The organism is Microbacterium sp. SA39, from assembly GCF_000967865.1.
In the GTDB taxonomy this organism is placed as follows: Bacteria; Actinomycetota; Actinomycetes; order Actinomycetales; family Microbacteriaceae; genus Microbacterium.
The window spans coordinates 1-52,822 of record NZ_JXRU01000021.1 but is presented as its reverse complement, the minus strand read 5'-3'; the positions used below and the strand labels follow the sequence as shown (position 1 = coordinate 52,822).

Here is a 52,822-nt window from a genome sequence, read left to right as displayed (position 1 = left end):
TGAAGGCCTCCTGAGTGCGGAAAGTGGTTCCTAGACAGCTCCACTCTCGCAACAGGAGGCCTTCACCTATCCGCAAATCACACGCGATTCACGCAACAACGTCCCTGGACATCACAACTAGCCCTCCTGATCTGGCCGGTGAAGTCCGCCGTGATCGTCACCGCGATCTTCGCCACGTACCTCATCATCGCCGGTCTGGTCTACATCGGTCTCGGCATCTTCTCCGGCGCCAAGGGCGGATGGTCGCGTGTCGGCCACATCGTGCTCGGTCTCGTCTACATCGTCGCGGGCGTGATCGCCTATGCCAACCTCGGCGCCGCGGCGACGACGCTCGCCCTCATCGTGGTCATCTTCATCGGTATCAGCTGGATCGTCGACGGCGTCGTGTCGCTGTCGCTGCTCGGCCGTGACGGTTCGCGGGTGTGGACGCTCCTGTACGCGCTCCTGAGCATCATCGCCGGCGTCATCGTGATCTTCTCCCCCGTGATCGCCGGGCTGGCGTTCTGGCTCCTGCTGGGCATCTCGCTCGTGGTGCTCGGGATCGTGCAGATCGTGCGCGCGATCACGCTCGGCAAGGACGAGAAGGCCTTCATCGGTACTCAGGACGCTGCCGCGGTCTGACCCTGCATTCACGAGATCGGCCCCGACCTGCTCGAAGCAGGCCGGGGCCGATCATCGTCGTGAGGCCTACTCGGCGGTGAACGCGCTCACGTCTCCGACCAGGCGGGTGTTGTCTGCGGGCACCGGGTCGACGACGGCCGCCGCCACCTCGGCAGCGAACTCCGACACGTTGTAGAGCTTCCCTGCCGACTCGCGACGCTCCGCGATTGCGCCCGGGTTCGCCCGCTCGAGCAGCGTGGCGGTGATCGTGCCCTCGATCATGTCGCCGGAGACGACGGTGAAGCCGATGCCCTTCTCGGCGAGACCGGGGATCAATTCGCGCAGAGCATCCTCGCCCGCCCGCTTGGAGAGTGCGACCGGCTCGTACTCCGGCATCGTCGGCGTCGTGCGGATGAAGTGCGCCTGATGGCTGGTGACGAACACGACGCGCGCGTCGTCTCCGAGTAGAGGCGTGGCAGCGTTCAGCACGTTGAGCTGCGCGTCGCGGTTCAGGGCGAGCGCGTAGTCCTCGGCCATGCCTGACTCCATCCCGCCGGAGGCGTTCAGCACCAGCACGTCGAGGCGGCCGTATTCCGCCTGGATCGCCTCGAACATCTCGGCGACGGATGCCGGATCCGTGAGGTCGGCGCCGACGACCAGGGCTCGCCGGCCGAGTTCGCGGAGCTGGCCGGCGAGCTTCTCGGCTCGCGGAGCCTTGTTGCGGAAGTTGATGACGACGTCGGCGCCGGCCTCGGCCAGGTAGCGCACGGTGTCGGCGCCGATCCCCCGGGACGAGCCGGTGACGAGGGCGACCTTGCCGTCGAGGGAACCTGCGGGAAGAACGTCGGTCACAATGACTCCTCATGGTGCGTGAGATGCCGTGATCGCACGGCTCTCCCACACTATCAATCCGCGTCGGGCACTCCCGGAAGCGTCGAGGGCGCGTGATAGGTTGACCGCAAAGGAGGCCGCATGAACGACTTCTCCGTCTTCATCGAACTGATCGATAACTGGGCATGGATCGGTTGGCTGGTCCTGATCGCCCTCTTCCTCGTGATCGAGATGCTCACCCTCGACTTCACCTTCCTGATGCTCAGCTTCGGCAGCGCCATCGGCCTCGTGACGGACCTCGTCGGACTCCCGGTCTGGGCGCAGGTGATCATCGCCGCCGCAGCGGCGGCCGTGTTCATCCTCTTCCTCCGTCCTCCGTTGCTGAAGCGCCTGCGCCGCGGGGAGGATCCGACGAAATCGAACGTCGACGCCCTGATCGACCTCCGCGGCGTCGCGCTGCACGACATCACGCAGATCTCCGGTCAGGTGAAGCTGAGCAACGGCGACACCTGGACCGCGCGCTCGCTCACCTCCGTGCCGATCCCCCAGGGCTCACCGGTCGCGATCTCCGCGATCAACGGGGCGACGGCCGTCGTCCGACCCATCAACGACCAGCCCTCTACCTACTAGGAGAAATCAGTGAACGACTCCTCGTTCATCCCCACCGCGATCCTCTGGATCCTGGTGGTTGCGATCATCATCTTCGTGGTGGTCACCGTCGCACGCTCGATCCGGATCATTCCGCAGGCGACAGCCGGCGTCGTGGAGCGGCTCGGCCGGTACCACAAGACCCTCATGCCGGGTCTGAACATCCTGGTGCCCTTCATCGACCGGCTCCGTCCGCTGATCGACATGCGCGAGCAGGTCGTCTCGTTCCCGCCGCAGCCCGTGATCACCGAGGACAACCTCGTGGTCTCCATCGACACGGTCGTGTACTTCCAGGTCACCGACGCCCGTGCCGCGACCTACGAGATCGCGAACTACCTCGGCGCCGTCGAGCAGCTCACGACGACCACCCTCCGCAACGTCGTCGGTGGCCTGAATCTCGAAGAGGCGCTCACGAGCCGCGACAACATCAACGGACAGCTCCGGGTCGTCCTCGACGAGGCCACCGGCAAGTGGGGCATCCGCGTCGGACGCGTCGAGCTGAAGGCGATCGATCCGCCCATCTCCATCCAGGATTCGATGGAGAAGCAGATGCGCGCAGAGCGTGACCGTCGTGCCGCGATCCTCACCGCAGAGGGCACCAAGCAGTCCGCGATCCTCGAAGCTGAGGGCGCGCGCCAAGCAGAGATCCTCCGCGCAGAAGGCGACAAACAGGCCGCCGTTCTCCGCGCCCAGGGCGAGGCCGAGGCGATCCAGAACGTCTTCACGGCGATCCATGAGGGAGCACCGGACGACAAGCTGCTCGCCTACCAGTACCTGCAGATGCTGCCGAAGATCAGCGAGGGCCAGTCGAACAAGCTCTGGATCATTCCGAGCGAGCTCACCGAGGCACTCAAGGGCATCGGCAGCGCGTTCACGCCGAAGCCCGGCCAGACCCCGAACAACATGGGCCCCAACAACACACTGCCGGGCGCGTGACCCACCCGTACTTCGAAAAGGCACGGCATCCCCGAGTCCTCGCTCACCGCGGCCTGATCACCGCGGCGGGCGAGGATTCCGGTGTCTGGGAGAACACGGCCGCGTCCTTCGCCGCGGCTCATGCGGCCGGCGTCGAGTACGTCGAGACCGACTGCCAGGTCACTGCCGACGGCGACGTGGTGCTGTTCCACGATGCGACCCTCGACCGCCTCATCGGCGATCCGCGAGCGGTGCGCGATGTGCGTACGAGAGAGCTGAGAAGCGTCTTCGCCGATCACGGCGGGCTCCTCACGGTCGCCGAGGCGCTCGCCTCCTTCCCGCGGCTCCGCTTCAACATCGATGTGAAGACGGATGCGGCCACCGGGCTGCTCGGTCCGATCCTCGTCGACGACACGCACCGAGTTCTCGTGACGAGTTTCTCGGACGCGAACCGGAGGGCGACCATCGCGGCGGTTCTTCGTGCCGGTGCCGCGCTCAGACCCGCGACCTCGGGCGGCCGTGCCACGATCGCATCGCTCCGCGCACTGTCCTCCTTGCGCCTCTCCCCCGCCCGGCTCCTCCGCGGTGTCGACGCGCTCCAGATTCCCGAGCGCCACGGCGCGATCAAAGTCCTGACTCCGGCCCTCGTCCGCGCGGCTCATCGATCGGGCGTCGAGGTTCACGTATGGACGGTGAATGAGCCCGACACGATGCTCCGGCTCGCAGGCATCGGTATCGATGGCTTCGTCTCCGACCGGGCCGATCTCGCCCTCGCCACTCTTCACCCCCCTCAGGGATCTCAACCCGCCCTATAACCTCCTGCGCTGGGATTTCACTGTGAATCGCGCCGAGAATCCGCTCGCGTTGAGCAGGCGCACAGGCTGGAGCGTTATACCTGACAGCGACGAGAGGACCACAAAATGGCAGATCGCAGCCTGCGGGGCATCCGACTCGGCGCCCAGAGCCTACAGAGCGAAGAGGGCGTCGTTTTCATGGAACGCCGCGAGACCCAATACTCCTGTGACACGTGCGGGCACGTCACGAACCTCATGTTCGCGGCGGATGCTGAGCCGCCGCAGACCTGGGAATGCCGCTCCTGCGGAGCGGACGCCCGCCTGAACGTCGACGGCGAAGCCGTCACGCTCGAGGTCACCGACGAGAAGGCCGCTCGCACCCACTGGGACATGCTGATGGAGCGTCGTACGCGCGCCGAGCTCGAAGAGCTGCTCGAAGAGCGTCTTGCATTCATCCGTGCCCGCCGCGGTGCCGGCGAAGACCCGACACGCGAGAAGATCGGGGCCTGACCGCCTTTCACGAAAGCAGCGAGGCTCTGTCGAGCCTCGCTGCTTTTCTGCGTGCGGGGGCGTGATTCGACTAGTTCTCCGACGCGAGATGGATCCCGAGATCCGTCCGTCCGGGCAGCAACTCGGGCGCAAGGGCACGAGTACCCCGATAGTCACCGTCCCGCAGCCGCCGGAATGGGAGGACCGGCTCGTCGTCGAGCGTTCGCAGCCGCTCCGTGAGCCGCCTGACCTCCCGCTGCACGGCATCAGGGTCCAGCGCGTCGCCATCGTGGATCACGTGCAGGTCGAGCACATCGATCCCGACGTACCAGAGCACGCCGTGGGTGAGGGGGAACATGAGGGACTCGATGTCGCCGCTGATTCCGCGGGGGCCGATGGAGCGAGCGTCCTCGCCGGCCGTCACGATTATCAAGGCCTTCCGGCCGGTGAGACCGCCATCGCCGTATCGTCGCGGCACGCCGAGTTCGGGGTCGTTGTCGCCGTAGGCGAATCCGCTGGTGAGGACCCGATCGAACCAGCCCTTGAGGATCGCCGGCATGCCGTACCACCACAGCGGGAACTGGATGACCAGGAGCTCTGCGGCGGCGAGTTTCGCCTGCTCCTCCTCGACGTCCGGAGCCAGCTGCCCGCGTAGATAGGCCTCCCCCGCCTGCTCGGCGATGTTTCCGGCAGTGTCGGCCAGCTCGCCGAGATCCTGAACGCCGAGCACGGGGTCGAACCGCTGCGCGTACAGGTCGGAGGTGGCGACGGAGTATCGCTCGCCGAGCGCCTTCGCCCCCTCGGTGAACAGCAGGTGGTTGAACGATTCGTGGCGCGGGTGCGCATGCAGCCAGAGCGCGTTCCCGGGCGTCGGCGGATGCGAGATCGAGATCTTCATACGGTGTCCTCTTCCGTGTGCGGGGATGTCTGCGCTGTGACGGCGTGAACCACCCTGGTGAGAGCCGCGCGCGCTTCTTGCGCGCTGATAGAACCGTCGAGCGCACGACGTGCCAGCGCATCACCGGCACCGACGAGAGCCAGCAGACCGGCCGCGTCCGGAGCGCCAGCCAACGGCTCGAGCGCGCGGCGGCATGACTCCAGGTAGGCCTGCTCCGCTTCGTGGCGGAGCTGGCGGAGTGTCGCGGAGCCTTCGAGCGCCGCGACGACGTCGGCCAGCTCGCGCCCCTCCGCCAGGCAGCAGTCGATGTACGCGCCGGCGATGATCGTCGCGACTGCGGCGAGGTCGGCCGGGGCATCGTGAAGCGCTGCGGCGAGTGTCTCCCGCTGCCGGAGTTCGAACTCCCGATAGAGCTCTGCGAGCACGCCGGATCGATCGCCGAAATGGTCGTACACGAGCGGCTTGGTCACCCCGGCGTGGTCGGCGAGGCGGCCGAGCGTGAAGTCGTCTGTCCCTGCGGTTCGGATCAGGTCGCGGGCTGCGTCCAGCAGCTGCACATGTCGCTCAGCCTTGGTCAATCGCTGTCGCGGCGGAACTGCGGATGCGTCGTTCATGGCTCACCTTTCCGGGTCGCAGGTGCTACTTACCTTCAGTAAGTTACCATGAGTAATAACCCAGGGTCAACGGCGCATCACATCCTGGGTCGGTGCCTCCGGGACCGCCACCACGCAAGCAGGAGGGCCGCAAGACCGCCCCACACGAGAAGTTGCTGAACCCACGGGCCGAGCAGCACCCCCGAAGTGATTCCCGTCCGCAGCTCGACATCCTCGAGCATGGCGCCGGCCTCTCCGGCATCCAGGCGCGTCACCGTCGTCCCATCGGGCTCGATGATCTGGCTCGTGCCGACGGTGGAGATGTTCACCACGCTCCGGCCGGTCTCGATCGCCCGCATCCGCGCGAACGCGAGCTGCTGAACGTTCTCATCGGTGCCGCGGAAATCCGCATTGTTCGTTTGGAAGACGAGGACCTGGGCTCCTTCGTGGATGCCTTCCGTGATCACGTCGTCGTAGATCACGTCGAAGCAGATCGCCAGACCCACGAGAACGCCGTCGACGTCGACGACGGGCGGGTTCTCGCCCGGGGTGTACTCCCGCTGGATCAGGCCGATCAGATCCGGAGCCAGCGCATTGAAGAACGGTCGATCGGGCACGTATTCGCCGAAGGGCACCGGATGCCGCTTGTCGTGCAGCTGGGTCGCTTCCCCGGCATCCGTCCAGAGCATCGAGGTGTTGTAGTAGAGCTCGTCGCGTCCGGTCGCCGCGTTCGCGAGCAGGGGGGCCTCGATCCGAGTCGTGATGAAGGTCAGTCGTCGCGCCATGGCGTCGCTCTGGAACGGATCCGTGTCGAGTGAGCCCTCCGGCCATACGAGCAGGTCGACGTCCTCGCCGAAGAGCGGCTCGGTCGCCTCAGCCTGAGCGTCGACCACCGCGAACGGCTCGCGCTGGTCGAAGTAGCCCGTAGGACCGTTCCCCTGCACCGCGGCGATGCGCATCGACCCGGCAGCCGCCGTGGGGAACAGAGGCGTGAAGAAGAGGACGAGGACGAGGGCGGCGGGCGCGAGCATTCGCAGCGGAGTCCGCCATGCTCGCAGCCGCACGATCTCGATCAGCATCGCCACCAGCAGCACCATGAGGAACCCGAGACCGCTGACGCCGAGCCACGACGAGAGGGGTGCGAGCGGGCTCTCCGCCTGACTCATGCCGATGCGAGCCCACGGGAAGCCCCCGTAGGGCCAGGACCCGACGAAGACCTCGCGCCCGACCCACAGGGCGGCGACGACGAGCGGGAGGCCGAACAGGCGCCCCGCGGTGCCCGGGAAAGCGCGCGGCATCCACCGGTAGGCCAGCGCGGTCAGGATCAGCGCTACGCCCGTGAGTCCGCCTTCGACGACGCTCAGAGCCGCCCACGGGATCGGTCCCAGGTAGCGCGCGGTGAAGGACACCAGGAATCCGAACAGCACGATGCCGTAGACGAGGCCGACCAGCAGCGCTCCCCCAGCGCGTCGACCGATCAGTGCGAGAAGCAGCAGCGCGGTCGCCGGGAAGGCGAGGATCCAGATGGCGGATGCCGGGTAGGCGAGGTCCATCAGGAATGCCGAGAGCGCGGCGGTGAGCGCAGCCGCCCAGAGCGGTAGCAGGGCGCGCTCGGGCGCAGAGGATTCGGACATCCTTCTCATTCTCACATCGACGAGTAGGCGACGATGCCGCGGCGGACGCCGTCGAGCGCCGTCCGTGCGGTCCGCGCGAGCGCGCCGTCCTCTGCGACGATCGAGAGCTGGTCGAGCAGATCGATCGTCTGCTTCGCCCAGCGCACGAAGTCACCGGCCGCCATATCGGCGTCGATCAGCACGCGGTCGAGCATTCCGCCGCGAGCCCAGGAGTGCATGGCTCCGGCGAGTCCCGCGGCCAGCGGCTCGGAGCCAGGCAGATGGTGGTCCTTCTCGAGATCATCGAGCTCGGCCCACAGCGTGGTGGTCTTCTCGTACGCTGCGCGGAACGGGCCTCTCGGAAGCCCGCGCTCCCCCGAGTTCGCCTCGTCGCGTCGCGGCTCGTACACCAGGCAGCACGCCATCGCGGCGAGTGACGGCGCATCCAGGCCGTTCCACAGCCCCTGTCGCAGCGATTCGGCCACGAGCAGGTCGCGTTCGCCGTAGATGCGGCGCATCGTGCGACCGGCTTCCGTCAGCACCGTCTCGTCCGACTCGCGCGAGAGGTAGTCGAGCGTCTCGAGCACCTCGACCACGCGGTCGAAGACGCGCGCGACGGTGCCGGTTCGGGTCTCGATCTGGCGGCGGATGCGGTCGGTCTGGCGCTTGAGCTTCCAATAGCGCTCCGCCCAGCGGGCGTGCGCCTCCCGGTCGGGGCAGCGATGGCAGGGATGCCGCTGCATGCTGGTGCGCAGCGACTGGATGCGCTTCATCCGCTTGTCGCGGGCCGCACGGGGCGCTTGCGCGTCCTGCCGGTTCTTCTTCTCGAGGTCGCTCAGTTCGCGGCGGACCGCGGCGTATTCGGGGTAGTCGCCGTGCTCGCAGGCCATCGACTTCTCGTAGCCGGCGAGCGACTCCTCCGCCTCTCGTACCTGGCGGGCGAGACCGACGACCGCGCGGTCGGCCTGGAACTGTGCGAACGACGACTCGAGGATCTGCCGCGCGCGAGGCTTTCCGAACAGATCGATCAGGTTCACGGCCATGTTGTACGTGGGACGGAAACTGGAGTTGAGCGGGTAGGTGCGGCGCGACGCCAGGGCCGCCACCGCCTGGGGGTCCATGCCCTCGGTCCACTGCACGACGGCGTGACCCTCGACGTCGATGCCGCGGCGACCGGCGCGGCCGGTGAGTTGCGTGTACTCGCCCGAGGTGATCGCGACACGGGCCTCGCCGTTGAACTTCTCCATCTTCTCGAGCACCACGGTGCGAGCCGGCATGTTGATGCCCAGAGCGAGGGTCTCCGTGGCGAAGACCACCTTGACGAGCTTCAGGCGATAGAGCTCCTCGACCACTTCCTTGAAGGCAGGCAGGAGGCCGGCATGGTGCGCGGCGACGCCGCGCTCCAGATTCTCCAGCCAATCCCAGTAGCCGAGCACGCCGAGGTCCTCGTCTTGCAGAGACCGGGTGCGCTCCTCGACGATGGCGCGGATCTCCGCTTTCTCCTCCGACGACGTCAGCCGGATGCCGGACCGGCGCACCTGCTGCACGGCGGCGTCGCAGCCCACGCGGCTGAAGATGAAGAAGATCGCCGGCAGAAGATTCGCTCTCTCGAGGAGCGTGATGACGTCGGGGCGATCCATCCGCTCGATACGCCGGAGGTTCGACGGCCGCACAGGACGCTGCCCGCCACGCGGCGGCCGCTTGGCCTGTCGGCCGGCATGCCGGTTGCTGATGTACGACTGCGTCTTGCGATTGTTCTCATAGTTCGATCCGGTGAACGACCGGATCCGCATGAGCTCCTGGTTGACCTGCGCCGTGGCGATCCCGGCGCGGTCGTCGAAGAGGGGAAGCAGATCGTCGCGGACCAGCACATGCTGCTCCAGCGGCACCGGGCGGATCTCCGACACGATGACCTCGGTGTCGCCGCGGACCGTGTCGAGCCAGTCGCCGAATTCCTCGGCGTTCGACACCGTCGCGCTCAAGGACACCAGCTTCACGTGCTGCGGCAGGTGGATGATGACCTCTTCCCACACCGCGCCGCGGAAGCGGTCGGCAAGGTAGTGGACCTCGTCCATGACCACGAAGCGCAGGTCGCGCAGCGCCGCCGAATCGGCGTAGATCATGTTGCGCAGCACCTCGGTCGTCATCACGACGATGCGCGCGTTGCCGTTGATGTTCGTGTCACCGGTGAGCAGCCCGACCTCGTCCGCCCCGTAGACCTCGACGAGCTCACGGAACTTCTGATTCGACAGCGCCTTCATAGGCGTCGTGTAGAACGCCTTGTCGCTCGGCGTCTGCATGGCGAGGTGGATCGCGAACTCGCCGACGATCGTCTTCCCGGCCCCGGTCGGCGCGGCCACGAGCACGCTCCGACCGCTTTCCAGCGCGTGACATCCCGCGATCTGGAAGGGATCGAGCTCGAACTTCTGCTGAGCGGCGAACGCGACGGTCGCCGGATGCTCCGCCGCCGCACGCGCTGCGGCATATCGCTCCGCGGGTGAGCTCATACCGCGTCCGGCAGGAGCCCCGCTGCGGCGGCGCGTTTGCGTTTGCGCCGATCGAAGAGCAGCGAGAGCCCGGCCGCGGCGAAGAACAGCACGATCAGGATGCCGGCGAGCATCAGCATGCTGATCACGTCGGCTGCCGGGGTGGCCAGCGCCGCGAAGACCGTGGCGACGATGATCGCGATTCGCCATCCCTTGATGATCGCGCGACCCGACATGACCCCGGCGAAGTTCAGCGCGACCAGGAAGACGGGCAGCACGAAGGAGATGCCGATGACGATCATCAGCTTGAAGACGAAGTCGTAGTACTCCTGGGCCTGATAGAAGTTCGTGCCGCCCTCGGGCGTGAAGCCCCACATGAGTTCGATGACGTGCGGCATGATCACGATGCCGAGGTAGCAGCCGGCGAAGAACAGCGGGACCGCGGCCAGGATGAAGCCGACCGTGTACTGGATCTCCTTGCGGGTGAGCCCCGGCATGATGAACGCCCAGATCTGCCAGAGCCAGATGGGCGCCGAGATGAACAGGCCGATCGAGAACGCGATCCTCATGCGCATGTCGAACGCGGATGTCACCGTTCCGAAGTTCAGCGCGCTGAAGTTGTCACCGCGCTTCTCCATGATGATCCGGATCGGCTCGGTGATCAGATGGATGACCGGGTCGGCGATGATGAACGCCACCACCATGCCGACGACGAGCGCCAGCGCCGCGTACATCAGGCGCTTTCGCAATTCGACGAGATGCGCGCCGAGCGACATCCGCCGATCCCGGTCCGCCTTCGCCTTCACGGTGGGTTCGATGGCTACCACGGCCGGTCAGGCGCGAGGCGGAGTCTCAGGGTCGACGCCGGAGTCCTTCACCGTGGTGGGCTCGGCGGCGACGGCGTCGGAGCGCGTCGCGTCCTCCTCCTTCATGGCCTTCATCTCACCCTTGAAGACACGGGCCGACTGCCCCATGCTCTTCGCGAGCGCCGGCAGCTTCGCCGCGCCGAACAGAAGGAGGATGACGGCGAGCACGATGAGCAGGTGCCAGCCTTGCATTCCAGCGAACATGTCAGGATTCCCGTCGTCGGTAAGCTTTCGCCCCAGTCTACAGATCAATCCTCGTGATCGGGGCGGCGGTACAGAGCGAGTCCGGCGGCGGCCCACTCCCGCGCGGACGAGCGTGCCACGCCCGGCTCGAGCACTTCCATCGCCCCGCCGAACCGTGCGGCGAGCCGCTTGATGCCCCGGGGGTCGGCGAGGTGGAAGTGCGCGGTCACGGAGCCATCGACCGCTTCCAGCGTCGTCGCCGGGAGGAAGCCGGTGAGCAGCGGCGCGAACCGCTCGGACACCCGAACGGTGACCTCGCGCTCATCGTCGAGACCGGTGAACGGCTCCGGCACCTGATCTCCGCCGTGCGTGATCGGGATGTCGGTCAGCTGCGGCTCGCTCACCCGATCCAGGTGGAAGGTGCGCATCGCGTGCCGCATATGGCACCAGCCCTGCAGATACCACTGGGCGTTGGTGATGAGGATCTGCACGGGGTCGACGGTCCTGGTCGTCGGTGCAGCGTCCGGGGCCTGGTAGGTGAACGAGATCGCGACGCCGTCCTGCAGGCCGCGCGCCACGGCCTCGCGCACCTCGTCGACAGCGCTGGGTGCGACCACGACGTCGGCCGGCGCGTCGGCGGCGCCGCGCGACAGCTTGGAGATGAGACCGGCGACCAGGCCGGAGTCCGAGACCGCCGGGACGGCCGCCACCATCTGCAGTCCGGCGAGCAGCGCCGCCGCCTCGCGAGCGGTGAACCGTGGGACCCGGCGGAGGGCGACATCGTTGGTGATCTCGATCACGTCCTCGAGATCGAGCAGATCCCAGTTGATGTCGAACATCTCCTGAGGTTGCTGCCAGTAACCCGATTCGCCCGGAAGGCCGATCACCGTCAGCTTCTCGACCATGCCGCGCATCTCCTGCGGCGTCACCCCGAACTCCGCCGATGCCTCGGCGAGGGAGACCTGTCCGTGCTCGAGCAGGTAGGGCACGAGCGTCAGATAGAGCCGCACGCGTTCCGCGGCGAGCAGGGGCTTCGGTTGAGCGCTCATCGTCGGTCCCCTCGCTCGGCATGCGCAGCGACGGCCGCCTCGAGGCGGACGATGACGGCGTCACGCAACTCCGCCGGGTCGACGACGCGGACCTCAGGGCCGTACGAGGCGAGCTCATCGGCGAAGATGTGCAGGTCGACGAAGGGCACGGTGATGCCCTGCGCTGCGCGCGCGGCTCGGCGACCGAGTCGCAGTGCCGCCTCGGTGCCCGGTGTGACTTCCAGCAGTGCCGAATTCTGCGCGGCGACGCGCTCGAGGCCCGCAAGAGCGCGCTCCCCCGCGCCGTCGCGCAGCGCCGGATCGAAGCTCGTCGTCGTGACCTTCACGTCGCCGACGATGCGGCTGAGCAGGAACATCCGGTCCTCGTCGATGTCGACGTCGATGCCGAACACATGCCAGCGCGCCTCGTAGTCGACGAGCGCGAGCGGGCGGATGCTGCGCCGTCGCGGCACCGCCTCGCCCGGCTTCAGATACTCGAAGTGCACGACCCTGCTCTTCTCGATCGCGTCCTGCAGCGGTGAGAAGGCCGCGTCCCGCGCGGTGATGCGCGGAGCGAACCCGATGATCGGCTCATCGCCGTCGATGCCGAGCGCCCGGATCTTGCGCACTCCGGACTGCGCGTCTCCGGAGGCCGACTCGGCACTCCAGACGCTCCCGGCGAGACGGAGCACCGCCAATTCGGCCGGCGTGAACTCGATGTCAGCCGGAAGGTCGTATTCCGCTTGCGGAATGCGGTAGCGGGCCTCACGGAGATCGTTGGGGTCGGCGGCATCGCCGATCGTCTCGATCGGGACTCCGAGCGATCGCAGCTCTTCCTTGTCGCGTTCGAACATCTTCTCGAGCGCATCGGAGCGCGTTCCGGCGTCCGCACGCTGGCGATAGCCGGAGACGTTGTCGAGGATCTGCTGCTTGGTGAGCCCGATCTCCGTGGCCATCAGCGCCACGACGAGATTCGTCAGGCGCTCCTCCGCGGGAATCCGGGCAGCCATCACGGAGTCGGCGCCGCGACTGCGCCCAGGATGTCGACGACGATCGCGGTGGCAGGAGATCCGTCTGCCTCGGGGAAGACGAGGAGGAGTTGGGAGCCGACGGTGGCGCCGATGAGTTGCTCGGGAGCCGCGCTGATGCTGGCCTCCGCGCCCCACGAGTTCGTCGTGACCTTCTTGTCGTCCCAGCCGACACCCATGATGTTGGAGACCACGGTGTCGCCTTCCTTCACCTTCGGGCCGTCGCCCTTGATGAGGGTCTGCGTGATGATCTCCTCCGGTGCCGGAACATCGGGGATGATGATTCCCGGAGTGCCGTCAGGAGCGCGCACGACCGTGGGCAGACCGCTTGCGTCGTTGAACTGCAGCGCGCCGGAGGCCTTCGACGGCAGGACGTCGAGCACGTCGATGACAGCGACGACGGTCTCGTCCTTCGCGAGTCCGAACGCCTCGGTGTTCTGCTCTCCGAAGTCTTCAGGAGTGAGCACGGCGAGGATGCGGCTGCCTCCGGTCGCGCACTCCAAGACGTCCGACAGGCCCGCGGAACGCTGTGCCCAGTAGTCGATGCTGTGCACTCGGCTCGCGTCGTCGTTGAACTCGGACTGATAGACCTTCTTGCCGCTGTCGCCGCCGTAGAAGGCGATGTCCATCACGACGGGCTGGAAGTCCGACCCCAGGGCGAGGCCATCGCCGACGGTCACATCGGCGAACGAGGTCTTGTCGGTCTTTACCGGTCCGAACACCGCGACCTCCGGGAGCGAACCGAAGTCACCGCTCACGTCGGCGACATTCAGGATCTTGTCGTCGCCGCCCCGGTCGCAGGCGGCGCCGTCGGAGGAGGCCGTCGCGGCACAGCCCGTCAGGGCGAGGACGGCGAGGCTGAGGGAGGCCAGAACGGCGGACGTTTTACGCACGCGCTCCAGTCTATTCCGTCGCGTGCTCCGATTCGCGCGAAGCCGTGGCGAGACGCGCACCTTCGGCGGCCTTGCCCGCTTCTCTGGCGCGCTTGCGCAGCTGCTTGTCGTTGATCTCTCGGTCGCCGACGGCACCGGGAGTCCACTTCTCGACGTCCTCGTCGTTGAAGCTGCTCTTCGAGGCGCGTCGCTTCACGGAGGGAGCCACCGCACCCGGGGCCAGTCGCCGCGCTGTCAGCAGGAAGCCGGTGTGGGCGACCATCCGATGATCCGGGCGCACGGCGAGACCCTCGACGTGCCAGCCACGCACCATCGTCTCGGAGGCATCGGGATCAGTGAACAGACCGGTGCCGCGGATGTACTCCGCGACTCGGGACAGCTGCGTCGCGGTGGCGATGTAGCAGAGGACGACGCCGCCCGGCGTGAGTGCGTCGGCGACCGCGTCGATGCACTCCCACGGGGCGAGCATGTCGAGGACGACGCGGTCCACGGTGCCTGCCGCGGTCTCGCGAGGCAGGGCCTCCACCAGATCGCCCACGACGACGCGCCACGTGGTGGGAGCCTCGCCGAAGAACGTCTCGACGTTGGCGCGGGCGACATCCGCGAAGTCGTCGCGGCGCTCGAAGGAGATCAGCTGCCCGTCGTGCCCCACTGCGCGCAACAGCGACAGGGACAGCGCTCCCGAGCCGACGCCGGCCTCGACCACGGTGGCGCCGGGGAAGATGTCGGCCTGCATGACGATCTGCGCCGCGTCCTTGGGATAGACGATCGCCGCACCGCGCGGCATCGACATCGCGAAGTCCCGGAGCAGGGGGCGCAGTGCGAGGTAGTCGTGCCCCGAGCTGTTGGTGACCACCGAGCCGTCAGGGAGGCCGAGCAGGTCGCGGTGGCGAAGGACGCCCTGATGCGTGTGGAGTTCCCCGTCCTCACGAAGGGTCACGGTGCTCAGACGGCCCTTCGGTCCCGTCAGCTGCACGCGGTCGCCCAGGCGGAACGGACCGCGGGGTCCCTGATCCCGGTTCCCGGTCACGGTGCGACCTCGCTCACGACGCTCTTGCGATCGAAGAGGTCCGAGAGGTCGGACACTCCACGCTCCGCCAGCGTCGGCCAGAGTTCATGTGCTCCGAGGTCGTCCAGCGAGACGATGTGCGGAACACCGAGGGTCACGGCGCCGGATGCGAGGCCCGCACGCACCCCGGTCGGCGAGTCCTCGATCACGACGACATCGGCGATGTCGACGTCCAGCAGCGCCGCAGCCTGCAGATAGGGCTCCGGGTGGGGCTTGGGGTTGTCGACGTCATCGCCCGCGACGACGATGTCGAACGCTTCGAAGTCGATCAGGTCCACGACGTTCAGCGCCATCCGTCGGAGCGACATCGTGACGAGCCCCGTGGGGATCCCGGCGTCGCGCAGCTCGGCGAGGAGCTCTCGTGCACCGGGGCGGAACGGCACACCCTGCGTGCGCAGCGACTCCTGCACCACATCGGTCAGATGCGACACGATCGCCTCGGGCTCCATGGCGACCCCGGCGTTCTGCAGGATGATCGCGCTGTCGATCAGACCGCTTCCGACCAGCTGCAGCGCATCCTCGTGGGTCCATGAGCCGCCGAAGGACTCGACCAGCGTCGTCTCCGCCGCCATCCAGTACGGCTCGGTGTCGACCAGTGTTCCATCCATGTCCCAGAGGACTGCGCGGGGCTTTCTGCTCACTGAACCCATGCTAGCCCGGTGCCGCCCACATCCTGCCGCCGCGGACTAGCCTGGAGGGATACGTCCTCGATCTCGAAGGGAGCCCATGATGGATGTTCTCGGTTCACGCATCGTCATCGCCGCCTTCGACGGCTGGAACGACGCAGGCGAAGCAGCCAGCAGCGCCGTCGAGGCGCTGCGGTCGTCTTCGGAGTACGACCTCGTGCACTCCGTCGACCCGGAATTGTATTTCGACTACCAGTACACGCGTCCGTCCACTCAGATGGATGCCGAGGGACGCCGCCAGCTCAAGTGGCCGGAAGCCGGCCTCTGGCGACCGCGCGACCCGGGTCCTGGTCCGGAGTTCTGGCTGCTCACGGGCGTGGAGCCCGCGCGCACCTGGCAGTCCTTCGCCTCCGAGTTCATCGACATCGCCCTGCGCGACGACATCACCGGCCTCGTGACAATGGGCGCCATGCTGGCCGACGTCCCGCACACGCGTCCGATCTCGATCTTCGCGTCCAGCCAGAACGAGCAGGTGCGCGAGGCCCACGGCCTGGAACGGTCACTGTACGAGGGGCCTGTCGGCATCCTCAGCGTCTTCGAGCACTTCGCGGAGAGCGCCGGCATCCCGACCGCCGGTCTCTGGGCGAGCGTGCCGCATTACGTCGCAGCGGCGACCCCCTCCCCCAAGGTCACTCTCGCCCTGCTCGACCGGCTCGAAGAGCTCACCGGCGTCGATGTGGATCGCCTCCACCTCCGCACCGAAGCGGCCGCGTGGGAGGCGTCGATCGACGCCGCGGCATCCGAGGACGAGGACATGGCCGAGTACATCCGTCAGCTGGAGCGCACGCGCGACACCTGGGACTCCCCCGAGGCCTCGGGCGACGCGATCGCGCAGGCATTCGAGCGCTACCTGCGCCGCCGCGGCGACGCGCCCGGCGACCACAAGCGCTGACGCGGCTCAGGCGGCGATGACGCCCGTGCCGAGCAGGACCAGCAGCACGGTGCCAAGCAGGATGCGGTAGATCACGAACGGCAGGAAGCTGCGCTTCGAGATGAAGTTCATGAAGAACGCGATGACTCCGAGTGCCACGATGAAGGCGATTCCGGTCGCGGCCAGGGTGTCTCCGAACGAGAAGAACGACGGCTCGCCCCAGCTCTTGAACACCTGGTAGAAGCCGCTGCCGAACACGGCCGGGATCGCGAGCAGGAACGCGTAGCGCGCCGCCGCAGCACGCTCGTAGCCGAGGAAGAGCCCCATCGTGATGGTCCCACCGGAGCGCGAGACACCGGGGATCAGGGCGAGGGCCTGCGCGAAGCCGAAGGCGATGCCGTGCGGGTATGTCAGGTCGCCGAGCTTGCGGCGCTTCGCTCCGACGTGGTCGGCGATGCCGAGCAGGACGCCGAACAGGATGAGCATGATCGCGACGACCCACAGCGAACGGAACACCGTCTCGATCTGATCCTGGAACAACAGGCCCAGCACCACGATCGGGATGCTGCCGATGATGATCATCCAGCCCATCCGGGCATCCGGGTCGCTGCGCGGCACGCGGCCGGCCAGCGACCGGAACCACTGGGAGACGATGCGCACGATGTCGCGCCAGAAGAACACCACGACGGCCGCCTCGGTGCCGATCTGCGTGATCGCGGTGAAAGCCGCTCCCGGGTCCTCACCGGACGGCAGGAAGGTGCCGAGGATGCGCAGGTGCGCACTGGAGGAGATGGGCAGGAACTCGGTGAGTCCCTGGACGATCCCGAGGATGAGGGCTTCGAGCAGGTGCATGGAGGGCCTTCTGGTGAGGGGAGGGCGCGGAGGCGGGCGGGGCTGCGGGCCGCGATCAGTACGTGCGCAGCAGATCGGCCAGCACCCGCTGGCCGAAGACAAGCGATTCTACGGGCACGCGCTCATCGACACCGTGGAACATACCCGTGAAGTCGAGGTCGGCCGGCAGCTTCAGCGGCGCGAAGCCGTACCCGGTGATGCCGAGGTACGCGAGCGCCTTGTTGTCTGTCCCCGCGCCGAGCAGGTACGGGATCACGGGCACGCCGGGGTCGTGACGACCGATGCTCGCGACCATGGCCTCGACGAGTTCGCCTTCGAAGGGCGTCTCCATGCCGATGTCTCGGACAACCATCTCGATGACGATGTCGTCGCCGACGATCTGCTGGAGTTCGGCGAGCACGTCGTCTTCGGTTCCCGGAATGACGCGGACGTCGATCAGCGCCTCGGCGCGCTCCGGGATGACGTTGTGCTTGTAGCCCGCCGTCAGAGCCGTCGGATTCGTCGTCGTGCGGAAGGACGAGCGGAGGAAGGCCTCGGCGGGGCCGGCCGCGCCGGCGAGGGCGTCGGGGTCGTCGAGGCTGCGTCCGCTCAGCGCGCTGAGGCCCTCGAGAAGCGCCTGGGTGGTGGGCGTGAGCCGGATCGGCCACCGGGTGCGCCCGATCGCGGCGACGGCCTCGGCGAGCTTCGTGACGGCGTTGTCGTCGTGCAGACGACTGCCGTGCCCGGCGCGGCCCTTCGCCACGAGGCGGATCCACAGCATGGCCTTCTCGCCGACCTGCAGCAGATACGCGCGACGGTCGTCGACCGTGATCGAGTAGCCGCCCACTTCGCTGATCGCCGCCGTGGCGCCGTCGAACCACTCGGGGTGGTTCTGCACCACCAGTGCAGAACCCTCCACGCCGCCGTTCTCCTCATCGGCGAAGAAGGCCAGGACGAGATCCCGTTCCGGCTGCTCCCCCGCCCGAAGGATGTCGGCGACGGCCGTGAGGATCATCGCGTTCATGTTCTTCATGTCGACCGCACCGCGGCCCCACAGCATCCCGTCCTGCACGAGGCCGGCGAACGGGTCGACGCTCCAGTCCTCCGCCATCGCGGGGACGACGTCGAGGTGACCGTGCACGACCAGGGCCGGTTTGCTGCGGTCCCGCCCCCGAACTCGGGCCATCACGTTCGTGCGCCGCGGGATCGGCTCGTAGTACTCGACATCGAGTCCGAGGCCCTCGAGATACCTTCCGACGTACTCCGCGGCCTCGCGCTCCCCCTTGGCGTTGCCGCCGCCGAAGTTCGACGTGTCGAACCGGATCAGGTCGCTCGCGATGCGGACGACCTCGGGCAGGGAGGGATCGGTCATGACTCCCAGGCTACCCACACGGCGAGCCACGCCCGGGCGTACGGCTCGGTTCGAGGCGGCCCGGATTACGTGCTAATCTCATTCTTCGGTCGGCAACGATCATCCAACACCTGCGCGGGTGGCGGAATGGTAGACGCGCTACGTTGAGGTCGTAGTGCCCGTAAGGGCGTGGGGGTTCAAGTCCCCCTCCGCGCACAGGTAACAAGAAGGCCTCCGATCTCCGGATCGGGGGCCTTCTTCGTCGTCCGGGCGCACCGAAGGCGTCAGCGGAAGACCCGGCTGATTCCCCCGCTGATATGCGTCAGCTGTATCCAGATCGCGAAGCGCTGCAACGGACGCATCGGGAATCCCACGATCTGCCGCCAGCCTCGACTGCGACGCCAGGCCAGCGCGATCTCCAGCTGCGTTCCCCCCGCGGCGGGCGTCAAGGCGATCGTGACGCGCATCGGGATGCTGCGCGGCGCACCCGGATAGGAGAAGCGCCACGCGATCAGTGCCTCCGTGTCGACGGCGAGGGTCTCGACCCGTCGTCGCGCGAACCGAGGGCGAATTCGTAACGGCCTGCCATCAGGACGGCGTTCCGGAGCGATCGAAGCCCACGACGCGCCAGCCGACGCCGTGTCGACACCCTCTGGAAGTTCCACGCGTCCGCACAGGACATCCCATTCCGGCATCCGAGCCGGACGGGACAGCAGGTCCCACACCTCGGCGACGGATGCCGGCACGAACGTTTCAGTGAAGCCTGAGGCCTCACCCCGCCCGCCGGAACGAGGACGGTGAACGGCCAGGTCGGCCACCTCGTCGAGTCTGCTGACCAGCGCCGCGGACGACGTGCCCACCCGCGCCAGCAGATCGTCGATGAGGCCGCTGCGGTCGTTCAGCAGTTCCCGCAGGACGGACTCCGCGTCCCCGTTCTTCCCCCGTGACGAGGCGCGGCTGAGGATCTCGAGGCATCTCGCGCTCCACTCGTATCCGCCGGTCTGGTGGAAGTCGATCGGCCCGGGCTCGGTGGACGCCTCAGCCGAGATGCCGATCGATTCAAGCTCTACAGCCCGCTGTTCTGCTATGGCAAGTCGTACCGCGTCGAGAGTGACGCCTGACGCGCGCAGCACCTGCCCCGCAGGGTGCGTGCTCAGTGTCAGAGCGAGCAGGAGGTGATCGAGATCGGCTTCGCGCTGGCCGAGGCGGGATGCCTCCTCCATCGCAGCGATCGAGAGTGTCTGGCTGGTGGATGCCATGACGGCGAACCGGTTCATCGGGTCCTCCTCGGCACGGGGATGGTCTGATCGATTCGTCTCGCGTGCTTCTTGTGCACCGCCTGACGAGTTACACCGAGGGCGTCGGCGATCGTCTGCCAGCTCATTCCCGCGCGAAGCGCGGCTTCGACCTGACGGAGTTCGAGGGTGTCGGCGAGGACGCGCAGGGATGCCACGGCCCGAAGACCGGCACGAGGATCGCGTGTGTCGGCGGCGACGGACGCCAGCTGAGGTGAATCCATGCTGTCAACCTACGTTGCTCGCTTCACCGCTGTCAACCGACGTTGCGTAACGCGGCGAGACCGTCAGACCGCGCCGACCCCGAACATCAAGCCGAGAACGTATGTCACCGCTGCCGCGCCGAAGCCGATGGCGAGCTGACGAAGTGCGCGGCGGAGGGGCGGCCCACCGGAGAGCACGCCGACCATGGCTCCGGTGCTCAGCAGGGCGATACCGACGAGCACCAGCGCGAGCACGATGGCGCTGAGTCCCTGCAGTCCGAAGATCCAGGGCAGCACGGGGACGATCGCCCCGGAGGCGAAGAGCAGGAAGCTCGAGATCGCGGCGGTCCAGTCGCTGCCGATGATGTCGTGGTCGCTGCTCGGCACGCTCACCGGGCCGGTCGCGGCGCGACGCGCCCCCGCCTTGGCCGCTTCGACGATGCGGTGGGCGCGTGCCAGCGCCTCGTCGATCCCCATGCCGCGGGCACGGTAGACGAGGGCGAGCTCGTTCTCATCGATGTCGAGGTCGCCGGCGGCATCGGCCGCGTCCTCATTCGCTTCTGTCGCGGCCAGCAGCTCGCGCTGGGATCGCACCGAGACGAACTCTCCCGCTCCCATCGACAGCGCGCCGGCCAGCAGTCCGGCGATGCCGCTGAACAGCACGAAGCCCGAGCTCACGCCCGTCGCCCCGATGCCGAGCACGAGCGCGAGGTTGCTCACCAGGCCGTCGTTGGCGCCGAAGACCGCGGCGCGGAACGAACCGGACAGTCGACGTCGACCCCGTGCAGCCAGTCCCCTGACGACCTCGTAGTGGATCTTCTCGTCGGCGCGCATCGCCGGGGTCGCATAGTGCTCCGCGTCATACGGTGATCGCGCCTCCGCGCTCTGCGCGAGGGCGAGCACGAAGATCGAGCCGAAGCGGCCGGCCATCCAGCCGAGCACGCGCGAGCGGATGCCGGGCCGCGGCAGGCGTCTCGGCTCGCCCCCGAGCAGATCGAGCCAGTGCTGCTCATGACGTCGCTCCGCGTCAGCGAGACGCAGCAGGATCTCCTGCTCTTCCCCCGTACGCCGAGCCGCAAGCTTCTGGTACACCGACCCCTCGGCGCGCTCTTCGACGAGATAGCGCGCCCAACGGCGATGATCGGCGGGCGTCGGCGCAGCGGCAGGCGCAGTCATGAATCCTCCAGGTATCGCGAAGCCCGATGCGCGGGCAACCGTTCCACGCTAGCCGCGTGGCTGCATGCGGACGGTGCTCGCGCGAGGATTGCCAGCATTTCGGGGATCCGAACCCGACCGGGCGAAGGTCAGAACGCGAAGGTCAGGAGCGGACGCGCTTGCGCAGCACCTCGATGCGCGCCTGCAGCTGCGTCACGGTGGCCTGCGCGACTGCGGGCCCGCCGCAGATCCGGCGCAATTCGGCGTGGACAGCCCCGTGCGGCTCGCCGCGCTGCCGTGCGTACAGCCCAACGAGACTGTTCAGGAGCTGACGCTGCTCCTTGAGCGTGCGGTGGAGTGGCGCGGGCAGCGTTGTCGTCTCGGTGGGGCCGGCTGTCGCCTCGCGCGCCTCTCGCAGGCGGGACTGACGGGTCTGACGCTGCATGAGCAGCTCGTGCACGTGCTCCGGCTCGAGCAGTCCGGGGAAGCCGATGAACTCCTCTTCCTCGGGCGTGCCGGGCTCTGCCAGCTGCCCGAACTCCTGCCCCTCGAACACGACCCGGTCGAAATGCGCGACGGAAGAGAGCGCCTGGTAACTGAACTCCTGCTGGAGGGCATCCGACGCTTCGTCCTCGCGATTGGCGCTCTCCAGCAGCGAGTCCTCGAGGCCGTCGTCGTCTTTCGATTGACGGTCGAGAGCGTGATCGCGCTCCTTGTCCATCTCGCCCGCGAGGCCCATGAGCACCGGGACCTGCGGCAGGAAGACGCTGGCCGCCTCACCGCGTCGCCGCGCGCGCACGAACCGGCCGATGGCCTGGGCGAAGAACAGAGGCGTGGACGACGACGTGGCGTACACCCCGACGGCGAGACGCGGCACGTCGACGCCCTCGGACACCATGCGCACCGCCACCATCCAGCGCTGATCGCCCGCGCTGAACTTCTCGATCCGCTCGGATGCCGTGGCGTCGTCCGAGAGCACGACGGTGGGCTGCTGGCCCGTGATGCTGTGCAGGATCTTCGCGTAGGCGCGCGCGACGGTCTGGTCGGTGGCGAGCACCAAGCCCCCGGCATCCGGCACATGATGGCGGATCTCGGTGAGGCGGCGGTCGGCCGCCGACAGCACCGCCGGCATCCACTCCCCCTCGGGGTCGAGTGCGGTGCGCCAGGCCTGGGAGGTGACGTCTTTCGTGTTGTCCTGACCGAGATGCGTCTCGAGCTCGTCGCCCGATGTCGTGCGCCAGCGCATCTTTCCGGCGTACATGTGGAACAGCACCGGGCGCACGACGCCGTCGGCGAGGGCCCGGCCGTAACCGTAGTTGTAGTCGGTGCGCGAGATGCGAGCACCTGATTCGTCGGGGTGATACTCGACGAACGGGATGGGTGCGGTGTCGCTGCGGAACGGGGTTCCCGAGAGCAGCAGGCGCCGCTTCGCCGGTCCGTAGGCGTCACGGATCGCGTCGCCCCAGCTCAGCGCGTCGCCGCCGTGATGCACCTCGTCGAGGATCACGAGTGTCTTCGCATCCTCGGTCAGATGCCGGTGCACGGATGACTTCGCGGCGACCTGCGCATAGGTCACGACGGCCCCGTGATAGTGCCGCGCCGGCGCCCAGTCGCTGTTGCGGAAGCGCGGATCGAGTCGGATGTGCACGCGGGCGGCCGCGTCGGCCCACTGCGTCTTCAGGTGCTCGGTCGGAGCGACCACGATGATGCGGTTGACCTCGCCGATGCGCATGAGTTCGACGGCCAGAGTGAGAGCGAAGGTGGTCTTTCCGGCACCCGGGGTCGCGGCCACGAGGAAGTCCCGCTGATCGGCCTCGAAGTAGGCGTCGAGTGCCTCTTGCTGCCAGGCGCGGAGCTTGCTCGCCGTTCCCCACGGGGCGCGCTGGGGGAAGGAGGGAGAGAGCATCGACTCCACGATAATCGCTCCCACCGACACCGCGGCGCACGCCCGGGACCGACCCGCGACATCCTCGAGACGGGTAGGCTCGGTCACTGCGCTGTGGCCCCCGCCGCGCGCGACTGCTCGTGAAGGAGAACCGGATGACCGATCACGATCCGACTCGAACCCCGCACGAAGACAACACGACCGCGCACCCCTGGCGACGTTTCGTCGCCGTCGGCGACTCATTCACCGAGGGCGTCGGCGACCCGGACCCGACCGTGCCTGGTCAGTACCGCGGGTGGGCCGACCGTGTCGCAGAGGTGCTCGGCCAGCAGGTGGACGACTTCGCCTACGCGAACCTCGCGGTGCGCGGAAAGCTGATCGCGCAGATCATCGCCGACCAGATCGAGCCCGCAGTGTCGCTGCATCCGGATCTGGTCTCCATCTGCGCGGGTGGCAACGACGTGATCCGCCCGGGAACCGACCCCGATGCGATCGCGGCACAGTTGGAGGATGCTGTCGCCAGACTCTCTTCCACCGGCGCGACGATCCTCCTCTTCACGGGCGTCGATACGGGGTTCAGCCCTGTCTTGCGCGCCTTCCGCGGCAAGGTCGCCATCTACAACGAGAACGTGCGCGCGATCGCCGATCGCCATGACTGCATCGTCGCCGATCAGTGGGCGCTCAAGGGCGTGCAGGACCCGCGCTTCTTCGCCGACGACCGCCTGCACTACAACACCCTGGGCCACCACGAGGTCGCCCGGATGGCGCTGCGTGCCCTGAACGTGCCGAACGACCTCGAGCCCATGCAGCCCGAGCCGCTGCCCGTGCGCACCTGGCGGGAAGCCCGCTCCGAGGACTTCGGCTGGGCACGCGAGCATTTCGTGCCGTGGGTCCTGCGTCGGCTGCGGCACCAGTCGTCGGGAGATCACCTGGCCGCGAAGCGCCCGGATCCTTCACCCATGCTGCGGCTCGACCAGAGCTGAGCGCGCGCGGACATCAACGGCTCAACGCGTCAGCGCCCAGAGCGCGACCGCCGCGGCGGAGGCGACGTTCAGCGAGTCCACTCCCCCGCTCATCGGGATGGTGACCACGTGATCGGCGCCGTCGAGCGCCGTCCGCGAGAGCCCATCGCCTTCCGAGCCCATCACGAGGGCGACGCGCTCAGGTCGATCGGCGACGTAGGCGTCCAGCGTCACGGCATCGTCGCGGAGTGCCAGTGCCGCGATGTCGAACCCCTCGGAGTGGAGGTCCTCGACAGCGGCGCCCCACTCCGTGATGCGGGTCCAGGGAACCTGGAACACGGTCCCCATGCTCACCCGCACACTGCGCCGGTAGAGCGGGTCGGCTCCCTTGGGCGAGACCAGCACGGCGTCAGCACCGAGAGCCGCGGCCGCACGGAACGCGGCCCCCACGTTCGTGTGATCGCCGATGTTCTCGAGGATCAGCACGAGCGAGGCCCCCTCGAGCACCTCGCGCACGGTCGGCAGCTCGGGGCGGTGCATGGACGCGATCGTCCCGCGGTGGACAGCGAACCCGGTCACCGCCTCCGCCACCTCGTCCGGGACGACATACACCGGGACGTCGAGCTCCCCGACGATGGCTCGGATGTCGTCGATCCGACGCTCCTGCACGAGCACGGATCGCGGGCGGTGTCCGGCCGCGACCGCACGCGCGATCACCTTCGTCGACTCCGCGATGTACAGCCCGCCGGCAGGGTCACGCGCTGCACGTAGCGCCGTGTCGGTGAGGTCGCGGTAATCGTCCAGTCGAGGGTCGGCGGCGTCGGCCACGGAGATCAGTTCCACCAGGCCACTCTGCCACCCGTCGGCCGTCTGCGAAGCGTCCACCGGCACGACCGACGACCTCGTCAGGTCGTAGACTCGCTCGGGGAGGTCCTGTGACTGCGTCGAACACCGCCGAGCTGTCGGCCACTCTCGCCCAGGCAGCGCAGCTGCTCCGTGGCAGGCGCATCGCCCTCCTGACCGGTGCGGGAATCTCGACGGACTCCGGCATCCCCGCATACCGCGGTGAGGGCGCCAGGACTCGCAACGACCCGATGACCATCCAGACCTACCTCGGCGACGAGCGGGCGCGTCGGCGCTACTGGGTCGGCGGACATCTCGGTTGGCGGGCATTCGCGCGCGCGGCTCCCAACCCGGGGCACATCGCCCTCGCCGAGATGGAAGCCGCGGGCACCGTTTCGGGCGTCATCACGCAGAACGTCGACGGACTGCACCTGCGGGCCGGAAGCTCGCACGTCATCGAGGTGCACGGAACCATGCGCCGCGTGCTCTGCCTGCACTGCGGACAGGTCTTCGACCGTCGTGACGTGGCGGTGCAGATCGAAGAGCTGAACCCCTGGATCACCGTGCCCGAGAACGTCGCGCTCGCACCCGACGGCGATGTCCTGCCGGAGACCACCGATGGTTTCATCATTCCGACCTGCACGGTCTGCGACGGAATGCTGAAGCCCGACGTCGTGTTCTTCGGCGAGTACGTCCCGCAGGACCGCTTCCGCGCAGCGGAGTCGCTGCTGCGCTCCAGCACGGCCCTCATCGTGGCCGGATCCTCTCTCGTGGTGAACTCCGGCGTCCGTCTCGTCGAGCGCGCCCGGCGTCGCAGCATCCCTCTGATCATCGTCAACCACGAGCCGACGCGTGCGGACCCCTGGGCGAATCTCACCATCGCCGCAGGCACCAGCGACGTGCTCCCCGCCCTTCAGGAGCTGCTCTCGTGACCTTCATCACCCTCATCCGCCACGGCCAGACCGACTGGAATCTCGCTCGTCGCATCCAGGGCTCGACCGACATCCCTCTGAACGAGAAGGGCCGAGCGGACGCGCACCGAGCCGCCGCGAACCTGTCGGTCTCACCCCACCACGCGATCTACTCGAGTCCTCTGCTCCGTGCGAAGGAGACGGCGGAGATCATCGCCGGCGAACTCGGACTCGAGCTCGCCGGTGTGGTGCCCGAAGTCCGGGAACGAGAGTTCGGCGAGGGCGAGGGGATGCTGGTCTCCGACTACATCGCGAAGTACGGCGACTGGCATGCCGACGTGCCCGGCGCCGAGTCCCTCCACGATGTCGGGGTCCGTGCGATCGCCGCGCTGCATGAGATCGCCCGCGATTCGCGGCGCCGGTCTGCCCCTCGGGCGGAGTCCGTCCTGGTCGTCGCGCACGGCGGCGTGATCCGGTCTGTGATGGATCTGGTCTCCGGGGGCACGCTCCCCCGCGAGGGCGAGATCATCAGGAACGGTTCGGCGCATCGATTCGAGGCCTCGCCGGGGTCGCTGCGCCTCCTCGAGGAGTCGCTGGTCATCTGATCAGCCGGTGCGGGCGACCACCGAGCGCGCGTGCCGGAGGACGGGTTCATCGACCATCCGGCCCTCGAAACGGAACACACCGCGTTCGGTCTCCGCGGCGCGCAGGACGGCCTTCGCCCATGCGATGGTCGCCTCGTCGGGCGCGTACGCGGCACGGATGACGGCCACCTGATTCGGGTGGATGCAGGCCGAGGCGCGGAAGCCGGATGCCGCGGCATCCGTCGCCTCGTCCTCGAGGCCCTGCACGTCGTCGAGAGCGATGTGCACGGCATCGATCGCCGCTTTGCCGTGCGCACCCGCCTCCAGCAGCACCCGGGAGCGGGCATACCGGGCGATGTCGCGGTAAGCCCCACCGGCGTGGCGCGACGACGTGCCGCCCAAAGAGGCCACCAGGTCTTCGGCGCCCCACATCATCGCCGAGACGCGCGGATGCGCCGCGATGACGTCGGCCGCATGGATGCCGCGGGCCGTCTCGCACAGGGCGATGAGCGAGAACCGCTCGTCGAACACCGACAGGCTCTCCGCGCTCTCGGTCTTGGCGACCATGACGGTGCGGAACGCAGTCTGCTCGAGGGCCTCGAGGTCGGCGGCGAAGTGCGCGCTGTCGGGCGCATTCACCCGCACGATGACGCGGTCGGGATCGACGTCGGTCTCGCGCAGATTGACCCGCGCCGCCTCCTTGGCATCGGGGAGCACGGCATCCTCGAGGTCGATGATCACGGCGTCGGCGCGCTCCAGCGCGGTCCGGAACCTTTCGGGGCGGTCGGCCGGGCAGAACAGGAGCGCGGGGCCGAGGTCGAACGCGGTCACGCGGACGCCTCCGGCAGGCAGTGCACGAGGACGCTCCTGGTGGCCGTCGCCACGACCGTGCCGTCCTGATTGCGTCCGGTGTGCGCGATCTGCACGATCCCCTGGCCGGGTCGGGACGAGGAGAGCCGCTTATCGACGATCACGCTCTCCGTGTAGAGGGTGTCGCCCGCGAACAGCGGATGCGGGAACGTTATGTCCCCGAAACCGAGTTGGGCGACGAGCGTTCCCTGGGTGAGCTGCGCCACCGACGCGCCGACCATGGTCGACAGCGTCCACATCGAGTTCATCAGCCGCGCGTGGAACGGCGCCTGCGCGTCGGCGAAAGCCGCATCGAGGTGCAAGGCCTGCATATTCATGGTCAGCGTCGTGAACAATACGTTGTCGGCCTCGGCGGCGGTGCGTCCCGGTCGGTGCAGATAGCGCGCGTCTTCCACGAACTCCTCGTAGTAGAGGCCGCGCTGGATGATGTCGGGCATGCCGCCCACGCTACCCGGCGAGTCCGAGGCCCCGCGCGATGACCAGCAGCTGCACCTCGGTGGTGCCCTCGCCGATCTCGAGGATCTTCGAGTCGCGGTAGTGCCGTGCGACGGGGAACTCGTTCATGAAGCCGTTTCCGCCGAAGATCTGGGTCGCGTCCCTGGCGTTGTCCATCGCCGCCTCGCCCGCGACGAGCTTGGCGATCGCGGCGGCCTCGGCGAAGGGCTTGTCGGCGTCGCGGAGCCGCGCGGCGTGATGCCACGCGAGTCGAGCCGTGTGCACCCGCGCCCGCATGCGCGCCAGCGTGAACTGCGCGTTCTGGCGCGTGCTCAGAGCGCTGCCGAAGATCGTGCGGCTCTTCGCGTAATCCACGGCGGCCTCGAGGCACCCTTCCGCCGCCCCGGTCGAGAGCGCCGCGATCGCGATGCGCCCTTCGTCGAGGATGCTGAGGAAGTTCTTGAAGCCGCGTCCGCGCTCACCCAGGAGGTTCGCCGCGGGGACGCGGGCGCCCTGGAAGGTCAGCGGATGGGTGTCGGAGGCGTTCCAGCCCACCTTGTCGTACGGCGCCTCGACCGTGAATCCCGGGGTGTCGTTGGGAACGATGATCGTCGAGATCTCCTTGCGACCGTTCTCGACGCCCGTGACAGCGGTGACCGTGACGAATCGGGTGATCGGCGTGCCGGAGTTCGTGATGAACTGCTTGGAGCCGTCGACGACCCACTCGTCGCCTTCCACACGGGCAGTGGTGCGTGTGGCACCCGCGTCGCTGCCGGCCTCGGGCTCGGTGAGGCCGAAACCGGCGAGGGCGCGACCAGCGAGCAGGTCGGGCAGCAGCTCCTGGCGCTGCTCGTCCGTTCCGAAGCGGTAGATCGGCATCGCTCCGAGACTCACTCCCGCTTCGAGCGTGATGGCGATGGACTGATCGACGCGGCCGAGCGCCTCGATCGCGATCCCGAGGGCCATATAGTCGCCACCCTGACCGCCGTACTGCTCGGAGAACGGCAGCCCGAACAGGCCGAGGTCTCCCATCTGGGCGACCACATCCATCGACAGGGTGTGCGTGCGATCGGCCTCGTACGACTGCGGCGCGACGACCGTTTCGGCGAAATCGCGCACCATGGCGGCGAGTTCGCGTTCCTCTTCTGACAGATCTTCCATGCTCAGCTCTCCTCCGTCGTCACATGCGCGACCGGCTGGTCGCGCCGAACCTGATCGCCCACGGCGACCATCAGATGCACCACGCCGTCGTGCGGCGCGAGGACCGGGTGTTCCATCTTCATCGCCTCGATGGCGATCAGGGGGGTGCCTGCTGCGACCGTCGCCCCTTCCGTCACGAGCACGGCGACGACGCTTCCGGGCATCGGGGCACGGGCCTCCGGCTCGGTGGCCGCTGCAGCGCTGTCGCGCGCCGCGAGCCGTCGTCGCATCCGCTCGCGCCTGTCCAGCGGGCGCAACCGGATCGAGCGTCCGCTTTCGGACACCCAGACGGCTCCTTCGGCGTCGACGGCGGCACGGGGCCCGAGGCCTGCGGCATCATTCCCGGCTTCGACGACTACATCGTCATCCGTCAGCAGAGCGAAGACCTCGCGCACGACGGGGCCGGATCCGAGCCGCCAACCGGGCAGCTCGCGCCAGAGGGCGCTCGTCCGAACCGGCTCCGCTCGTCGCGGCGCCGCGGCGCGCGCGGCCGCGAGCATCGCGGCAGACGGCGGCTCCGCATGAACGGGGAGCAGCGTCTCGATCAAGCCCGTGTCGAGGTCGCCCGCCACGACGCGGTCGTCGCGGCAGAGCTGACGGAGGAACGCGATGTTCGTGTCTACCCCCAGGACCACGGTCCTCGACAGGGCCTCGTCCAGGCGCGCGAGGGCGGTCGTCCGGTCGGCTGCGAAGGCGATGATCTTCGCGATCATCGGGTCGTAGAAGCCGGTCACCTCGCTGCCGGTCTCGATCGCGGCGTCCACACGAACGCCATCCGGCGCATCGAAGAGCAGCACTGTCCCGGTCGACGGGAGGAAGCCGCGTTCCGGGGATTCCGCGTACACCCTGGCTTCGACGGCATGTCCGCGGATCGCCGGCACGACGTCGAGAGGCAGCCCCGCCGCCACGCGCAGCTGCAGGACGACGAGATCGAGGCCAGTGACCTCTTCCGTGACCGGATGCTCGACCTGCAGGCGCGTGTTCATCTCGATGAAGAAGACGTCTTCGGGTGAATCCGCGTCGACGAGGAACTCGACGGTCCCCGCACCGACGTACGCCACGCTCTGTCCGGCCCGCACGGCGGCGGAGAGCAGTCGGTCCCGCGTCTCATCGGGGATCCCGGCGGACGGCGCTTCCTCGATCACCTTCTGGTGTCGACGCTGCAGGGTGCATTCCCGCTCCCCGAGAGCGACAACAGTGCCGTGGGCGTCGCCGAAGACCTGCACCTCGATGTGTCGCGGACGTCGGATCAGTCGCTCCAGGATGAGGGCGTCATCTCCGAAGGCGGCGGCCGCCACGCGCCGAGCCGAAGCCAGCGCGCTGCTGAGGCGTGCGGCATCCGGAACGACCTCCATGCCCTTCCCGCCGCCGCCGGCACTGGGCTTGACCAGCAGCGGAAACCCGACGCGTGCCGCCTCTTCGGCGATCTCCGAGTCGGACAGACCTCTCGCGTCGAAGCCTGGCACCACCGGCACGCCGTAGCGCATCACATGGTCACGAGCCCTGGCCTTGTCCCCCATGATCTGCAGGGCCTCGACGGAGGGGCCGATGAACACGATGCCGCTCTCGGCGCACGCCTCGGCCAGGCCGACACTCTCCGAGAGGAAGCCGTACCCGGGGTGGATCGCCTGGGCGCCGGTGGCACGGGCGGCGGACACCACGGCGTCGATGTCGAGATAGGACTCGGGCGCAGGCGCCGGTCCGATCCGTACGGCCCGATCCGCCTCCCGCACATGCGGTGCAGTGGCATCGGCATCGCTGTAGACGGCGACACTGCGGATGCCGAGCGCGCGCAGCGTGCGGATGATCCGGCGAGCGATCTCGCCGCGGTTGGCGACGAGCACGGTGTCGAAGGTCATGGCACTCACATCCGGAAGACGCCGAAGCGCGGTTCGGGCAGCGGACTGCGGGCGACGACGTCGAGGGCCAGGCCCAGGAGGTCGCGGGTCTGGGCGGGGTCGACGATGCCGTCATCCCAGATGCGAGCGGTCGCGTAGTAGGGCTCTCCCTGCTGCTCGTACTGCTCGCGGATCGGCGCTTCGAACTCCGCGCGGGTCTCGGGGGTCCACGAGTCGCCTCGAGCGGAGAGCTGGTCTTCCTTGACCGTCGCGAGGACGGATGCCGCCTGGGCGCCGCCCATCACCGAGATGCGGCTCGCCGGCCAGGTCCACAGGAACCGCGGCGAATAGGCGCGGCCGCACATCGAGTAGTTCCCGGCGCCGAAGGAGCCGCCGATGATGACCGTGAGCTTCGGGACGCGCGTGCTGGCGACGGCGGTGACCATCTTCGCCCCGTCCTTCGCGATACCGCCGGCCTCGGCATCCGATCCGACCATGAAGCCGGTGATGTTCTGCAGGAAGAGCAGGGGGATGCCGCGCTGATCGCACAGCTCGATGAAGTGCGCGCCCTTGAGCGCCGACTCGCTGAACAGCACGCCGTTGTTCGCGACGATCCCGATCGGATGCCCGTGCAGGCGAGCGAAGCCCGTGACCAGGGTCGTGCCGTACTCGGCCTTGAACTCCCGGAAGGTGTCTCCGTCGACGAGACGCACGATCACCTCACGCACGTCGTAGGCCTCGTTCACGTCGACCGGGACGACGTCGTAGAGCGAGGAGCCCTCGCTCGGCGGCCGGCTGTCGAGCACCTCCCACGCGGGGGCCTGCGAGGGCGGCAGCGTGGCGACGATGTCGCGGAGGATCTCGAGAGCGTGCTCATCGTCTCCGGCGAGATGGTCGACGACCCCGCTCCGGCGGGCATGAAGCTCGCCGCCACCGAGCTCCTCGGCAGTGACGACCTCTCCGATCGCCGCCTTCACGAGCGGCGGCCCGCCGAGGAAGATCGTGCCCTGTCCGCGCACGATCACCGTCTCATCGCTCATCGCGGGCACGTACGCGCCACCCGCAGTGCAGGAGCCGAGGACGGCAGCGAGCTGCGGGATCCGCTCCGCCGACATCCGCGCCTGATTGAAGAAGATGCGTCCGAAGTGCTCCCGGTCAGGGAACACCTCGTCCTGCCGGGGAAGGAACGCGCCGCCGGAATCCACGAGGTACAGGCACGGCAGCCTGTTCTCGAGCGCGATCTCCTGGGCACGCAGGTGCTTCTTCACGGTCAGCGGGTAGTACGTGCCGCCCTTCACCGTGGCGTCGTTGCAGACCACCATCACATGGCGGCCGTGGACCAATCCGATGCCGGCGATGACTCCGGCGCCCGGCGCCTCTCCCCCGTACAGTCCCTCGGCGGCGAGCGGCGCGACCTCGAGGAACGGACTGCCCTCGTCGAGGAGCCGGGCGACACGGTCACGCGGAAGCAGTTTCCCTCGTGCCACGTGGCGCTCGCGCGATGCCTCGGGTCCCCCGCGCGCGGCGGTCGCAAGTCGGTCCCGCAGCTCCTCCGCGAGCGACTCCTGGGATGCCGGCATCGTGATGTCCTCCTCGACCCACGTCTGCACCGCGGAATGGCCTGGCGCGGTGCACGCATTCTCGGTTAGTGTTCACTAACCCGTTGATTCAGGTTAGCGAGGATTAACTGAGATGACAAGCCCGGTCACCGCACGAGACCGCGCGAAGGCCGAGCGCTCCGGCGCGATCCTTCACGCCGCCGCTCGGCTCTTCGCCGAGCGCGGATACACCGGGGTGAGTCTCGAGGACATCGGCGCAGCCGTGGGCGTGTCCGGCCCTGCGGTGTACCGTCATTTCGCGGGCAAGCAGGCGCTCCTCGGCTCCGTGCTCGTGAAGGTCAGCCAGGATCTCATCTCCGGCGGTCGGAGCGTCTCCGAGACTGCCGCCACACCCGATGAGCGGATGCAGGCACTGATCCGTTTCCACGTGGACTTCGCGCTCGGCAACGCCGAGGTGATCCAGGTGCAGGACCGCGATGTCGCGCATCTCGCGGAGAGCGACCGGGCGGAGGTGCGCCGCCTGCAGCGTGCGTACATCGAGCTGTGGATGGACGCTCTGGCCCCTCTCCACCCGGGTGAACTCGACGCCGGCGACCACGACGAGCTGCGGTTGCGGGTCCAGGCGTGCTTCGGACTCATCAACTCAACGCCACACAGCACGCGAGCCGCATCGCGTCGGCATGCCGCCACCGCGAGCGTGCTCGTCGCGATGGCGGATGCCGCGCTCCGCGCCCCTAGCTGAACAGCATCGCGCGACCCGGCTCCTGCAGGATGTCGGCAACGTCCTTGACGAAGCGGGCGCCCTCGGCGCCGTCGACGAGCCGGTGATCGAACGAGAGGCTCAGCGTCATCATCTGACGAAGAGCGATCTCGCCGCGGTACTCCCAGGGCTGCCGGCGCACGGCACCGACGGCGAGGATGCCGGACTGTCCCGGCGGCAGGATCGGCGTCCCGGCATCCACGCCGAAGACGCCGATGTTGGAGATCGAGAACGTACCGCCGGCGAGCTCGGCCGGCGAGGTCTTTCCCGAGCGCGCCGTCTCGGCGAGCGACTTCAGTGCAGTCGCGAGCCCGGTCAGGCTCATGCGGTCCGCATCGCGGATGTTCGGGACGATGAGGCCCCGATCGGTTGCTGCGGCGATGCCGAGATCGACGAAGTTGTGCTGGACGATCTCCCCGGCCGCCTCATCCCAGCGGGAGTTGAGCCCCGGTGTGCGGCCGAGAGCGAGGCAGACCGCCTTCGCCACGACCGCGAGGGGGCCGATCCGGTGTTCGCTGAGCGAGCGATCCTCGCGGAGGCTGGCGAGCAGGTCCATCGTCGCCGTCACGTCGACCGTATGGAAGACCGTGACGTGGGGGGCGGTGAACGCACTCTGCACCATCGCCGCCGCCGTGTGCTTGCGGACGCCCCGGATCGGGATGCGCGTCTCGCGTTCGCCGCGGGCACCGGCGTCGAAGAGAGCCGCCGGTGAGGCGGGCGCCACGGTGTCGGCCACTTCGGATGCCGTCGTCGCCTCGGCCGCCGGGGATGTTCCCACACGCTGCGCGTACGCATCGACGTCGTTGCGGGTGATGACCCGATCCCCTACCTCTGCCGCGACGAGCACCAGGTCGATGCCGAGTCGCTTGGCGTACGCACGGACCGGCGGCGTGGATCGCGGCCGCTCGACGACCGTCTCGGTGCTGGCCGCCGGGCGCGCATCGTGCGGGGCTGCTTCGAGAACGGCGGTGTCCGCAGCGGCGACGGTCGCGCCGCTCCGCCGCGCACGACGGGCAGGACGTCCGCCCGTCGAAGGAGCGGCTCCATACCCGACCAGGTTCGGCTGTGCCTTCTCGCCTGCGTCGCCCTTCGCCTCGGGTGCGTCGTCGCCGTGCACATCGAAGTCGATCAGCGGGGCGCCGACGGCGACCGTCTGGCCCGCTTCGGCGTGCAGTGTCGCGACCGTGCCCTCGTAGGGCGAAGGCAGCTCGACGATGGCCTTCGCCGTCTCGACCTCGGCGAGGGTCTGGTTCAAGGCCACCGCGTCGCCCGGGGCGACGAGCCATTGCACGACCTCGGCCTCGGTGAGTCCTTCACCGAGGTCGGGCAGGCGGAACTCGGCGTTCATGCCTCTGCTCCCGTCAGGCTGTTCGGCCGATCGAGCACGCGGTCGACCGCGTCGAGCAGGCGGTCGAGGTCGGGCAGGTGGTACTTCTCGAGCTTGGCCGGCGGGTAGGGGATGTCGTGCCCGGTCACCCGGAGCGGTGCGGACTCGAGGTACTCGAAGCAGCGCTCGGTGATGCTCGCGATGACCTCCGCCGCCACGCCCGCCTCGCGGGACGCCTCGTGGGCGACGACGACGCGACCGGTCTTCCGTACCGACGCTGCGACCGAGTCGTAGTCGACGGGCGAGAGCGAGCGCAGGTCGATCACCTCGAGCGAGATGCCTTCGTCCTCCGCGGCATCCGCCGCCTGCAGTGCCGTGGAGACCATCGCGCCGTAAGTGATCAGCGTGGCATCCGTCCCCGAGCGCACGACGCGAGCCAGCCCCATCGGCGAGGCGTCGGCGAGCGGCGCCTCGAGATCGACCTCGCCCTTGTGGTGGTAGAGCCGCTTCGGCTCGAAGAAGATGACCGGATCGTCGCTGGCGATGGCCTGCCGAAGGCTGCGATAGGCGTCCTCCGGGTTGGACACCGCGATGACGCGCAGCCCGGCGGTGTGCACGAAATATGCTTCCGGCGACTCAGAGTGGTGCTCCGCAGCGCCGATGCCGCCGGCCCATGGGATCCGGATCGTGATCGGCATCTTCGCCCGGCCCTGCGTGCGGTAGTGGAGCTTCGCGACCTGCGCGACGATCTGGTCGAAGGCGGGGTACACGAAACCGTCGAACTGGATCTCGACGACCGGGCGGTATCCCCGGAAGGCGAGGCCGACCGCCATTCCGACGATTCCGGACTCGGCGAGCGGGGTGTCGATGACGCGAGCGGCACCGAACTCGTCCAGCAGACCGTCCGTGATCCGGAACACGCCACCCAGCTTGCCGATGTCCTCTCCGAGGAGGACGACCTTGTCGTCGTCGCGCATCGCCTGGCGGAGTCCTGCGCCGAGCGCCTTGCCGAGAGACATCTCCGTCATGGTCACGCCTCCACGTCGAACGTCGCGAGGTACGCGGCGTATTCGTCGCGCTGCCGCTCGAGACCGGTGTGCGGCTCGGCGTAGACGCCGTCGAAGACGGCCAGCGGCGGGCGCGTCACCATGCCGAGGCAGGCGGCGCGCATCTCCTTGGCGACGGCATCCGCTGCCGCCTGGGTCTCAGCGACGTGCTCGTCGCTGAACTCCCCTGCCGTGCGGAGGTACTCCTCGAGCCGTGCGATCGGGTCGCGGCGCCGCCAGGAGTCGAGTTCGGCCTCATCGCGGTAGCGCGTGGGATCGTCGGCGGTGGTGTGCGGGCCCATGCGATAGGTCACGGCCTCGATGTAGGCCGGCCCCTTGCCGGAACGGGCGTGATCCAGCGCCCAGCGCATCGCCGCCATGCAGGCGAGCACGTCGTTGCCGTCCACACGCAGGCTGGGGATGCCGAACCCGGGCGCGCGGCCCGCGATGGGGAACTGCGATTGCACGGCCACCGGCTCGGAGATCGCCCAGTGGTTGTTCTGGCAGACGAACACGACCGGCACCTGGTAGGAGGAGGCGAAGATCATGGCCTCGTTGACGTCGCCCTGGCTCGTGGCGCCGTCGCCGAAGTAGGTCACGGCGACCTCGTCGACACCCTCGTGACGGATGCCGAGGGCATAGCCGACCGCGTGGAGCGTCTGTGCGCCGATGATGATCTGCAACGGCGCCACCCGGAGCGCGGCCGGGTCGTGCCCCGCACCCTCCTCGCCGCGCCACATCCTCACGTAGTCGCCGGGCCCGGCGCCGCGCGCGTAGATGACTCCGGTCTCGCGATAGCTCGGGAAGACGTAGTCCTGCGGCGCGAGCGCACGGGCGGTGCCGATCTGGGTGGCCTCCTGGCCCTGGCACGGTGCCCAGAGACCGAGCTGCCCCTGACGCTGGAGCGCCACGCCTTCGGCGTCGATGCGTCGCAGGATGACCATGTCGCGGTGGAGAGCGCGCAGCTGAGCGGCGTCGACGTCGGTCACGAACGGGTCGAGCCGGGGGTTCGCAAGGCGCGAGCCGTCGGGTGCGAGGATGCGTTCGGAGAGCTCGAGATCCTGTGCGGTGTCGGCGATAGGCGTGATCTGCGGTGACATCATCGTCCTCCAAGTCATCAGCGGCCCTCGTGAGGCGCTCGCGCTGGCGCCGGCGTCATCACCGGCATGCTCCGAGGTTACGTCTGGTCAACACCTCGCTCAAGCAATTGCAGAGCTCTTGAGCATGTTGCTCAATTTCACCGTCGAGGGGGCTGCTAGGGTTTGGCACTATGCCCGGACTGGACCGCATCGATCTCGAACTCCTCGCCGCCCTGGCGAGCGATCCCCGCATCACGATCGTCGCGCTCGCCGAGAATCTCGGGCTCTCCCGCAACACCATCCAGGCCCGTATGTCGCGTCTGGAGCAGACCGGCGTCCTGCTCTCCTACGAGCGTTCGTTCTCTCCGGACGTGCTCGGCTTCCCGCTCCAGGCGTTCGTGAACATCGGAGTCCGTCAGCCCGAGCTGCCGCGCATCATCAACGAACTCGCGCGCATCCCGGAGATCGTCCAGGCGCACGGCCTCAGCGGCTCCATCGACCTGCTCGCCCGCGTCGCCTGCCGAGATGCCAGGCACCTGTTCGACACCGACGCGCGGATCCTCTCGATCGAGGGCGTCGAGCGGACCGAGACCTCGCTCGCGATGGGCGAGGTGATCCCGTTCCGTGTGGCCGGGCTCATCGGCCTCGCGCGGCGGGAATCCTGAGGAAACGGCGTATCGCTCCGGCGGCCTCCGCCGGCGTCTCATAGTGGATGAGGTGCCCGACGTGGGCGATCTCCACGAGAGTCGCGTCGTCGAACTGCGTCGCCAGGACGCGCTCCGCCTCGATCGGCGTGATGTCGTCGCGTTCGGCGGCCACGAGGAGCGTCGGCACATGGATGTCGTCGGCGAACTCGCGCACGTCGTGCGAGACGCTCGCGACGAAAGCGTCGCGCAGCACATCGCGGTCGGAGAACCGTGAGAAGTAGGTGTCGTGCTGATCATGGATGAAGCGCCGGAGCGCGGCATCCTTCGTCTTCGCCATCGTGATGCTCATCACCCGGACGATCACGCGGTTCCGGAGCAGCGCGGTTCCGAGTCGCTCCGGAAGGAGGGCTCCGAGTGCGTAGTAGAGGACGGCGAGGCGTGTCATGAGCCCCTTCGGGCCCTCCAGCGCCGGTGCGCCGATCGGGTTGAGCAGGATGAGCCGCGGTGTCACGAGGCCTCCGGCCACCGCGGCGGCCGTGACGATCGACCCGAAGGAATGGCCGAGGATGACGGCGCCGGGGGCGACCGCGGCCGCGAAGTCGGTGAGCCACGCCGCGTACTCATCCAGGTCGTGCGTGCGTCCGGGCAGCGGTGCGGTCTCGCCGAAGCCCGGCAGGTCGGGCGCGATGACACGGATGTCGGGAAGATACGCGAGGACGGGCTCCAGGCCATGGTGCTCGCCACGAAAGCCGTGCACGGCGACGACCGTCGTCTCGGCATCCGCCGGTCCGTACACCCAGTACGCGGTCATGCCGCCCCGGACGGCGACCTCGTGCCGCTCCACCGGAAGACGACGGAGGCGGTCGGCGTAGGGCGAGGGAACGGTCATCCTCCGAGTCTACGAGCCGTCGACCGTCGCTCCGGAATGTCCGAGGGCGGATCTACCGTGAGGGCATGTCACCCGGTCCCGCGCTTCCCGCCTGGCTCCGCCGCGTCGCGGTCTTCGATCTCGAGACGACCGGCATCGACGTCGCCGAAGACCGCGTCGTCACGGCGCACGTCGGCGTCCTCGATGCGGAGGGATGGGAGATCGCGGCCCGCACGTGGCTGGCCGATCCCGGCATCCCCATCCCCGATGGCGCCGCAGCGATCCATGGCATCAGCACTGCGCACGCCCGCGCGCATGGGCGTGCGGCGCGGGAGGTGGTGCGCGAAGTCACCGCGGCGCTGAGGTCGCTGCTGGCCCAGGGCGTTCCGGTCGTCGCTTACAACGCGTCCTACGATTTCTCTCTCCTCGCCCATGAGGCGGCGCGGCACGGCATCGAGCCTCTCGCCGACCCCTCGCCCGTCATCGACCCATTCGTCATCGACAAGGCCTTCGACCGCTATCGCCGCGGCAAACGCACGCTCGAGGTCGTCGCCCAGCACTACGCGGTTCCGCTCGCCGGAGCGCACGAGGCGTCCGCCGATGCGATCGCCGCCGGCCGCGTCGCTCAGGCGCTCGCTCGGCAATTCACGCTTCCCGAGACACTGATCGAACTGCACAGCCGCCAGATCGGCTGGGCACGCTCTCAGGCAGCGAGTCTCACGGAGTACTTCATCAGCGTCGGTCGCCTCGAGCCCGAGGAGAGGCTCGACGGCACGTGGCCGGTGCGCGGGGCTCCCCCGCGCGACTGACCCCTCCCGTCGACTTTCTTGGATGTCGGAATGTTCGACTAATCTCCACAGTGGTGCCGTGTCAGCGCGCCGTGAGGAGGAAGCGGGCGATGCAGTTCACGTCCAGGAACGTCGACGACGTGGAGTCCACCTGGCAGCAGTACGTCCCGTCGGCGGCGCTTCAGAAGGTCGATCCGCAGCGATTCCGTTTCGACTGGCGAGCGGCCGAGCTCGGAACCGCGACTCTGGTCCACTACGACCTCGCCGCGCAGGTGCATTCCACCGCGGAACCGCACGATCAGCTGCTGGTCTGCCGCGTGGACTCCCCCGATGTGCGTCTCTGGTCGGACCGACAGAACCTCGACGCTCGATTGCCCTGGCTCACCGACGGAACGCGCGTGCAGGCGCAGTGGAACCGCTCGGCGCGGGTCCGCGCGTTGGTGTTCGATCGTGACGCCGCGCAGGAGCGCGCCCGCCAGTTCACCGGAGACGACGACGTCGAGTTGCGCGCGACCGGCCTCGCACCCCGGACGACCGCCGCAGCCACCCAATGGGAGCGCATGTTCCGCTACCTCGACGATTCGCTCGGGGGCGAGTCGAGCGACGACCGCCTCCTGCTCGCGGAGTTCGAGCGACACGCGCTGCTCACGACCCTCTCGACGTTCTCGACCACCCTGGCCGAGGCGATGACGCGTTCCCCCCAGCGTTCGTCGGCGCCGTTGACGGTGCGTCGTGCCCTCTCGTTCATCGAGGAGAACGCGCATCTGCCGATCACGATCGACGATGTCGCGCGCGCGTCGTTCATCTCGACGAGAGGCCTCCAGTACGCGTTCCGCCGTGCTCTCGACATCACCCCCACCGAGGCTCTGCGTCAGGCCCGCCTGGACGGCGCCCGCAGAGAAATCGAGCGGGGCGAGGCGGCATCCATCCGCGCGATCGCGCGCCGCTGGGGCTTCAGCCATCCGTCCCGTTTCATCGCCGCGTATCGGGCCGCGCACGGTGTCGCGCCGTCCGCCTCGATCGAACCACTTCGAAGGGGGACGACAGGCGAAGAGTATGTTCGCGTGTGACGGCGGTTCGTCGGAGTCGGATGGCTCATCGGCGGCCGTTGGATAGGGTTCAGGTATCCCCTGGCCTACCCGGCCCGCCCGCACGCCTCCCGAGGAGTTCCATGAGCCACGCGCCCGCCATCTCTCGAGACGCCTGCTGACGAATGGGCAGCCTCTACTACGGTGACGCCCATGACCCGATCCAGATCGAGGATCGCGCGCTCGCCCACCTGAAGGTCGTCATCGCGACCAAGCTCCGTCGAAACGAGAGCTTCACGCTCTCCTGGCGGCACCCCGAAGGCGACGCCCCGGGCCGCTCGACACTGTGGCTGCACCCCTCCATTCCGCTGCGCTTCGTGTTCCAGGAACCCGAGACGCCCGAGCTCAGCAGGAAGTGGATCGAAGACCTCGCGCTCTCCGCGAACTCCAGCGGCGGCATCACCCTCGTCGAGGAGCACCTCGAGAGCGCGACCACGGACTGACCGCAGCACGCGGAAAGACGTCGGACCACGGGTCTCGGTAGGGCGGGCGGGACTTGAACCCGCGATCGTTGGGTTATGAGCCCACTGCCTTAACCAGCTTGGCCACCGCCCCGTACGCGTTCCAGCCTAGCGGCCGGCGCGCTCATGCCGGAGACGCTGCGGAGTGGGTGCGGAGGTGTTCAAGGTAGATGTCGGCGTTGGCGATCAGACCCGCGCGCTCGTCGTCGGTGAGCACCCGGCGTACCTTCGCGGGCACGCCGGCGACGAGGGATCCGGCCGGAATCTCCGTCCCGCCGAGCACCACTGCACCGCCCGCGATCAGGCAGCCCTCGCCGATCACGGCGCCGCTGAGGATCACGGAGCCCATCCCGATGAGCGAGCCGTCCCCGATCGTGCAGCCGTGCACCACCGCGTTGTGGCCGATCGACACCTGGGCTCCCACGGTGACGGGGTGCCCGGCATCGACGTGGATCGAGACGTTGTCCTGCACGTTGCTGCCCGTACCGATATGGATGGCGGCGGAGTCGCCGCGCAGGACGGCGTTGTACCAGACACTGGCGTCGGCGCCGAGGGTCACGTTCCCGATGATCCTCGCCCCGTCCGCGACGAACGCCGACTCATCGATCGACGGGACGCTGTTCGGCAGGGCGAGAACGGATGCTCCGGCGGCGATGGTCATGAGGTGAGACTACCCTCACTCCCGCGGAATCTCGCGGAAGTGAGCCCAGCCTCAGCTTGCTTGCGGAATGTCTGAGCGTGAGTAGCGTTGTGTTCGACAGATACGAGATTTCCCTCCCGGAGGAGCACAAGATGAGCAAGGCACAGACCGTTTCCACCACCGCCATCGACCCGACCGTCGCCGCCGCTGCGGCGCAGTTCCTCTCCCCCGTGGTGCTCGGCCTCCAGGCCCTCACCGTCAACGGCAAGCAGGCGCACTGGCATGTCCGCGGCGCGAACTTCGTCGGCGTCCACGAGCTGCTCGACACGATCGTCGCCCACGCAGGCGATTTCGCCGACACCGCCGCGGAGCGCATCGTCGCCCTCGGCCTCCCGATCGATGCACGTGTGAGCGCCGTCGCCGCGAAGGCGGGTGCCACGGGCGTCCCCGCCGGCTTCACACAGTCCGATGAGCTCATCCGGGCCGTCATCGCCGACATCGACGCGATCCTCGTCGACGTCCGCGCAGCAGTCGACGGCCTCGACGAGGTCGATCTGACGAGCCAGGACGTCGCGATCGAGATCCAGCGCGGCCTCGACAAGGACCGCTGGTTCCTCGTCTCGCACATCGCCGCCTGACGCAGCAAGGGAAGGGCGGGCCCGAGTTCTCGGGTCCGCCCCTTTTCGCGCCTGCGCGACGTTACCTCGCGTGCGTCACACGGCCGGCGAGCAGTGTCGCGTCCACGAGCATGTCGCGAAGCCGGCTCGGCGACATCGCGTGCGGATCCTCGCCGCAGAGCACGATGTCGGCGGGCTCCCCCGGGCGGAGGGACGAGCGCACGCTCGCCTCGATCGCCTGATCGACGGTCACCGCCTCCTCCGGATGCCACGGCGCCCGCTCATCGTCGGTGCGCGTCACGGCCGCGGCGATCGCCTGCCACGGGTCGAGGTCCGCGACGGGTGCATCCGAGCCGAATCGCAGCTCCGCACCCGCGTTGCGCAGCGAGGCGAGCGGATAGCTGATCGCGGTCTGCTCCGCCCAGTGCATGGTGACGAGATCGCGGTCGTCGACGGCATGCTGGGGTTGCACGCTCGCGATGATGCCGAGCCGCGCGAACCGGGCGAGGTCGGCATGACGCACGAGCTGTGCGTGTTCGATGGTGCCCACGGCGCCGGCGATCGTGAAGGCGTCGAGCGCGGCCGTCGTGGCGCGGTCGCCGATGGCATGGACGGCGACCGCCAGTCCGCCGCCCGTAGCACGGGTCAGCAACTCGACGAGTGCCTCGGGCGGAACCGTCAGCATCCCGAAGTTCTCGGGGTCGCCGGGATAGGCGTGCGAGCATGCCGCGGTCCGAGTGCCCAGGGAGCCGTCGGTGATCACCTTGAGCGACCCGACACGCACCAGACCGCGTGCTGCCTCCGGAACCCCTCGGTTCTCGTGGAGATCACCGGTCTGCAACCCGGCAGCGATCGCGCGCTCCAGGTCGAACGGGTACATCGCGAACTCGACGCGGTGCTCGGCGAACCCCGCGTCGAGCCGTCGAATCCACGCGTCGGCATTCCAGGCCATGTCGAAGTCGACCAGCCCGGTGATCCCCCGCGCCGCGGCTCGCTCGCCGGCGCTCTGCACAGCGCGGTCGCTGTGCAGGGGATCGGCGGCATTCAGGCGTCGGGAGATCTCGAAGGCGTCGGTCTCGCGCAGCATCCCGTCGGCGCTGCGGTATCCCTCACGGGCGAGAGCCGACGAGTTCAGCCACACGCTGTGCACGTCGGCGTTGATCAGGTAGGTCGGCACCGCTCCGGTCGCGGCATCGAGGAGCTCGAGCGTCGGGCGATCCGGCCATAGCGCGTCGCGGAAGCCGGTGCCGACGCGCCGTCCGTCAGAAAGCGTCGGCGCCGTGCTCATCAGGCGGGCTGCCTCCGCCGCGGTCCCGGCAGCTCGCAGCGGCAGTCGCTCGGTCGCGAGCGCCCACTGCACGGTGTGCACGTGGTTGTCCCAGAGGCCCGGAACCGCCCACGCTCCCCCGGCGTCGAGTACCTCACCCTGCGCGCGCAGCGCTCCGGTCGGCGCGATGTCGGCGATGCGACCACCTTCGATCACGATGTCGACGGGCTCGTCGTCCGCCAGGAACTCCCGACCGGGGCCGGCGATCCGGACCGCTCGCACCATCCCGATCACCGCATGCCGTTCCGTCAACGTCGTGCTCCCGTCCGCGCGTCCTGCGCACGTCTCATCTCGGCTGCCAGCGCGGGGTTGGCATAAGGCCCGTCTTCGTACAGCGCAGTGATCACGGTCTCGATCGTCTCCGCCGGCTTGTTCTGACTCAGCTTGCGCTTCGCGACGACGCGCGTCGGCGTCAGTCGGAAACCGACGGTGCCGGCAGCCAGTCGTTGCACGAAGGCAGGGTCGTTCGGCCGCTCCCACATGAGCCGAGGATCCGGCATCCGAGCCTCGAAGCGGGCCACCAGCCGATCCAGCACTTCGAGGTTCTCTTCGTCGCTGAGGATCTCCGGAACGCCGGACAGATGCACCGCGGTGTAGTTCCAGGTCGGCACCGCCTGCACGTCGCCGTACCATCCGGGCGAGATGTAGCCGTGCGGACCCTGGAAGATCACGAGCAGCTCTCGCTCGCCGATCCCGTGGATCAGATCGTCGGGGCGGCCGACGTGCCCGACGATGGTCAGGTCGTCCCGGCCATCGTCGAGCAGCACCGCGTAGTGCGAGGCGACGAGCCCGTCGTCGCTCGAGCTGACCACTGTCGCCCACGGATTCGCCTCGATGACGCGACGGATCTCGGTGACGTCGGCCAGCGTGAAGCTCGGATTCTGTCGCATGGAATCAGCCTAGAGCGGATGCTGCGACGTGAGCGCTGCTGTCACGCCTGGCAGCGCGGGCACCAATAGAGCTTGCGCGCGCCGATCTCCTCGAGAGCGATCTCGGTGCCACACACCCGGCAGGGAAGCCCCGCACGATGGTAGACCCAGTGACGGTCATCCCTGCTCGCCATGGCGGCGCGATACTGCTCGGGCGAGAGGTCGTCCATGGTCATCATCTGACCTGTCTCGACGCCGATCGCCAGCAGCCGGACCCAGTCGTGCCAGAGGGCGCGCACGATCTCCTCCGGGACGTCGCGGCCCGGCGCGTGCGGGTTCAGCCGATGGCGGTAGAGCATCTCCGCCCGATAGACGTTGCCGATGCCGCTCACGACGGACTGATCCATGAGCAGCAGCGCGATCACCGTCTGGGTCTTGCGCACCGCCCGCACGAACCGCTCCTCGTTCTCGACGGGATCGCCGACGAGCGGGTCGGGGCCGAGCTTCGCGACCGTCGCAAGCATCTCATCCGGCGTCTGCAGCACGCAGGCCGTCGGACCACGCAGGTCGGCCGCTGTGATGTCGGTCATGAGCCGCAGGCGAACCTGGCCGACGATGGGCGGCGGCCACTCCAGGCCCTCATCCGCGAGGCCCTTGGTCTGCTCCGACATCCGCACGTGCACGCGTGCGCGACGAGGGGCGCCGATCGAGGAGAGCGAGTTCTCCCCCGCGTCATCCAGGATCTCGTCATCGAGCACGGTGCCGCGCTGGTTGGTCTGCCCCATCCTGCCGTTGGCGGAGGCGATCGTGGGGTCGAGAAGGATCTCACCCGCGAAGTCCCAGGCGCCGTAAAGCCCGAGATGCACGCGCAGCCACACGTCGCCCTCTGCCTCGAGGAACATCTGCTTGCCGACGGCCTTCACGCTGACCGCCTCGCGCCCGTCGAGCACCGCTGCGCCCTCGGCGAAACGGCCCTGCGGGCTCGAGGCACGGAGTACCTTGCCGACGAAGTTGCGATCGAACTGGCGTGCGATCCGGTGGACGGAATGCCCCTCGGGCATCTCAGGCCCTCGGGTCCGGAAGGAGGGACCCGTCGCGCTCGAAGTCCGCGATCTGTGCGATCCGGCGGACGTGGCGCTCCTCGTCGGAGAACGGTGTCGCGATGAACCGATCGATCAGCGCGGTCACTTCGTCGTACGAGTGCTGGCGCGCGCCGATCGAGATGACGTTGGCATCGTTGTGCTGACGAGCGAGCTCTGCGGTCGACAGGTTCCACACCAGGGCTGCACGGACGCCGCGCACTTTGTTCGCCGCGATCTGCTCGCCGTTCCCTGACCCGCCGAAGACGATGCCGAGCGCCTCGACGCCCGCCGTCTGGTCGGCGGCGACCGCCTGCGCCGCGCGGATGCAGAACGCCGGATAGTCGTCGACCGCGTCGTAGACGACCGGACCGTGGTCGATGACGTGGTGTCCGGCCGTGCGCAGGTGGTCCTGCAGCTGCGTCGAGAAGTCGAGCCCGGCATGATCCGTGGCGATGTGGATGCGCATGGGTCCCATCCTAGAAGCGGCGGAGGCCGCGGCGGGAGGTCAGGGCGCGACGCCGGCGGCCGCGGGCTTGAACCCTGCGCGGATGTTCTCGCAGCACCCGGGGCGGCAGACGTCGAAACCGCCGGGGAGCGAGGTGACGTGCGGACGCTCCTCGTTCGGTCGTCCCTGCAGACGCTCCTCGATCAGGTCGACGATGCCGGCCACGAAGGCAGGAGAGACGCCGGGAGTCGGGGTGCGGATGAAAGCGAGACCCGCCTCCTCCGCCGCCTCGGCCGCCTCGGTGTCGAGGTCCCAGAGCACCTCCATGTGATCGCTCATGAATCCCACGGGGACCACGGCGACGGCCTTGCGTCCGCGGGACGGGAGTTCCTCGATCACGTCGCACACGTCCGGCTCGAGCCACGGCTGGGTCGGAGGGCCCGAACGCGACTGGTAGACGAGCTCCCAGGAGACGTCGGCAGCCGCGGGCACGGTCGCGCGCACACGGTCCATGACCCAGGCGGCGACGGCCAGGTGCTGTGCCGCGTAGGCGCCGCCCTCGCCCCACTCGATGTCTCGTGCGCCGGAGCGCTCCGCATCGGCGGTCGGGATGCTGTGCGTGGAGAACAGGATCTGGATGTCTGCGGCGGCGATCCCGTCCGCCAGGAATCCTTCGACCGCCTCGCGCACGCCCGTCTCGAAAGCCTCCACGAAACCGGGGTGATCGTAGAACGGACGGATCTTGTCGATCGTCACGGTCTCGCCGAGGCCCGTGTCGTGCAGCACCCGCGCGAAATCCTCGCGGTACTGCCGGCAGCTGGAGAACGAGCTGTAGGCGCTGGTCGCGAAGGCGAGAAGAGTCGTGTGGCCCTGCGCAGAGGCTTCGGTCACCACTTCGTCCAGATACGGCGCCCAGTTGCGGTTGCCCCAGTAGACCGGAAGGTCGATCGAGCGGGCGGCGAGCTCCGCCTCCAGCGCTTCCTTGAGGATGCGGTTCTGACCGTTGATCGGGCTGACGCCGCCGAAGTGGCGGTAGTGGTGCGCGACCTCCTCCAGCCTCTCGTCCGGGATGCCGCGCCCGCGGGTCACGTTGCGGAGGAAGGGGATCACGTCGTCCTGCCCCTCCGGCCCGCCGAAGCCCGCCAGCAGGATGCCGTCATACGCGACCGGCGTCGTCACGAAGGGTGCGCCGCCGGCAGCGGCGGGCGAGGCAAAGAGAACGGTGTTCGGCTCGGTCACAGTCACCCTCTCATCCTTTCACCTCTGCGGAGTGAGGGCGGCCGTTGCTCTGGCGTAGGCTGTCAGGGTTGCCGTGGGTGCCAACTGCGCCCACTCCCGGTGACATCCCCTCACCCCTGGGAGTACATCTGTGCCTGGAGAGAACCTCACCCGCATCGAAGCGCAGGAGCGCCGCGACGTCATCGACACCCAGTCGTACGAGGTCGCCCTCGATCTGACGAAGGGCCCCGAGGTCTTCGGCTCCCGCAGCGTCGTGCGCTTCCATGCGACCCCGGACAGCTTCACGTTCGTCGATCTCATCGCGCGTGAGGTGCGGGAGATCTCTCTCAACGGCGAGCAGCTGGATCCTGATGACGTCTTCGCCGACTCGCGCATCGCTCTCTCGGGTCTCCAGGCCGAGAACGTGCTCGTCGTCGACGCGGACTGCCTGTACACGAACACCGGCGAGGGACTGCACCGTTTCGTCGATCCCGTCGACGACGAGGTCTACCTCTACTCGCAGTTCGAGGTTCCGGACTCGCGCCGGGTGTTCGCTGTGTTCGAGCAGCCCGACCTGAAGGCCACGTTCCAGTTCACGGTCACCGCGCCCGCCGCGTGGAAGGTCGTCTCGAACTCCCCCACGCCCGAGCCCATCGTGCACGACCCTTCGGCCGGCTCAGGAACCGAGAGCATCGCGACCTGGGGCTTCGAGCCGACGCCGCGCATCTCGTCCTACATCACGGCTCTCGTCGCCGGCCCCTACGAGGCGACCTTCTCCGAGCTCACGAGCGCATCCGGTCGAGTGATCCCACTCGGCGTCTACGGGCGCAAGAGCCTCTGGCAGCACCTCGACGCCGACTACATCTTCGAGAAGACCCGGCAGGGCTTCGAGTACTTCGAATCGAAGTTCGGCGTGCCGTACCCGTTCGCGAAGTACGACCAGCTCTTCGTGCCCGAGTTCAATGCTGGCGCGATGGAGAATGCGGGCGCGGTGACGTTCACCGAGTCGTACGTTTTCCGCAGCAAGGTGACCGACGCCGTCAAGGAGCGCCGCGTCGTCACGATCCTGCACGAGCTCGCGCACATGTGGTTCGGCGACCTCGTCACGATGAAGTGGTGGAACGACCTCTGGCTGAACGAATCGTTCGCCGAGTGGGCGTCGACGATCGCCACGGCCGAGGCCACCGAATGGACCGAGGCGTGGACCACCTTCAACGCCATGGAGAAGACCTGGGCCTACCGCCAGGATCAGCTCCCCTCCACGCATCCGATCGTCGCCGAGATCAACGACCTCGAAGACGTGCAGGTGAACTTCGACGGCATCACCTACGCCAAGGGCGGCTCCGTGCTGAAGCAGCTCGCCGCCTGGGTCGGCATCGAGGCCTTCTTCGGTGGCGTCTCGCAGTACTTCCAGAAGCACTCGTGGGGCAACACCGAGCTCAGCGACCTGCTCTCCGAGCTCGAGGCCACCAGTGGTCGCGACCTCAGCACCTGGTCGAAGAAGTGGCTGGAGACGGCCGGCGTCAACACGCTCGAACCGGTGATCGCCGACGGAGGCGACGGCAAGATCACCCGATTCGCCATCACGCAGACGGCTCCGGCCGACTATCCGACGATCCGACCCCACCGCCTCGGCATCGGCTTCTACACGCTGGCCACCGGCTCGCTCACCCGCACGCACTACGTCGAGGTCGACGTCGACGGCGACCGCACCGAGGTGCCGGAGCTGCAGGGCATCACCCGCCCCGACCTCGTGCTGCTGAACGACAACGATCTCGCTTACGCGAAGATCCGTCTCGACGAGAAGTCGCTCGCCACCGCGATCGCCCACCTCGCCGACATCGAGGACCCGCTGGCACGCTCGCTGGTATGGGGCGCCGCCTGGGACCAGACGCGCGACGCCGAGACGCCGGCATCCGACTACATCGACCTCGTCCTCGGCAACATCGGCCGCGAGACCGAGTCCACGACCGTCCGCACGACGCTGGCGCAGCTGCGCACGGCGGCGACGCTGTACGTCGCACCGGCGGACCGCGAGGCTGCGCGCCTGAAGGTCGCTGACGGGCTCTGGTCACTCGCCGAGGCGGCGGAGCCCGGCAGCGACAGCCAGCTCCAGTTCGTCACTGCCTTCGCGAACGCTCTGGTCACTCCCGAGCACGCGGGCATCGTCGGACGACTCCGTTCCGGCGAGGAGACCCTTCCCGGCCTCGAGATCGACGCCGATCTGAACTGGCAGCTGCTGGTCGGCCTCGCCACGATCGGTGCGACGGATGCTGCGTCCATCGACGCCGCGCTGGCCGCGGACAACACCGCCAAGGGCGGCGAGTTCGCCGCGCAGGCACGGGCCTCGCTGCCGGAGGCCGCATCCAAGCGCGCAGCGTGGGCGTCGCTCATCGAACGCGACGATGCGCCGAACACGATCGTGCGGTCCGCCGCACTCGGGTTCGTGCACCCGGCCGGTGCGGCGGCGCTGCCCGAGTTCGTTCCGGCGTACTTCGACATGCTGCTCCCCGTCTGGGAGTCGCGCACGTATCAGATCGCCCAGTACCTCATCGTCGGACTGTTCCCGACGGCGCTCGCAGACATCGCCCTGCGCGATGCGACCCGCGGCTGGCTCGCCGCGAACCAGGATGCCGCGCCGGCACTGCGTCGCCTCGTCCTGGAGAACCTCGCCGACGTGGAGCGCGCCCTCGCGGCGCAGTCGCGCGACGCCGACGACTGATCGGGTGAGAGGGCTCGGCGACCTGGTCGACAGGTCGCCGAGCCCTCGCGGCGTCCAGCCCGCGCAGAGGGCCGGTCGCTAGTCTGGAAGGGATGATGATTCCCTTCGACGACATGGATTCCTTGCCTGAGACTCCCCTCCCCCAGTGGTGGGAGGACATGCTCCTCCTGCTGCGCGATGTGGGCCTGAAGGCCCTCGCCGTCGCGATCATCATCGTGAGCTGCGTCGTCATCGGGCTCATCCTGCGCGTCGTCATCCGCCGCGTGGTGCATCGCATCGTCGACACCGCCAAGAACAAGGCATCCGTCGACGACACACAGGCCCTCGAGCGTTCCCCGCTCGCCGATATGAGACTCGTCCAGCGCACACGCACGCTCGGGACCATCCTGCAGAACATCGTGAACGTGATGCTCGTGGTGATCGCGATCGTGCTCGTCGTCAATGCCCTCTCCCCGAGTCTCCTCGGCTCGCTGACGCTGCTCACCGCCGCCGTCGGCGCAGGGCTCGGTTTCGGCGCGCAGAACATCGTCAAGGACGTGCTCAACGGCATGTTCATCGTCGCCGAGGACCAGATCGGCATCGGCGATGTCGTCGATCTCGGACTCGCGAGCGGCGTGGTCGAGTACGTCAGCGTGCGCATCACCCAGGTGCGCGACGTGAACGGCACGCTCTGGTACGTGCGCAACGGCGAGGTCACGCGCATCGGCAACATGTCGCAGGGCTGGGCTCGCGCCATCATCGATATCGGCGTCCCGATCGACTCGGACCTGGAACAGGTCGAGCACACGATGCTCGAGACCGCTCAGGGCCTGGCAAAGGATCCCAAGTGGCGGACGCGCATCGTCGAGAAGCCCGAGCTGTGGGGCCTCGAATCGGTCGGCGGCGAGGCACTCGTCGTCCGCATCGTGGTCAAGACGCGTGCCAATGCGAAGGACGACGTCGCCCAGGAGCTGCGCCGTCGGCTCCGCGCCGCGCTCATCGAGAAGGAGATCGCCGTGCCGAGCCTGGTCGATGTCGTGCCGACCGGTCTCGACGGAGCTCGCCGAGTTCGTGGCGCCAACCCGCCCAGGACTCGCCCGAACGCCGTGACCGGAGTGCCGGTCATCCCCGACCGCGGCATCTGGCGCCGCAAGAAGCAGTCCGACGACGGGAGCACCCAGAAGTGACCTTCTACGACGAGGTCGGCGGGCACGAGACGTTCGCGAAGATCGTGTCGGTGTTCTACCGCGAGGTGGCCCTTGACCCGGTGCTCAAGCCGATGTACCCGGAGGATGATCTCGGTCCCGCCGAGCATCGCCTGCTGATGTTCCTCGAGCAGTACTGGGGTGGTCCGACGACCTACGGCGAGACCCGCGGGCATCCTCGTCTGCGCATGCGCCACATGCCCTTCCACGTCGACCCGGACGCCCGCGATCGTTGGCTCCGCCACATGCGGACCGCTGTGGACGAGGCGCAGTTGTCGCCTCTGCACGAATCCACGCTCTGGGACTATCTGGAGCGCGCCGCCTATGCCATGGTGAACACATTCGAGCCGTCGGGAATCGGCGCCACGTCCGAGGGACGCCCCACGCTCGATACCCGATCACGTCAGGAATCAACGGAGACCTCATGACGACAACGCCCCTGTCCACAGACATCCTGGTGATCGGATGGGGGCTGTCCGGGTTGGTCGCCGCCGCGGAGGCCCTTGAGGCCGGGCGGCGTGTGATCGTGGTGGATCAGGAGCCCCGGACGAACCTGGGCGGGCAGGCCTGGTGGTCGTTCGGCGGGCTCTTCTTCATCGACTCCCCCGAGCAACGGCGTCTGGGCATCAAGGACTCCCTGGAGCTGGCCACGCAGGACTGGTTCGGTAACGCCGCTTTCGATCGCCCGGAGGACGAATGGCCTCGGCGGTGGGCGGAGGCCTATCTGCAGTTCGCCGCGGGAGAGAAGCGGTCCTGGCTGCGTGAGCGGGGAGTCGGGTTCTTCCCTGTCGTGGGCTGGGCCGAGCGCGGTGGATACGGCGCTCTGGGGCCCGGAAACTCGGTCCCCCGCTTCCACATCACCTGGGGAACCGGACCCAGTATCGTCGCGCCGTTCATCGCCGCCGTCGAGCAGGGTGAGCGCGAAGGGCGCCTCACGGTCCTCCCCCGTCATCGCGTTTCCGAGCTGATCATCACGGATGGCACCGTCACGGGAGCACGCGGCGATGTGCTGACGACGAGCGGCTCGGCTCGTGGAGCAGAGTCGTCGCGCGAAGTGATCGCAGAGTTCGAGATCGTCGCCGGAGCCACGATCGTCTCGTCGGGCGGCATCGGCGGCAACCACGATCTGGTGCGGGCGGCGTGGCCATCGCGCCTCGGCACACCCCCGGAACATATGCTCACGGGAGTACCCGCCTACGTCGACGGCTCCATGCAGGCCGTGAGCGCCGCCGCTGGCGCCCGCCTGATCAACGGCGACCGGATGTGGCACTACGTCGAGGGCATCACGAACTGGGATCCGGTCTGGCCGCTGCACGGCATCCGCATCCTGCCCGGTCCGTCATCGCTGTGGCTCGATGCGACGGGGACGCGCCTGCCGGTGCCGTTGTTCCCTGGCTTCGACACCCTCGGCACGCTGGCTCACCTGCGCACGACCGGACATGACCACTCCTGGTTCGTCACCTCGCTGAGCATCGTCGAGAAGGAGTTCGCGCTCTCCGGCAGTGAGCAGAACCCCGACCTCACCGGGAAGGACGTCGGCCTCCTGCTGAAGTCCCGCCTCGCGAAAGGACCGACCGGTCCGGTGCAGGCGTTCCTCGACGAGGGCGAGGACTTCATCGTCGAGAGCGACCTCGAATCCCTCCTCGAGCAGATGCAGCGGCATCCGGGCGGAGAGACTCTCGACATCGACAACGTCCGTCGTGAGATCGTCGCGCGCGACCGCGAGATGGACAACGACTTCACCAAGGATGCGCAGATCGGGATGCTGCGCTCGATGCGCAGCTATCGTGGAGACAAGCTCATCCGCACCGCTGTCCCGCACCGCCTGCAGGATCCGGCCGCGGGGCCGCTCATCGCCGTCAAGCTGCACGTGCTCACACGGAAGTCGCTCGGCGGCATCAACACCGACCTCGACGGGCGCGCTCTCGACGCGGCAGGAGCGGTCATCCCTGGGCTGTACGCGGCCGGCGAAGCGAGCGGCTTCGGCGGCGGAGGCGTGCACGGCTACCGTGCGCTCGAGGGCACGTTCCTCGGCGGCTGCCTCTTCTCGGGTCGACAAGCTGGTCGAGCCGCCTCCCAGTAAAGGCGGGTTCTCCCGGGCCGCGCCCGCTAGCTGTTCTTCCCAGGGACGTTGTGAACGGCTGAGTTAGCGAAGACCTCCGGGCAGGATGTGGGTTACCACACTCACATTCCACACACGGAGGTCTTCGTGACTCACGCTAACGCACCCCTGACGCCTGT

The 52,822-nt window shown here is 68.3% G+C and carries 53 protein-coding genes and 2 tRNA genes; 20 read left to right on the top strand and 35 right to left on the bottom strand.

Annotated elements, in window-relative coordinates; all coding sequences use genetic code 11:
* Nucleotides 1-126: 126 nt before the first annotated feature.
* Nucleotides 127-621 (top strand): HdeD family acid-resistance protein, encoded by a 495-nt coding sequence (locus RS85_RS01690; protein WP_082087439.1) that lies wholly within the window; start codon nt 127-129, stop codon nt 619-621.
* A gap of 66 nt (nt 622-687) precedes the next feature.
* Here RS85_RS01690 and RS85_RS01685 read toward each other — a convergent pair whose 3' ends face one another.
* Nucleotides 688-1,452, bottom strand: coding sequence for an SDR family oxidoreductase (locus tag RS85_RS01685; protein WP_046011681.1), 765 nt, complete (start codon nt 1,450-1,452; stop codon nt 688-690).
* Between the two features lie 120 nt (nt 1,453-1,572).
* Here RS85_RS01685 and RS85_RS01680 point away from each other — a divergent pair, with 120 nt between their 5' ends.
* The 4 genes from RS85_RS01680 (at nt 1,573) to RS85_RS01665 (ending at nt 4,298) form a co-directional block, all read left to right on the top strand.
* Nucleotides 1,573-2,061, top strand: coding sequence for an NfeD family protein (locus RS85_RS01680; protein WP_046011680.1), 489 nt, complete (start codon nt 1,573-1,575; stop codon nt 2,059-2,061).
* A 9-nt stretch (nt 2,062-2,070) separates the two neighbouring features.
* The gene (locus RS85_RS01675; RefSeq protein ID WP_046011679.1) at nt 2,071-3,015 is read left to right on the top strand and encodes an SPFH domain-containing protein; all 945 of its coding nucleotides are present in this window, start codon (nt 2,071-2,073) and stop codon (nt 3,013-3,015) included.
* Nucleotides 3,012-3,809, top strand: a complete 798-nt coding sequence (locus RS85_RS01670) for a glycerophosphodiester phosphodiesterase family protein (RefSeq protein WP_046011678.1) — start codon at nt 3,012-3,014, stop codon at nt 3,807-3,809. Before RS85_RS01675 ends, RS85_RS01670 begins: the two co-directional genes overlap by 4 nt.
* Before the next feature lie 105 nt (nt 3,810-3,914).
* Nucleotides 3,915-4,298 (top strand): RNA polymerase-binding protein RbpA, encoded by a 384-nt coding sequence (locus RS85_RS01665; RefSeq protein ID WP_046011677.1) that lies wholly within the window; start codon nt 3,915-3,917, stop codon nt 4,296-4,298.
* A 70-nt stretch (nt 4,299-4,368) separates the two neighbouring features.
* Here RS85_RS01665 and RS85_RS01660 read toward each other — a convergent pair whose 3' ends face one another.
* The 11 genes from RS85_RS01660 to RS85_RS01610 form a co-directional block, all read right to left on the bottom strand.
* Entirely contained in the window at nt 4,369-5,175 is an 807-nt protein-coding gene (locus RS85_RS01660; RefSeq protein WP_200894766.1) for an NAD(P)H-dependent oxidoreductase, read from the bottom strand.
* Complete coding sequence (locus RS85_RS01655) at nt 5,172-5,789, bottom strand: TetR/AcrR family transcriptional regulator (protein ID WP_152642304.1); 618 nt, start codon at nt 5,787-5,789, stop codon at nt 5,172-5,174. The genes RS85_RS01660 and RS85_RS01655 overlap by 4 nt, the downstream gene beginning before the upstream one ends.
* A 77-nt stretch (nt 5,790-5,866) precedes the next feature.
* Nucleotides 5,867-7,402 (bottom strand): apolipoprotein N-acyltransferase, encoded by a 1,536-nt coding sequence (lnt, locus tag RS85_RS01650; protein ID WP_046011676.1) that lies wholly within the window; start codon nt 7,400-7,402, stop codon nt 5,867-5,869.
* Between the two features lie 11 nt (nt 7,403-7,413).
* Nucleotides 7,414-9,888, bottom strand: coding sequence for a DEAD/DEAH box helicase (locus tag RS85_RS01645; protein ID WP_046011675.1), 2,475 nt, complete (start codon nt 9,886-9,888; stop codon nt 7,414-7,416).
* Entirely contained in the window at nt 9,885-10,643 is a 759-nt protein-coding gene (tatC, locus tag RS85_RS01640; protein WP_046011690.1) for a twin-arginine translocase subunit TatC, read from the bottom strand. The genes RS85_RS01645 and tatC overlap by 4 nt, the downstream gene beginning before the upstream one ends.
* Before the next feature lie 57 nt (nt 10,644-10,700).
* A complete protein-coding gene (gene tatA / locus RS85_RS01635; RefSeq protein WP_046011674.1) occupies nt 10,701-10,937 on the bottom strand; it encodes a twin-arginine translocase TatA/TatE family subunit in 237 nt (78 codons plus the stop codon).
* A 44-nt stretch (nt 10,938-10,981) separates the two neighbouring features.
* On the bottom strand, nt 10,982-11,965 hold the full coding sequence (locus RS85_RS01630) for a helix-turn-helix transcriptional regulator (RefSeq protein ID WP_046011673.1): 984 nt from the start codon (nt 11,963-11,965) through the stop codon (nt 10,982-10,984).
* A complete protein-coding gene (locus RS85_RS01625; protein ID WP_046011672.1) occupies nt 11,962-12,954 on the bottom strand; it encodes a helix-turn-helix transcriptional regulator in 993 nt (330 codons plus the stop codon). The genes RS85_RS01630 and RS85_RS01625 overlap by 4 nt, the downstream gene beginning before the upstream one ends.
* A complete protein-coding gene (locus RS85_RS01620) occupies nt 12,954-13,865 on the bottom strand; it encodes a hypothetical protein (protein WP_046011671.1) in 912 nt (303 codons plus the stop codon). The genes RS85_RS01625 and RS85_RS01620 overlap by 1 nt, the downstream gene beginning before the upstream one ends.
* Nucleotides 13,866-13,875: 10 nt before the next feature.
* The gene (locus tag RS85_RS01615) at nt 13,876-14,895 is read right to left on the bottom strand and encodes a tRNA (adenine-N1)-methyltransferase (protein ID WP_046011670.1); all 1,020 of its coding nucleotides are present in this window, start codon (nt 14,893-14,895) and stop codon (nt 13,876-13,878) included.
* Nucleotides 14,892-15,584: an HAD family hydrolase gene (locus tag RS85_RS01610; RefSeq protein ID WP_082087438.1), complete on the bottom strand. Its 693-nt coding sequence runs from the start codon at nt 15,582-15,584 to the stop codon at nt 14,892-14,894. The genes RS85_RS01615 and RS85_RS01610 overlap by 4 nt, the downstream gene beginning before the upstream one ends.
* A gap of 79 nt (nt 15,585-15,663) precedes the next feature.
* Between RS85_RS01610 and RS85_RS01605 the strand changes: the two genes are divergently transcribed.
* The gene (locus RS85_RS01605) at nt 15,664-16,512 is read left to right on the top strand and encodes a PAC2 family protein (protein WP_046011668.1); all 849 of its coding nucleotides are present in this window, start codon (nt 15,664-15,666) and stop codon (nt 16,510-16,512) included.
* Between the two features lie 6 nt (nt 16,513-16,518).
* Here the strand turns inward: RS85_RS01605 and RS85_RS01600 are convergent, their stop codons facing one another.
* Together RS85_RS01600 and RS85_RS01595 are read right to left on the bottom strand one after the other, a co-directional pair.
* Nucleotides 16,519-17,343: an undecaprenyl-diphosphate phosphatase gene (locus RS85_RS01600; RefSeq protein ID WP_046011667.1), complete on the bottom strand. Its 825-nt coding sequence runs from the start codon at nt 17,341-17,343 to the stop codon at nt 16,519-16,521.
* Between the two features lie 55 nt (nt 17,344-17,398).
* Nucleotides 17,399-18,694, bottom strand: a complete 1,296-nt coding sequence (locus tag RS85_RS01595) for a M20/M25/M40 family metallo-hydrolase (RefSeq protein ID WP_046011666.1) — start codon at nt 18,692-18,694, stop codon at nt 17,399-17,401.
* A 112-nt stretch (nt 18,695-18,806) separates the two neighbouring features.
* On the opposite strand from RS85_RS01595, the gene RS85_RS01590 reads away from it, so the two are divergent.
* Nucleotides 18,807-18,889: transfer RNA gene (locus RS85_RS01590), tRNA-Leu, on the top strand.
* Nucleotides 18,890-18,957: 68 nt separating this feature from the next.
* Here RS85_RS01590 and RS85_RS01585 read toward each other — a convergent pair.
* From RS85_RS01585 to RS85_RS01570, 4 genes are all read right to left on the bottom strand, one after another.
* Complete coding sequence (locus tag RS85_RS01585) at nt 18,958-19,950, bottom strand: SRPBCC family protein (RefSeq protein ID WP_046011665.1); 993 nt, start codon at nt 19,948-19,950, stop codon at nt 18,958-18,960.
* Complete coding sequence (locus RS85_RS01580) at nt 19,947-20,192, bottom strand: hypothetical protein (protein WP_046011664.1); 246 nt, start codon at nt 20,190-20,192, stop codon at nt 19,947-19,949. Before RS85_RS01580 ends, RS85_RS01585 begins: the two co-directional genes overlap by 4 nt.
* 63 nt (nt 20,193-20,255) lie before the next feature.
* Nucleotides 20,256-21,347, bottom strand: a complete 1,092-nt coding sequence (locus RS85_RS01575) for a VIT1/CCC1 transporter family protein (protein ID WP_046011663.1) — start codon at nt 21,345-21,347, stop codon at nt 20,256-20,258.
* A gap of 142 nt (nt 21,348-21,489) precedes the next feature.
* Complete coding sequence (locus RS85_RS01570; protein WP_046011689.1) at nt 21,490-23,232, bottom strand: DEAD/DEAH box helicase; 1,743 nt, start codon at nt 23,230-23,232, stop codon at nt 21,490-21,492.
* A 134-nt stretch (nt 23,233-23,366) separates the two neighbouring features.
* Here RS85_RS01570 and RS85_RS01565 point away from each other — a divergent pair, with 134 nt between their 5' ends.
* A complete protein-coding gene (locus tag RS85_RS01565) occupies nt 23,367-24,194 on the top strand; it encodes an SGNH/GDSL hydrolase family protein (RefSeq protein ID WP_046011662.1) in 828 nt (275 codons plus the stop codon).
* 21 nt (nt 24,195-24,215) lie between these two features.
* Here the strand turns inward: RS85_RS01565 and RS85_RS01560 are convergent, their stop codons facing one another.
* Nucleotides 24,216-25,016 (bottom strand): TrmH family RNA methyltransferase, encoded by an 801-nt coding sequence (locus tag RS85_RS01560; protein ID WP_046011688.1) that lies wholly within the window; start codon nt 25,014-25,016, stop codon nt 24,216-24,218.
* Nucleotides 25,017-25,108: 92 nt separating this feature from the next.
* On the opposite strand from RS85_RS01560, the gene RS85_RS01555 reads away from it, so the two are divergent.
* Nucleotides 25,109-25,948 (top strand): Sir2 family NAD-dependent protein deacetylase, encoded by an 840-nt coding sequence (locus tag RS85_RS01555; RefSeq protein WP_046011661.1) that lies wholly within the window; start codon nt 25,109-25,111, stop codon nt 25,946-25,948.
* Nucleotides 25,945-26,532 carry a histidine phosphatase family protein gene (locus RS85_RS01550; protein ID WP_046011660.1) on the top strand — a complete coding sequence of 196 codons (588 nt, stop codon included), beginning with the start codon at nt 25,945-25,947 and terminating at the stop codon, nt 26,530-26,532. Before RS85_RS01555 ends, RS85_RS01550 begins: the two co-directional genes overlap by 4 nt.
* On the opposite strand, the gene RS85_RS01545 is transcribed toward RS85_RS01550, so the two are convergent.
* From RS85_RS01545 to RS85_RS01525, 5 genes are read right to left on the bottom strand one after another with little or no spacing between them, the layout of a single operon-like run.
* On the bottom strand, nt 26,533-27,342 hold the full coding sequence (locus RS85_RS01545; RefSeq protein ID WP_046011659.1) for an HpcH/HpaI aldolase/citrate lyase family protein: 810 nt from the start codon (nt 27,340-27,342) through the stop codon (nt 26,533-26,535).
* Complete coding sequence (locus RS85_RS01540) at nt 27,339-27,818, bottom strand: MaoC family dehydratase (protein WP_046011687.1); 480 nt, start codon at nt 27,816-27,818, stop codon at nt 27,339-27,341. Before RS85_RS01540 ends, RS85_RS01545 begins: the two co-directional genes overlap by 4 nt.
* A 10-nt stretch (nt 27,819-27,828) precedes the next feature.
* On the bottom strand, nt 27,829-28,977 hold the full coding sequence (locus RS85_RS01535; RefSeq protein ID WP_046011658.1) for an acyl-CoA dehydrogenase family protein: 1,149 nt from the start codon (nt 28,975-28,977) through the stop codon (nt 27,829-27,831).
* A 2-nt stretch (nt 28,978-28,979) separates the two neighbouring features.
* Nucleotides 28,980-30,875 (bottom strand): acetyl/propionyl/methylcrotonyl-CoA carboxylase subunit alpha, encoded by a 1,896-nt coding sequence (locus RS85_RS01530; protein ID WP_046011657.1) that lies wholly within the window; start codon nt 30,873-30,875, stop codon nt 28,980-28,982.
* A gap of 5 nt (nt 30,876-30,880) precedes the next feature.
* Nucleotides 30,881-32,434, bottom strand: coding sequence for a carboxyl transferase domain-containing protein (locus tag RS85_RS01525; protein WP_046011686.1), 1,554 nt, complete (start codon nt 32,432-32,434; stop codon nt 30,881-30,883).
* Nucleotides 32,435-32,546: 112 nt separating this feature from the next.
* Between RS85_RS01525 and RS85_RS01520 the strand changes: the two genes are divergently transcribed.
* Entirely contained in the window at nt 32,547-33,155 is a 609-nt protein-coding gene (locus tag RS85_RS01520; protein ID WP_046011656.1) for a TetR/AcrR family transcriptional regulator, read from the top strand.
* On the opposite strand, the gene RS85_RS01515 is transcribed toward RS85_RS01520, so the two are convergent.
* The 3 genes from RS85_RS01515 to pdhA are packed head-to-tail and all read right to left on the bottom strand — an operon-like array spanning nt 33,148 to nt 36,646.
* Nucleotides 33,148-34,521 carry a dihydrolipoamide acetyltransferase family protein gene (locus RS85_RS01515; protein ID WP_046011655.1) on the bottom strand — a complete coding sequence of 458 codons (1,374 nt, stop codon included), beginning with the start codon at nt 34,519-34,521 and terminating at the stop codon, nt 33,148-33,150. The genes RS85_RS01520 and RS85_RS01515 overlap by 8 nt on opposite strands.
* Nucleotides 34,518-35,528 carry an alpha-ketoacid dehydrogenase subunit beta gene (locus tag RS85_RS01510; RefSeq protein ID WP_046011654.1) on the bottom strand — a complete coding sequence of 337 codons (1,011 nt, stop codon included), beginning with the start codon at nt 35,526-35,528 and terminating at the stop codon, nt 34,518-34,520. Before RS85_RS01510 ends, RS85_RS01515 begins: the two co-directional genes overlap by 4 nt.
* Nucleotides 35,529-35,530: 2 nt before the next feature.
* Nucleotides 35,531-36,646, bottom strand: coding sequence for a pyruvate dehydrogenase (acetyl-transferring) E1 component subunit alpha (gene pdhA, locus RS85_RS01505; RefSeq protein WP_046011685.1), 1,116 nt, complete (start codon nt 36,644-36,646; stop codon nt 35,531-35,533).
* A 170-nt stretch (nt 36,647-36,816) separates the two neighbouring features.
* Between pdhA and RS85_RS01500 the strand changes: the two genes are divergently transcribed.
* Nucleotides 36,817-37,290: an Lrp/AsnC family transcriptional regulator gene (locus RS85_RS01500; protein ID WP_046011653.1), complete on the top strand. Its 474-nt coding sequence runs from the start codon at nt 36,817-36,819 to the stop codon at nt 37,288-37,290.
* Here the strand turns inward: RS85_RS01500 and RS85_RS01495 are convergent.
* On the bottom strand, nt 37,262-38,161 hold the full coding sequence (locus RS85_RS01495) for an alpha/beta fold hydrolase (RefSeq protein WP_046011652.1): 900 nt from the start codon (nt 38,159-38,161) through the stop codon (nt 37,262-37,264). The genes RS85_RS01500 and RS85_RS01495 overlap by 29 nt on opposite strands.
* Before the next feature lie 65 nt (nt 38,162-38,226).
* Here RS85_RS01495 and RS85_RS01490 point away from each other — a divergent pair, with 65 nt between their 5' ends.
* From RS85_RS01490 to RS85_RS01480, 3 genes are all read left to right on the top strand, one after another.
* Nucleotides 38,227-38,949, top strand: a complete 723-nt coding sequence (locus RS85_RS01490; protein WP_046011651.1) for an exonuclease domain-containing protein — start codon at nt 38,227-38,229, stop codon at nt 38,947-38,949.
* A gap of 89 nt (nt 38,950-39,038) precedes the next feature.
* A complete protein-coding gene (locus tag RS85_RS01485; protein ID WP_046011650.1) occupies nt 39,039-39,998 on the top strand; it encodes a helix-turn-helix transcriptional regulator in 960 nt (319 codons plus the stop codon).
* Between the two features lie 143 nt (nt 39,999-40,141).
* Nucleotides 40,142-40,459 (top strand): DUF7882 family protein, encoded by a 318-nt coding sequence (locus RS85_RS01480; RefSeq protein ID WP_046011649.1) that lies wholly within the window; start codon nt 40,142-40,144, stop codon nt 40,457-40,459.
* A 38-nt stretch (nt 40,460-40,497) separates the two neighbouring features.
* On the opposite strand, the gene RS85_RS01475 is transcribed toward RS85_RS01480, so the two are convergent.
* Nucleotides 40,498-40,571 (bottom strand) — tRNA-Ile (locus tag RS85_RS01475).
* A 30-nt stretch (nt 40,572-40,601) separates the two neighbouring features.
* On the bottom strand, nt 40,602-41,138 hold the full coding sequence (locus tag RS85_RS01470; RefSeq protein WP_046011648.1) for a gamma carbonic anhydrase family protein: 537 nt from the start codon (nt 41,136-41,138) through the stop codon (nt 40,602-40,604).
* A gap of 131 nt (nt 41,139-41,269) precedes the next feature.
* Here RS85_RS01470 and RS85_RS01465 point away from each other — a divergent pair, with 131 nt between their 5' ends.
* Nucleotides 41,270-41,755: a Dps family protein gene (locus tag RS85_RS01465; protein ID WP_046011684.1), complete on the top strand. Its 486-nt coding sequence runs from the start codon at nt 41,270-41,272 to the stop codon at nt 41,753-41,755.
* 61 nt (nt 41,756-41,816) lie between these two features.
* On the opposite strand, the gene RS85_RS01460 is transcribed toward RS85_RS01465, so the two are convergent.
* From RS85_RS01460 to RS85_RS01440, 5 genes are read right to left on the bottom strand one after another with little or no spacing between them, the layout of a single operon-like run.
* The gene (locus RS85_RS01460) at nt 41,817-43,286 is read right to left on the bottom strand and encodes an amidohydrolase (protein ID WP_046011683.1); all 1,470 of its coding nucleotides are present in this window, start codon (nt 43,284-43,286) and stop codon (nt 41,817-41,819) included.
* 23 nt (nt 43,287-43,309) lie between these two features.
* Nucleotides 43,310-43,951, bottom strand: a complete 642-nt coding sequence (locus tag RS85_RS01455) for an FMN-binding negative transcriptional regulator (protein ID WP_046011647.1) — start codon at nt 43,949-43,951, stop codon at nt 43,310-43,312.
* A 41-nt stretch (nt 43,952-43,992) separates the two neighbouring features.
* Nucleotides 43,993-44,991 (bottom strand): Fpg/Nei family DNA glycosylase, encoded by a 999-nt coding sequence (locus RS85_RS01450; RefSeq protein ID WP_046011646.1) that lies wholly within the window; start codon nt 44,989-44,991, stop codon nt 43,993-43,995.
* A 1-nt stretch (nt 44,992) separates the two neighbouring features.
* Complete coding sequence (locus RS85_RS01445) at nt 44,993-45,478, bottom strand: ribose-5-phosphate isomerase (protein ID WP_046011645.1); 486 nt, start codon at nt 45,476-45,478, stop codon at nt 44,993-44,995.
* A 39-nt stretch (nt 45,479-45,517) separates the two neighbouring features.
* Entirely contained in the window at nt 45,518-46,702 is a 1,185-nt protein-coding gene (locus tag RS85_RS01440) for a ferrochelatase (RefSeq protein WP_152642303.1), read from the bottom strand.
* A gap of 124 nt (nt 46,703-46,826) precedes the next feature.
* On the opposite strand from RS85_RS01440, the gene pepN reads away from it, so the two are divergent.
* From pepN to RS85_RS01420, 4 genes are all read left to right on the top strand, one after another.
* Nucleotides 46,827-49,397 carry an aminopeptidase N gene (gene pepN / locus RS85_RS01435; RefSeq protein WP_046011643.1) on the top strand — a complete coding sequence of 857 codons (2,571 nt, stop codon included), beginning with the start codon at nt 46,827-46,829 and terminating at the stop codon, nt 49,395-49,397.
* A 92-nt stretch (nt 49,398-49,489) separates the two neighbouring features.
* Complete coding sequence (locus RS85_RS01430) at nt 49,490-50,563, top strand: mechanosensitive ion channel family protein (RefSeq protein ID WP_052703272.1); 1,074 nt, start codon at nt 49,490-49,492, stop codon at nt 50,561-50,563.
* The gene (locus RS85_RS01425) at nt 50,560-51,009 is read left to right on the top strand and encodes a globin (protein WP_046011642.1); all 450 of its coding nucleotides are present in this window, start codon (nt 50,560-50,562) and stop codon (nt 51,007-51,009) included. Before RS85_RS01430 ends, RS85_RS01425 begins: the two co-directional genes overlap by 4 nt.
* Complete coding sequence (locus RS85_RS01420; RefSeq protein ID WP_046011641.1) at nt 51,006-52,664, top strand: FAD-binding dehydrogenase; 1,659 nt, start codon at nt 51,006-51,008, stop codon at nt 52,662-52,664. Before RS85_RS01425 ends, RS85_RS01420 begins: the two co-directional genes overlap by 4 nt.
* Nucleotides 52,665-52,822 lie beyond the last annotated feature (158 nt).

Excerpts from the sequence above, each read along its gene's own strand:
- RS85_RS01565 (WP_046011662.1), top strand. The coding sequence starts at position 23,367 with ATGACCGATCACGATCCGACTCGAACCCCGCACGAAGACAACACGACC.
- RS85_RS01445 (WP_046011645.1), bottom strand. The coding sequence starts at position 45,478 with ATGCGCATCCACATCGCCACGGATCATGCCGGGCTCGACTTCTCGACG.
- RS85_RS01535 (WP_046011658.1), bottom strand. The coding sequence starts at position 28,977 with ATGGAAGATCTGTCAGAAGAGGAACGCGAACTCGCCGCCATGGTGCGC.
- RS85_RS01485 (WP_046011650.1), top strand. The coding sequence starts at position 39,039 with ATGCAGTTCACGTCCAGGAACGTCGACGACGTGGAGTCCACCTGGCAG.
- RS85_RS01585 (WP_046011665.1), bottom strand. The coding sequence starts at position 19,950 with ATGAACCGGTTCGCCGTCATGGCATCCACCAGCCAGACACTCTCGATC.
- RS85_RS01600 (WP_046011667.1), bottom strand. The coding sequence starts at position 17,343 with ATGCACCTGCTCGAAGCCCTCATCCTCGGGATCGTCCAGGGACTCACC.
- RS85_RS01645 (WP_046011675.1), bottom strand. The coding sequence starts at position 9,888 with ATGAGCTCACCCGCGGAGCGATATGCCGCAGCGCGTGCGGCGGCGGAG.
- RS85_RS01530 (WP_046011657.1), bottom strand. The coding sequence starts at position 30,875 with ATGACCTTCGACACCGTGCTCGTCGCCAACCGCGGCGAGATCGCTCGC.
- RS85_RS01490 (WP_046011651.1), top strand. The coding sequence starts at position 38,227 with ATGTCACCCGGTCCCGCGCTTCCCGCCTGGCTCCGCCGCGTCGCGGTC.
- RS85_RS01595 (WP_046011666.1), bottom strand. The coding sequence starts at position 18,694 with ATGACCGATCCCTCCCTGCCCGAGGTCGTCCGCATCGCGAGCGACCTG.
- tatA (WP_046011674.1), bottom strand. The coding sequence starts at position 10,937 with ATGTTCGCTGGAATGCAAGGCTGGCACCTGCTCATCGTGCTCGCCGTC.
- RS85_RS01570 (WP_046011689.1), bottom strand. The coding sequence starts at position 23,232 with ATGCTCTCTCCCTCCTTCCCCCAGCGCGCCCCGTGGGGAACGGCGAGC.
- RS85_RS01680 (WP_046011680.1), top strand. The coding sequence starts at position 1,573 with ATGAACGACTTCTCCGTCTTCATCGAACTGATCGATAACTGGGCATGG.
- RS85_RS01665 (WP_046011677.1), top strand. The coding sequence starts at position 3,915 with ATGGCAGATCGCAGCCTGCGGGGCATCCGACTCGGCGCCCAGAGCCTA.
- RS85_RS01460 (WP_046011683.1), bottom strand. The coding sequence starts at position 43,286 with ATGGTGCGAGCGGTCCGGATCGCCGGCCCCGGTCGGGAGTTCCTGGCG.
- RS85_RS01610 (WP_082087438.1), bottom strand. The coding sequence starts at position 15,584 with ATGGGTTCAGTGAGCAGAAAGCCCCGCGCAGTCCTCTGGGACATGGAT.
- RS85_RS01420 (WP_046011641.1), top strand. The coding sequence starts at position 51,006 with ATGACGACAACGCCCCTGTCCACAGACATCCTGGTGATCGGATGGGGG.
- RS85_RS01515 (WP_046011655.1), bottom strand. The coding sequence starts at position 34,521 with ATGAACGCCGAGTTCCGCCTGCCCGACCTCGGTGAAGGACTCACCGAG.
- RS85_RS01510 (WP_046011654.1), bottom strand. The coding sequence starts at position 35,528 with ATGACGGAGATGTCTCTCGGCAAGGCGCTCGGCGCAGGACTCCGCCAG.
- RS85_RS01580 (WP_046011664.1), bottom strand. The coding sequence starts at position 20,192 with ATGGATTCACCTCAGCTGGCGTCCGTCGCCGCCGACACACGCGATCCT.
- RS85_RS01470 (WP_046011648.1), bottom strand. The coding sequence starts at position 41,138 with ATGACCATCGCCGCCGGAGCATCCGTTCTCGCCCTGCCGAACAGCGTC.
- RS85_RS01430 (WP_052703272.1), top strand. The coding sequence starts at position 49,490 with ATGATGATTCCCTTCGACGACATGGATTCCTTGCCTGAGACTCCCCTC.
- RS85_RS01630 (WP_046011673.1), bottom strand. The coding sequence starts at position 11,965 with ATGAGCGCTCAACCGAAGCCCCTGCTCGCCGCGGAACGCGTGCGGCTC.
- RS85_RS01465 (WP_046011684.1), top strand. The coding sequence starts at position 41,270 with ATGAGCAAGGCACAGACCGTTTCCACCACCGCCATCGACCCGACCGTC.
- RS85_RS01625 (WP_046011672.1), bottom strand. The coding sequence starts at position 12,954 with ATGGCTGCCCGGATTCCCGCGGAGGAGCGCCTGACGAATCTCGTCGTG.
- RS85_RS01540 (WP_046011687.1), bottom strand. The coding sequence starts at position 27,818 with ATGCCCGACATCATCCAGCGCGGCCTCTACTACGAGGAGTTCGTGGAA.
- RS85_RS01495 (WP_046011652.1), bottom strand. The coding sequence starts at position 38,161 with ATGACCGTTCCCTCGCCCTACGCCGACCGCCTCCGTCGTCTTCCGGTG.
- RS85_RS01605 (WP_046011668.1), top strand. The coding sequence starts at position 15,664 with ATGGATGTTCTCGGTTCACGCATCGTCATCGCCGCCTTCGACGGCTGG.
- RS85_RS01525 (WP_046011686.1), bottom strand. The coding sequence starts at position 32,434 with ATGCCGGCATCCCAGGAGTCGCTCGCGGAGGAGCTGCGGGACCGACTT.
- RS85_RS01660 (WP_200894766.1), bottom strand. The coding sequence starts at position 5,175 with ATGAAGATCTCGATCTCGCATCCGCCGACGCCCGGGAACGCGCTCTGG.
- RS85_RS01655 (WP_152642304.1), bottom strand. The coding sequence starts at position 5,789 with ATGAACGACGCATCCGCAGTTCCGCCGCGACAGCGATTGACCAAGGCT.
- RS85_RS01450 (WP_046011646.1), bottom strand. The coding sequence starts at position 44,991 with ATGCCCGAGGGGCATTCCGTCCACCGGATCGCACGCCAGTTCGATCGC.
- RS85_RS01500 (WP_046011653.1), top strand. The coding sequence starts at position 36,817 with ATGCCCGGACTGGACCGCATCGATCTCGAACTCCTCGCCGCCCTGGCG.
- RS85_RS01520 (WP_046011656.1), top strand. The coding sequence starts at position 32,547 with ATGACAAGCCCGGTCACCGCACGAGACCGCGCGAAGGCCGAGCGCTCC.
- pdhA (WP_046011685.1), bottom strand. The coding sequence starts at position 36,646 with ATGTCACCGCAGATCACGCCTATCGCCGACACCGCACAGGATCTCGAG.
- RS85_RS01455 (WP_046011647.1), bottom strand. The coding sequence starts at position 43,951 with ATGCGACAGAATCCGAGCTTCACGCTGGCCGACGTCACCGAGATCCGT.
- RS85_RS01480 (WP_046011649.1), top strand. The coding sequence starts at position 40,142 with ATGGGCAGCCTCTACTACGGTGACGCCCATGACCCGATCCAGATCGAG.
- tatC (WP_046011690.1), bottom strand. The coding sequence starts at position 10,643 with ATGTCGCTCGGCGCGCATCTCGTCGAATTGCGAAAGCGCCTGATGTAC.
- lnt (WP_046011676.1), bottom strand. The coding sequence starts at position 7,402 with ATGTCCGAATCCTCTGCGCCCGAGCGCGCCCTGCTACCGCTCTGGGCG.
- RS85_RS01575 (WP_046011663.1), bottom strand. The coding sequence starts at position 21,347 with ATGACTGCGCCTGCCGCTGCGCCGACGCCCGCCGATCATCGCCGTTGG.